The organism is Streptomyces sp. RGM 3693 (genome assembly GCF_050471125.1).
GTDB lineage: Bacteria > Actinomycetota > Actinomycetes > Streptomycetales > Streptomycetaceae > Streptomyces.
This window is the reverse complement of sequence record NZ_JBMPPQ010000001.1, coordinates 2,461,618-2,519,288: the sequence shown is the minus strand read 5'-3', so window position 1 is coordinate 2,519,288 and position 57,671 is coordinate 2,461,618. Positions and strand designations below refer to the sequence as shown.

The 57,671-nt window shown below is 70.0% G+C and carries 43 protein-coding genes and 1 pseudogene (2 of these 44 only partly in view); 24 read left to right on the top strand and 20 right to left on the bottom strand.

Annotated elements, in window-relative coordinates; all coding sequences use genetic code 11:
* The 4 genes from ACO0M4_RS10755 to carB all read left to right on the top strand — a co-directional run.
* Positions 1–325 carry the final stretch of an aspartate kinase gene (locus ACO0M4_RS10755; protein WP_430369633.1) on the top strand. Its footprint begins 1,055 nt before the window's first position, so 325 of the gene's 1,380 nt are visible here — the last part of the coding sequence; the start codon falls outside the window, past its left edge; the stop codon is at positions 323–325.
* Positions 326–362: 37 nt separating this feature from the next.
* Positions 363–2,126 (top strand): carbamoyltransferase family protein, encoded by a 1,764-nt coding sequence (locus tag ACO0M4_RS10750; protein WP_430369631.1) that lies wholly within the window; start codon positions 363–365, stop codon positions 2,124–2,126.
* Between the two features lie 182 nt (positions 2,127–2,308).
* Positions 2,309–3,439 (top strand): glutamine-hydrolyzing carbamoyl-phosphate synthase small subunit, encoded by a 1,131-nt coding sequence (gene carA, locus ACO0M4_RS10745; RefSeq protein ID WP_430371337.1) that lies wholly within the window; start codon positions 2,309–2,311, stop codon positions 3,437–3,439.
* A complete protein-coding gene (gene carB, locus ACO0M4_RS10740) occupies positions 3,432–6,719 on the top strand; it encodes a carbamoyl-phosphate synthase large subunit (protein ID WP_430369630.1) in 3,288 nt (1,095 codons plus the stop codon). The genes carA and carB overlap by 8 nt, the downstream gene beginning before the upstream one ends.
* Positions 6,720–6,797: 78 nt before the next feature.
* Here carB and ACO0M4_RS10735 read toward each other — a convergent pair whose 3' ends face one another.
* Positions 6,798–7,343, bottom strand: a complete 546-nt coding sequence (locus tag ACO0M4_RS10735; RefSeq protein WP_430369628.1) for a PadR family transcriptional regulator — start codon at positions 7,341–7,343, stop codon at positions 6,798–6,800.
* 122 nt (positions 7,344–7,465) lie between these two features.
* Complete coding sequence (locus tag ACO0M4_RS10730) at positions 7,466–8,803, bottom strand: helix-turn-helix domain-containing protein (protein WP_430369626.1); 1,338 nt, start codon at positions 8,801–8,803, stop codon at positions 7,466–7,468.
* A 727-nt stretch (positions 8,804–9,530) separates the two neighbouring features.
* On the opposite strand from ACO0M4_RS10730, the gene ACO0M4_RS10725 reads away from it, so the two are divergent.
* Positions 9,531–10,913, top strand: a complete 1,383-nt coding sequence (locus ACO0M4_RS10725) for a helix-turn-helix transcriptional regulator (RefSeq protein ID WP_430369624.1) — start codon at positions 9,531–9,533, stop codon at positions 10,911–10,913.
* A 195-nt stretch (positions 10,914–11,108) separates the two neighbouring features.
* Here ACO0M4_RS10725 and ACO0M4_RS10720 read toward each other — a convergent pair whose 3' ends face one another.
* Together ACO0M4_RS10720 and ACO0M4_RS10715 are read right to left on the bottom strand one after the other, a co-directional pair.
* Positions 11,109–12,620, bottom strand: a complete 1,512-nt coding sequence (locus ACO0M4_RS10720) for a serine/threonine-protein kinase (protein ID WP_430369622.1) — start codon at positions 12,618–12,620, stop codon at positions 11,109–11,111.
* Positions 12,621–13,244: 624 nt separating this feature from the next.
* Positions 13,245–14,168, bottom strand: coding sequence for a C1 family peptidase (locus ACO0M4_RS10715; RefSeq protein ID WP_430369620.1), 924 nt, complete (start codon positions 14,166–14,168; stop codon positions 13,245–13,247).
* A gap of 1,073 nt (positions 14,169–15,241) precedes the next feature.
* On the opposite strand from ACO0M4_RS10715, the gene ACO0M4_RS10710 reads away from it, so the two are divergent.
* Positions 15,242–15,445 (top strand): hypothetical protein, encoded by a 204-nt coding sequence (locus ACO0M4_RS10710; protein ID WP_430369618.1) that lies wholly within the window; start codon positions 15,242–15,244, stop codon positions 15,443–15,445.
* 375 nt (positions 15,446–15,820) lie between these two features.
* Here the strand turns inward: ACO0M4_RS10710 and ACO0M4_RS10705 are convergent, their stop codons facing one another.
* A complete protein-coding gene (locus ACO0M4_RS10705; RefSeq protein ID WP_430369616.1) occupies positions 15,821–17,155 on the bottom strand; it encodes a GH1 family beta-glucosidase in 1,335 nt (444 codons plus the stop codon).
* A 63-nt stretch (positions 17,156–17,218) separates the two neighbouring features.
* Between ACO0M4_RS10705 and ACO0M4_RS10700 the strand changes: the two genes are divergently transcribed.
* Complete coding sequence (locus tag ACO0M4_RS10700; RefSeq protein WP_430369615.1) at positions 17,219–17,869, top strand: TetR/AcrR family transcriptional regulator; 651 nt, start codon at positions 17,219–17,221, stop codon at positions 17,867–17,869.
* On the opposite strand, the gene ACO0M4_RS10695 is transcribed toward ACO0M4_RS10700, so the two are convergent.
* The 3 genes from ACO0M4_RS10695 to ACO0M4_RS10685 all read right to left on the bottom strand — a co-directional run bounded on the left by ACO0M4_RS10695 (position 17,866) and on the right by ACO0M4_RS10685 (position 23,383).
* Positions 17,866–19,155, bottom strand: coding sequence for an MFS transporter (locus ACO0M4_RS10695; RefSeq protein ID WP_430369614.1), 1,290 nt, complete (start codon positions 19,153–19,155; stop codon positions 17,866–17,868). The genes ACO0M4_RS10700 and ACO0M4_RS10695 overlap by 4 nt on opposite strands.
* A complete protein-coding gene (locus ACO0M4_RS10690) occupies positions 19,152–21,212 on the bottom strand; it encodes an alpha-galactosidase (protein ID WP_430369612.1) in 2,061 nt (686 codons plus the stop codon). The genes ACO0M4_RS10695 and ACO0M4_RS10690 overlap by 4 nt, the downstream gene beginning before the upstream one ends.
* Positions 21,213–21,316: 104 nt before the next feature.
* Positions 21,317–23,383 (bottom strand): discoidin domain-containing protein, encoded by a 2,067-nt coding sequence (locus tag ACO0M4_RS10685; RefSeq protein WP_430369611.1) that lies wholly within the window; start codon positions 23,381–23,383, stop codon positions 21,317–21,319.
* A 30-nt stretch (positions 23,384–23,413) separates the two neighbouring features.
* On the opposite strand from ACO0M4_RS10685, the gene ACO0M4_RS10680 reads away from it, so the two are divergent.
* Positions 23,414–23,836, top strand: coding sequence for a hypothetical protein (locus tag ACO0M4_RS10680; RefSeq protein ID WP_430369609.1), 423 nt, complete (start codon positions 23,414–23,416; stop codon positions 23,834–23,836).
* A gap of 148 nt (positions 23,837–23,984) precedes the next feature.
* Here the strand turns inward: ACO0M4_RS10680 and ACO0M4_RS10675 are convergent, their stop codons facing one another.
* Both ACO0M4_RS10675 and ACO0M4_RS10670 read right to left on the bottom strand, forming a co-directional pair.
* Positions 23,985–25,595: an alpha/beta hydrolase gene (locus ACO0M4_RS10675; protein WP_430369608.1), complete on the bottom strand. Its 1,611-nt coding sequence runs from the start codon at positions 25,593–25,595 to the stop codon at positions 23,985–23,987.
* Between the two features lie 56 nt (positions 25,596–25,651).
* The gene (locus ACO0M4_RS10670; protein ID WP_430369607.1) at positions 25,652–25,864 is read right to left on the bottom strand and encodes a hypothetical protein; all 213 of its coding nucleotides are present in this window, start codon (positions 25,862–25,864) and stop codon (positions 25,652–25,654) included.
* 418 nt (positions 25,865–26,282) lie between these two features.
* On the opposite strand from ACO0M4_RS10670, the gene ACO0M4_RS10665 reads away from it, so the two are divergent.
* Positions 26,283–26,432, top strand: a complete 150-nt coding sequence (locus tag ACO0M4_RS10665; protein ID WP_430369606.1) for a hypothetical protein — start codon at positions 26,283–26,285, stop codon at positions 26,430–26,432.
* Positions 26,433–27,058: 626 nt separating this feature from the next.
* Here the strand turns inward: ACO0M4_RS10665 and ACO0M4_RS10660 are convergent.
* Both ACO0M4_RS10660 and ACO0M4_RS10655 read right to left on the bottom strand, forming a co-directional pair.
* Positions 27,059–27,730, bottom strand: coding sequence for a recombinase family protein (locus tag ACO0M4_RS10660; RefSeq protein ID WP_430369605.1), 672 nt, complete (start codon positions 27,728–27,730; stop codon positions 27,059–27,061).
* Between the two features lie 63 nt (positions 27,731–27,793).
* Positions 27,794–28,216 carry a secondary thiamine-phosphate synthase enzyme YjbQ gene (locus tag ACO0M4_RS10655; protein ID WP_430369603.1) on the bottom strand — a complete coding sequence of 141 codons (423 nt, stop codon included), beginning with the start codon at positions 28,214–28,216 and terminating at the stop codon, positions 27,794–27,796.
* A 191-nt stretch (positions 28,217–28,407) separates the two neighbouring features.
* Here ACO0M4_RS10655 and ACO0M4_RS10650 point away from each other — a divergent pair, with 191 nt between their 5' ends.
* The 6 genes and pseudogenes from ACO0M4_RS10650 to ACO0M4_RS10625 form a co-directional block, all read left to right on the top strand.
* Positions 28,408–28,500, top strand: a complete 93-nt coding sequence (locus ACO0M4_RS10650) for a putative leader peptide (RefSeq protein ID WP_317623392.1) — start codon at positions 28,408–28,410, stop codon at positions 28,498–28,500.
* Between the two features lie 155 nt (positions 28,501–28,655).
* Positions 28,656–29,528, top strand: coding sequence for an ABC transporter permease (locus ACO0M4_RS10645; RefSeq protein ID WP_430369601.1), 873 nt, complete (start codon positions 28,656–28,658; stop codon positions 29,526–29,528).
* A complete protein-coding gene (locus tag ACO0M4_RS10640) occupies positions 29,501–30,418 on the top strand; it encodes an ABC transporter ATP-binding protein (protein ID WP_430369600.1) in 918 nt (305 codons plus the stop codon). The genes ACO0M4_RS10645 and ACO0M4_RS10640 overlap by 28 nt, the downstream gene beginning before the upstream one ends.
* Positions 30,419–30,490: 72 nt before the next feature.
* Positions 30,491–31,567 carry an ABC transporter substrate-binding protein gene (locus ACO0M4_RS10635; RefSeq protein ID WP_430369599.1) on the top strand — a complete coding sequence of 359 codons (1,077 nt, stop codon included), beginning with the start codon at positions 30,491–30,493 and terminating at the stop codon, positions 31,565–31,567.
* A gap of 1 nt (position 31,568) precedes the next feature.
* Complete coding sequence (locus ACO0M4_RS10630; RefSeq protein WP_430369597.1) at positions 31,569–32,774, top strand: LLM class flavin-dependent oxidoreductase; 1,206 nt, start codon at positions 31,569–31,571, stop codon at positions 32,772–32,774.
* A gap of 149 nt (positions 32,775–32,923) precedes the next feature.
* Positions 32,924–33,342 (top strand): annotated as a pseudogene (locus tag ACO0M4_RS10625) (hypothetical protein); the annotation flags it as partial.
* On the opposite strand, the gene ACO0M4_RS10620 reads toward ACO0M4_RS10625, so the two are convergent.
* The 3 genes from ACO0M4_RS10620 to ACO0M4_RS10610 form a co-directional block, all read right to left on the bottom strand.
* Positions 33,270–34,439 carry an adenosine deaminase gene (locus ACO0M4_RS10620; RefSeq protein ID WP_430369596.1) on the bottom strand — a complete coding sequence of 390 codons (1,170 nt, stop codon included), beginning with the start codon at positions 34,437–34,439 and terminating at the stop codon, positions 33,270–33,272. The pseudogene ACO0M4_RS10625 and the gene ACO0M4_RS10620 sit on opposite strands and share 73 nt — an antisense overlap.
* 93 nt (positions 34,440–34,532) lie before the next feature.
* Positions 34,533–35,303 carry a GntR family transcriptional regulator gene (locus tag ACO0M4_RS10615; RefSeq protein WP_430369594.1) on the bottom strand — a complete coding sequence of 257 codons (771 nt, stop codon included), beginning with the start codon at positions 35,301–35,303 and terminating at the stop codon, positions 34,533–34,535.
* 606 nt (positions 35,304–35,909) lie between these two features.
* Positions 35,910–37,238, bottom strand: coding sequence for an MFS transporter (locus ACO0M4_RS10610; protein WP_430369592.1), 1,329 nt, complete (start codon positions 37,236–37,238; stop codon positions 35,910–35,912).
* A 224-nt stretch (positions 37,239–37,462) separates the two neighbouring features.
* Here ACO0M4_RS10610 and ACO0M4_RS10605 point away from each other — a divergent pair, with 224 nt between their 5' ends.
* The 4 genes from ACO0M4_RS10605 (at position 37,463) to ACO0M4_RS10590 (ending at position 41,781) form a co-directional block, all read left to right on the top strand.
* Positions 37,463–38,263, top strand: coding sequence for a (Fe-S)-binding protein (locus ACO0M4_RS10605; protein ID WP_430369591.1), 801 nt, complete (start codon positions 37,463–37,465; stop codon positions 38,261–38,263).
* Positions 38,260–39,753 carry a lactate utilization protein B gene (locus ACO0M4_RS10600; RefSeq protein WP_430369590.1) on the top strand — a complete coding sequence of 498 codons (1,494 nt, stop codon included), beginning with the start codon at positions 38,260–38,262 and terminating at the stop codon, positions 39,751–39,753. Before ACO0M4_RS10605 ends, ACO0M4_RS10600 begins: the two co-directional genes overlap by 4 nt.
* The gene (locus ACO0M4_RS10595) at positions 39,750–40,454 is read left to right on the top strand and encodes a LutC/YkgG family protein (protein WP_430369589.1); all 705 of its coding nucleotides are present in this window, start codon (positions 39,750–39,752) and stop codon (positions 40,452–40,454) included. Before ACO0M4_RS10600 ends, ACO0M4_RS10595 begins: the two co-directional genes overlap by 4 nt.
* A gap of 148 nt (positions 40,455–40,602) precedes the next feature.
* On the top strand, positions 40,603–41,781 hold the full coding sequence (locus ACO0M4_RS10590) for an SGNH/GDSL hydrolase family protein (protein ID WP_430371335.1): 1,179 nt from the start codon (positions 40,603–40,605) through the stop codon (positions 41,779–41,781).
* A gap of 60 nt (positions 41,782–41,841) precedes the next feature.
* Here the strand turns inward: ACO0M4_RS10590 and ACO0M4_RS10585 are convergent, their stop codons facing one another.
* Positions 41,842–43,689, bottom strand: coding sequence for an ABC transporter ATP-binding protein (locus tag ACO0M4_RS10585; protein ID WP_430369587.1), 1,848 nt, complete (start codon positions 43,687–43,689; stop codon positions 41,842–41,844).
* Positions 43,690–43,853: 164 nt separating this feature from the next.
* On the opposite strand from ACO0M4_RS10585, the gene ACO0M4_RS10580 reads away from it, so the two are divergent.
* Positions 43,854–44,336, top strand: a complete 483-nt coding sequence (locus tag ACO0M4_RS10580; RefSeq protein WP_430369586.1) for a MarR family winged helix-turn-helix transcriptional regulator — start codon at positions 43,854–43,856, stop codon at positions 44,334–44,336.
* A 36-nt stretch (positions 44,337–44,372) separates the two neighbouring features.
* Positions 44,373–47,321, top strand: a complete 2,949-nt coding sequence (locus tag ACO0M4_RS10575) for an FAD-binding and (Fe-S)-binding domain-containing protein (protein ID WP_430371333.1) — start codon at positions 44,373–44,375, stop codon at positions 47,319–47,321.
* A gap of 13 nt (positions 47,322–47,334) precedes the next feature.
* On the opposite strand, the gene ACO0M4_RS10570 is transcribed toward ACO0M4_RS10575, so the two are convergent.
* Positions 47,335–48,702 (bottom strand): alpha-amylase, encoded by a 1,368-nt coding sequence (locus ACO0M4_RS10570; protein ID WP_430369585.1) that lies wholly within the window; start codon positions 48,700–48,702, stop codon positions 47,335–47,337.
* Between the two features lie 394 nt (positions 48,703–49,096).
* Between ACO0M4_RS10570 and ACO0M4_RS10565 the strand changes: the two genes are divergently transcribed.
* A complete protein-coding gene (locus ACO0M4_RS10565; protein ID WP_430369583.1) occupies positions 49,097–50,530 on the top strand; it encodes a Gfo/Idh/MocA family protein in 1,434 nt (477 codons plus the stop codon).
* A 68-nt stretch (positions 50,531–50,598) separates the two neighbouring features.
* On the opposite strand, the gene ACO0M4_RS10560 is transcribed toward ACO0M4_RS10565, so the two are convergent.
* Entirely contained in the window at positions 50,599–51,975 is a 1,377-nt protein-coding gene (locus tag ACO0M4_RS10560; protein WP_430369582.1) for a cation:dicarboxylate symporter family transporter, read from the bottom strand.
* A gap of 184 nt (positions 51,976–52,159) precedes the next feature.
* Positions 52,160–52,936 (bottom strand): hypothetical protein, encoded by a 777-nt coding sequence (locus ACO0M4_RS10555; protein WP_430371331.1) that lies wholly within the window; start codon positions 52,934–52,936, stop codon positions 52,160–52,162.
* Positions 52,937–53,263: 327 nt separating this feature from the next.
* On the opposite strand from ACO0M4_RS10555, the gene ACO0M4_RS10550 reads away from it, so the two are divergent.
* Entirely contained in the window at positions 53,264–55,345 is a 2,082-nt protein-coding gene (locus ACO0M4_RS10550) for an ABC transporter transmembrane domain-containing protein (RefSeq protein WP_430369581.1), read from the top strand.
* Between the two features lie 5 nt (positions 55,346–55,350).
* On the opposite strand, the gene ACO0M4_RS10545 is transcribed toward ACO0M4_RS10550, so the two are convergent.
* Positions 55,351–56,553 (bottom strand): IS110 family transposase, encoded by a 1,203-nt coding sequence (locus ACO0M4_RS10545; RefSeq protein WP_430368501.1) that lies wholly within the window; start codon positions 56,551–56,553, stop codon positions 55,351–55,353.
* 212 nt (positions 56,554–56,765) lie between these two features.
* Between ACO0M4_RS10545 and ACO0M4_RS10540 the strand changes: the two genes are divergently transcribed.
* Positions 56,766–57,671, top strand: partial view of an ABC transporter ATP-binding protein gene (locus ACO0M4_RS10540; protein WP_430369579.1) — the 5' portion only. The gene runs 879 nt beyond the window's last position; the window shows 906 of its 1,785 coding nt (coding positions 1–906); its start codon is at positions 56,766–56,768; the stop codon falls past the right edge of the window.

The following is a 57,671-nucleotide window of genomic DNA, read 5'->3' as shown; positions in this document are numbered from 1 at the left end:
CGCGCGGTTGTCAGTCGTCGGTATGGGGCTCGGCCGCGAAGCGGACTCGGTACCGGCGATGTTGCAGGCCCTGCGCTCCGTCGATGCGCTCGGCACCGATCTCGTCGTCGCTCCCCATGCACTCAGGGTGCTCATCCGCGAGAGCAGCCTTTCCGACGTGGCCCAGAGTGTCCATGACGCATTCGTCGACGGTCCCTCCGCACCGCGGCTTTATCCGGTGTCGAACCGCGAACTCCCGGCACAGCGCAGTGGTGAGCACCGCAGGCGTGCGATCGGCGAGCCACGTCGAAGCTCGGATGTGCCGGCGCTCACCGCCGTTCACTGAACAAACCCGTCGTCCTTGATCCCAGTTGGAGAATTCAATGTACGTGATGGGGCTCAACCTCGGTCACGATCGATCCGCCTGCATCGTGAAAGACGGCGAGATCGTGGTGGCCGTCGAGGAGGAACGTCTCGACCGGTCGAAGCACTCACCTGGATTCCTGGTGCACGGTTACGGCGGCCGACTAGAGCTGTCCGAGTACCTCACCCGCGTTCTGCCCATGAAGGCCATCAACTACTGCCTCGAGGCGGCGGACTTGAGCGTCGACGACCTGGACCTGGTCGTCGGAAACAAGTCGATCTACGACAACGCCCTGAAGCGCATGCTGCTTGAGTTCCCCATCAAGGACAAGAGCAAGCTGCGGATCCTGCCCGCGCCCTCCCACCACCTCGCGCACGCCTACTCGGCGTACTTCGCATCGCCGTTCGACGATGCCGCGGTTCTGGTCGTCGACGGTGTCGGCAGCCTCACCGAAGACGGCACGGGATTCGAGAAGCACACGATATTCGACGCGCAGGGTCACTCCATGAAGCGGGTGTATGGCGACTCGTTCCCCAAGGACTACAGCGAGGTCGGGATCGGCCTGTTCTACAGCTTCTTCTCGTCGAAGCTGAGCTTCGTGACCCGGTACGGCCATCCCACCTTCGGGGACTTCGGGTGTGGCGGTTATCCGGAAGCCGGGAAGACCATGGGCCTTGCGCCCTATGGGCAGCACCGTCCGGACTGGCCACAGCTGCTCCACCTGGACGCGGGCAAGGTGAATGCGCGCACTGCGGACTTGGAAGATGCCTGGCGCCGCTGGCTCAAGGAAGACGGCGAAGGATTTGACAGCAGCCAGCGTGACAGCTGGGACCATCCGTTCGCGAAGGACGTCGCCCGCAAGGTGCAGGAGGAAACCGAGGAAGCCCTGCTCTACCTTGCCCGGCACGCACGGCAGATCACGGGCCGACGTCGACTGTGCTTCACCGGTGGCGTTGCGCTCAATTCCGTCGCCAATGAGCGGATCGCCAATGAGAGCGGCTTCGACGAGGTGTACTTCTTCGGGCCTTCGGGCGACGACGGCGTCGCCATCGGATCCGCGTACTACGGGTACTACGCGCTTGCCGGCGGCGAGAAGCGGCACCACGTGAAGTCCGCGTCACTGGGCCGGGAATACGGGCGGGACGCGATCGACGAGGCGGTGCGCGAGGCCGGCGGAGCCGTTGAGGCACGGCAGGCCGAGGTGTCCGAAGTGGCCCGCCTGATCGCCTCGCACCACACGGTCGGCTGGTTCCAGACGGGCTCGGAGATCGGCCCCCGGGCGCTGGGACACCGAAGCATCGTGGCGGATCCGCGGCACCCGGAGATGCGGGACTACCTCAACCACGTCGTGAAGCACCGGGAATTGTTCCGGCCGTTTGCGCCGTCGGTGCTGGCCGAGCGGGTCTCCGATTGGTTCGACAGCGATCGGGAGAGCCCGTTCATGCTCCTCGTCCCGCATGTGCGGCAGGGCAAGGAGAACGTCATCCCGGCGGTGTGCCATGTCGATGGAACGGCCCGTGTGCAGACGGTGCACCAGGAAACCAACAGCGCGTACCACGCGTTGATTTCCGCCTTCGCCGATATCACTGGCGTCCCTCTGGTCCTGAACACGTCGTACAACGACGCCGGCGAGCCGATCGTGGAGACTCCGGCCGACGCGATCAGGACCTTCCTCAACACGGAGATCGATTATCTGTACCTCGGAAATACGCTCCTGAGCAAGCCGAGCCGCTCGCTGCCCGACAGCCACCCGAGCCGGCGGCCGGTCGAGGTGCCGAAGTAGTTCCGGACGTTACGGCCGACAGAACGGCGCTCTGGAGCGGAGTCGAGAAGGCCACTCCGGCACTGTTCTGTCGGCGTAATTTCGCGACCGCCGCAGGCCCGCATGAGGGTCGTTCACGCTGACATCTCATAACTCATCTCACGTGGCTGGTGGAGATTCCATGAATCCCGTCTGTGAAGAGGATGGAAATGGCTAGAGCCGCAGCGGCACTGGTGCTGGAGGACGGCCGGGTCTTCGGCGGTGAGGCATTCGGACGCGAGGGGTCGTGCCTGGGCGAAGTCGTGTTCACCACGGGAATGACGGGTTATCAGGAGACGTTGACCGACCCGTCGTACCACCGCCAGATCGTGGTGGCCACGGCGCCACACATCGGCAATACGGGGTGGAACGACGAGGACAACGAGTCGCAGCGGATCTGGGTGGCCGGCTACGCGGTGCGGGAACCGACACGGGCGCCGTCGAACTGGCGCTCACGTTGCCCTCTCGAAGAGGCGTTGGCCCGCGAGGGAGTGGTCGGCATCGCCGGGATCGACACCCGCTCACTGACGCGGCATGTGCGGCAGTTCGGCGCGATGCGCGGCGGAGTGTTTTCCGGTGCCGCGCTGGCCCCGCGGACGGAGATGGTCGAGCGAGTCCGGGCCGGCCGGGCGATGGCCGGCGCGGATCTCTCGGGAGAGGTCACCACGGACGCGCCCTACGTGGTGCCTGCCCGGGGCAGGAAGCGTTTCACGGTGGCCGCGCTGGATCTGGGGATCAAGACCAGCACCTCGCGGATGATGGCGGACCGCGGTGTGGAGGTTCACGTGCTGCCGACGACGGCGACGCCTCAGGAGGTGCTCGCACTTGGCGCGGACGGGGTGTTCCTGTCCAATGGGCCGGGCGATCCGGCGACCGCCGATGCGCAGGTGGCGTTGGTACAGCAGGTCCTCGACCGTGGACTGCCGCTGTTCGGGATCTGTTTCGGCAACCAGATTCTGGGGCGCGCGCTGGGGCGCCGTACCTACAAACTGCGCTACGGACATCGTGGCATCAACATTCCCGTCATCGACGCTGCCACGGGCCGGGTATCGATCACGTCGCAGAACCACGGATTCGCCGTGGAAGGGGAACCGGGCGAGGAATTCACCACCGCATTCGGCCGGGCGAAGGTCTCGCATCACTGCGCCAATGACGGAGTGGTGGAGGGCCTGCGCCTGCTGGAGCGTCCGGCGTTCTCCGTCCAGTACCACCCGGAGGCCGCTGCCGGCCCGCACGACGCCGCGCCGCTGTTCGATCTGTTCGTAAAGCTCATGGAGGGGGACATGGATGCCTAAGCGGACCGACATCGGGCACATCCTGGTCATCGGCTCAGGCCCGATCGTGATCGGACAGGCATGTGAATTCGACTATTCCGGCACGCAGGCGTGCCGGGTTCTACGCGCCGAGGGCATCCGGGTATCGCTGGTGAACTCGAACCCGGCGACGATCATGACCGATCCGGAGTTCGCCGACGCCACCTATATCGAGCCGATCACGCCGGAGTTCGTGGAGAAGGTCATCGAGGCGGAACGCCCGGACGCGCTCCTCGCCACCCTGGGTGGCCAGACGGCGCTGAATACCGCGGTGGCGCTGCACGAGCGCGGGGTGCTCGCCAAATACGGGGTGGAACTGATCGGCGCGGACATCGAGGCGATTCGCCGGGGGGAGGACCGGCAGCGGTTCAAGGACATCGTGCGCGCCGTCGGGGGCCAGGTGCCGGAGTCCGCGGTGTGCCGGTCGATGGACGAGGTGCGGGCCTTTGTGTCCGAACACGCTCTGCCGGTAGTGATCCGGCCGTCGTTCACCATGGGCGGCCTCGGCTCCGGCATGGCGCACACCACCGAGGAGCTGGGACGGATGGCGGCTCTGGGGCTCGCTGAGTCCCCGGTGCACGAGGTGCTGATCGAAGAGAGCGTGCTCGGCTGGAAGGAGTACGAGCTCGAGCTCATGCGCGACCACCAGGACAACGTGGTGGTGGTCTGCTCGATCGAGAACGTCGACCCGATGGGCGTGCACACCGGCGACTCCGTGACGGTGGCACCCGCGATGACGCTGACCGACCGCGAATACCAGCACATGCGCGACATGGGCATCGCGGTGCTGCGCGCGGTCGGCGTCGATACCGGCGGCTGCAACATCCAGTTCGCCGTTCACCCGGAAACCGGGCGGATGGTGGTCATCGAGATGAACCCGCGGGTGTCGCGGTCATCGGCGCTGGCGTCGAAGGCCACCGGATTCCCGATCGCCAAGATCGCCGCGAAGCTGGCGATCGGCTACAGCCTGGACGAGATACGCAACGACATCACCGGCGAGACCCCCGTGTCCTTCGAGCCGACCCTGGACTACGTGGTGGTCAAGGTACCCCGGTTCGCGTTCGAGAAATTTCCCACCGCGGATGCGGGCCTGACCACAACGATGAAGAGCGTCGGCGAGGCCATGGCGATAGGCCGCAGCTTTCCCGAAGCTCTCGGCAAGGCACTACGGTCGATGGAGACCCCGGGCGCGGGCGTGTGGACCGGGCGCGCCCCCGAGGGCGTCTCTCTCGCAAGCACCCTGAAGGCGCTGCGGACAGGGCACGACGGTCGGCTGTACACCGTGGAACGGGCCCTGCGGCAGGGCGCCACCGTGCGGCAGGTGCACGAAGCCTCGGGCATCGACCCGTGGTTCCTCGACCAGATCGCTGCGCTGGTCGACCTGCGCGCCGAGGTGGCCCACGCGCCGGTGCTGGATGCCACGCTACTGCGTCGCGCCAAGGGTGCCGGCCTTTCCGACCGCCAGATCGCCTTGCTGCGACCCGAGTTGGCCGACGAGGACCGAGTGCGTTCGCTGCGGCACCAGTTGGGCGTGCGGCCGGTGTTCAAAACCGTCGACACCTGCGCGGCCGAATTTCCCGCCAGGACTCCCTACCACTACGCGGCCTACGAGTCCGACCCCGGCGCCGAGAGCGAAGTCGCCGCGCAGCGGCAGCGGCCCAAGGTGATCATCCTCGGCTCCGGGCCCAACCGCATCGGGCAGGGCATAGAGTTCGACTACTCCTGCGTCCATGCCGCCATGGCGTTGCACGAGGTCGGTTACGAGACGGTGATGGTCAACTGCAATCCTGAAACCGTCTCCACCGACTACGACACCTCCGACCGCCTGTACTTCGAACCGCTCACGTTCGAGGACGTGTTGGAGGTGGTGCACGCCGAACAGACCTCGGGCACCGTGGCCGGCGTCGTCGTCCAGCTCGGTGGCCAGACTCCGCTCGGTCTGGCGCACCGGCTCGCCGACGCCGGAGTGCCGGTCCTGGGCACCTCGCCCACGGCGATCGACCTCGCCGAGGACCGTGGTGCGTTCGGGAAGGTCCTGGCCGCCGCCGGGCTGCCCGCACCCCCGTACGGCACCGCCGCCAGCTTCGCCGAGGCGAAGCGCATCGCCGACGACATCGGCTATCCGGTGCTCGTGCGCCCCTCCTACGTGCTGGGCGGGCGCGGGATGGAGATCGTCCATGACGAAGCCTCCTTGGAGAGCTATATCAACCGGGCAACCGAGATCGCCCCCGAACACCCGGTGCTGGTGGACCGCTTCTTGGACAACGCCATCGAGATCGACGTCGACGCGCTCTGTGACGGCCGCGAGGTCTACCTCGGCGGCATCATGGAGCACATCGAACGGGCCGGCGTGCACTCCGGCGACTCCGCCTGCGTCCTGCCTCCCCCCACCCTCGGCAGGCAGGAGGTGGACGCGGTCCGCCGCTCCACCGAAGCCCTCGCACGCGGCATCGGCGTGCACGGCCTGCTCAACGTCCAATACGCCCTCAAGGACGGCGTCCTGTACGTCCTGGAGGCCAACCCGCGCGCTTCCCGTACCGTGCCCTTCGTGTCCAAGGCGACGGCCGTGCCCCTGGCCAAGGCCGCCTCACGCATCATGCTCGGCGCCACCCTGGCCGACCTGCGCGATGAGGGCGTCCTACCGGCCACCGGAGACGGCGCGGCCCTGCCCGCCCGTGCCCCGATCGCCGTCAAGGAAGCCGTCCTGCCGTTCCACCGGTTCTGCACCCCCGAAGGTCGCGGCATCGATCCCCTGCTCGGCCCGGAAATGAAATCGACCGGCGAAGTCATGGGCATCGACGTCACTTTCGGACGGGCCTATGCGAAGAGCCAGATCGCGGTTCACGGGGCGATGCCGGTGCAGGGTTGCGTCATGCTCTCCCTGGGCGACCGGGACGAGAGCCTCGGCGTCCTCCTGGCCCGGCGCCTCGCCGGTCTGGGCTTTCGCATCCTGGCCACGCAGGGCACCGCGGCATTCCTGTACCGCAACGGGCTGGACGTAGCCGTAATGAAGGGCGGTGACGGCGAAGAGCAGTACGCCCGGCGCATTCAGGACAATGACATCAAGCTCGTCATCGACACCTCCCATGGCCAACAACCCGCGCACGCCGGCGAACGTGAACTCCGCTCCGCGGCCGTCTCGCGGGGCATCCCCTGTGTCACCACCATCGAGGCTGCCGAGGCAGTCGTCCGAGGCATCGAAGAGGCCAGCGCAACGGAACCCGAAGTACGGGCGCTCCAGGAATGGCACCGCTCGAACTGACGTCGACGTCAAGGGAATCATGGCCCGATGGCGGCAATGCGCCACGGGTGACTGCGGAGAATCACAGGTTGCGGCGGCTCATGCCCTACTCGCTTCGCTTGAGAGTTCGGCAAGTACGGTGTCCAGCCAGGCGATTTCGGCCCGACGCGATTCCCTGGAAACCTGGAGCATGCCCTTCCGGTATCTGTCAGGTGTGTCCGCTGCGCGGACCAGCTTGCCGCCCTGGGTGAAGTAGCTGGCGGGCTGGTCGAGGAAATCCCGGCGACGTTGCAGCACCACGGCCTGCTCCCGCACGTCCGGTACATGACCGAGAAAGGCAAGCACCACATTGAACCGATTGCGATCCGTGATGAACTTCTCGCCGGGGTTCCGCAATCGCTCGAGCAGCTGATCCTTGCCTCGGCTCGTCAACGACAACGTATGCCGCTGACGTACGCTCCCCGTAGCTCCATGTTCCAGGTGACGCGTCAGGAATCCATGACGTTCCAGCCGATTGATCGCCGGATAGAGCGACCCGTCACTGACCGGGCGCACGTGGCCGGTCAGCTGAGCAACGCGCGTGCGCAGCTCATAGCCATGAAGTGGGGCTTCAGCGAGGAAGCCCATGATCGCCAAGTCGAGCATGGGATGGTTCCGTCCGGGAGTGTCCTGGCCAGGGCAGCCACCGTTATACCCCGGTTCGAAGTACGGCGGAACAGAAGAACCGCGCGAAACGGTTCCATCCCATGCGAATACCGCGCCGAAGTTCAGGTACCGCGGGGGACTCTCAGCGTCTTCGACGCGGTGCGGTAGACCGACAGCGCGCCGGAGGCGTCACCCGCGTGTTCCAGCATCTCCGCAAGCTCGAACAGCGCGTTCGCTCCCAGCCAGCCGAGTCCCATATCGATCAACAGGGCGGATGCGCTCTCGTAGGAGTCCTGCGCCTGCTGGTACTGACTCAGGTCGCGAAGCGCCCGGCCGATGGTCAACACCGTCTGCGCCCGGCTCAACCGGTACGCCGCAGGCATGGTGGCCAACGCCTCGGTGGCCGTGCGGTGAGCCTCCTCTGATTCCCCGCTGTTCAGCAGGATGTTGGCGAATCCCGCTGTGCCCAGTGCTGCGTCGACCGCGGTGCCGTGTCCCTGAAGGCGTTGCACGGCCGGGCGCACATCCAACTGCAGCTGCGCCGGAATCCGCCCACCCTGGTACGAGATATGCGCCATGGCGGTCACGGCGACGCGATCGGCGGCAACTGCACGGCTTTCCATGACCTTCGTATGGAGAGCCTCGACGAGAAGGGCGTGGGCGCTCTCCTGATCGCCGTTCTCCTCCGCGGCCCGGGCAGCCTCGGAATACGCCGCCACCTGAACGTCACGGGAGAGGAACGCTGTAGCAGCCTCTTCAACCGCTCCGGAATCGATATCCGTCCGGCCGTCGTCTCCGCGGCAATGATGGGTGTACTGCACGCTGCTCGCCAGTTCAACGGCAGGAGGCGTTTCATGAACTCCCAGAGTCCGTGCCTGCGCCAGGGACTCGACGCCGAATGTCACTGCCTCGTCCAGCCGACCAAGCTCCAGCATGCACCTCGTCAGGGCCGTTGCGCAGACGAGCCACTTGTGAACCCATCCCGAACCGCGCTGCCGTTGATGGAGATCGAGCCATTGTCGATAGAGTTCGACCGCTCTGTCCAGCTCACCGAGATGCTCACAGGCGTGCGCCAGTCTATGGATCGCCTCCATCTGGTCCGCTACCGAGTGAACGGCATTCTCCAGCGCCGCCTCGAAGATGTCACAAGCCGCTGAAATATCTCCGTCGGCAAACGCCAAATCGCCCTGCAACAGGCTGATTTGAGTTGCATAATCAGGTTCGGCGATATCGGTTGCACGCGGCTGCGCCGAGACCTCTTGGGCGCTGGACAGAACCTCCGGAGAGACATCCAACCGTGCGGCGATCCTCAATATCACCTCGGAGGTCGGAGGTCTCTTTCCATTCTCCAGCAAGCTGATGTAACCAGCGGACAACCCTGGTTCGGCCAGGTCGTTTTGAGAGAGACCCCGCTGGAGTCGAAGCGACCTCAGCTTCTGCCCAAAGTTATTAGTCGTCATGCTCCAGAGAATCTCTTCGACTCATGGCGGCCTCCTGAACGAAAGGATTCTCTCCGTTCGGCGTTCCACTCTCCAGATCAACTGGATACTCATCGAGGGTGCGTTGGGGTGAAAGTGTAGCACAGCACACGCCACCCCAGAAAGGAATCGGAAGAGATATACCCGGCAGCATTCAAGACAACTGACGCAATCCCTAATACCGTTCTGATCCTGATAGGCGACGATCTCGCCGCCCTTGAATATATCGCCGGTTACTCCCCTTAGCGTGTGAGCCGGGAAGCCGTCGGCCCGGCCGATGAAGTGCCCCAGATACGGCGGCCGTCGGAAGGTTGACCGGCCACCCGATGAGCCCCCGCGCCGGCCGTCACGCTCCGTCCCGCCTACACCCGTACACCAGCCGGCCGCAGCAAGTCTCCGTGTGCGCGCTGTGTCTGGTCACGCCAGGACGGCGTCAGCACCGGACAAGGCATCACCGGCCTGGAGCGGACCGCACTGGTGGGCGGGCACCCGGCGGACCTGCTGCTTCACCGACGCCGGGGAGAACGCTCCGTGCACCCTGAACGCCTCATGGCTCCGCCGCGTACGAGCGAGCCGCCCACCTCACCGCCGATACACAGCAACGCGCCCGCCGGCTGCTCAACGCCGCGCAAAAGGCGAGCGAGGCCGGCCAGGACGAACGGTGCCGCGACCTCACCGAACGGGTGCCGCTGCCACTCCAGACCCGGGCATGGCAGCGGACTTCGCCCGCGTTCGCTCCGTGGTCGAACTGGGCTACGGCAGCCCCGGTCAAGCCGCCCGCATCCTGGCCGACTGCGCGGACGCGGTCGCAACCGAACGCCCGGACAAGATCGCCCCGTTGCTGACCGACGCGATCCACGCGGCTTTCGCCGCCGGCGACCCAGCCCTCATAGCCGAGATCAGCGTCCGTACGCCCCTCCTTCCCGTGCTGGCCGTACCCGCCCACCTGCTTGCCGGCAACCTCCCCGGCGCACGTCGGACACTGGACGATCTGGTGCGGGCCGGTCGGCTCGCCGACAGTGGACTCATGGACCGGTTGATGACCGGGATCTACTGCCATCTGGTCGCCGACCACGCGGCCGCACACGAACTGGCCGTCGCCGCGGTCACCCACTGCCGCGAGCAGGGCATCGGCGGATGGCTGCCCACCATGCTGCATCTGCGCGCCCAAGTGGAACTGGCGCTCGGCCGACACGACGACGCGCACGCACACGCAACCGAAGCACTGACGCTGGCCGACGGCTACGACCTGGACCACCGAGCCGCCCACCTGCGCGCCCTGTTGGCGCTCCTCGTCGCCGTTCGAGGGGAGGAGGCGTCGGCTCGGGAACTGGCCGACCAGGCACTGGACTACACCCGTCCCCGCAACGTCGGACGGGCCACGGCGGAGGCGCTGAGGGCGCTGGGGCTCCTCGACCTCGGCCTCGGGCGAGCCCAGGCCGCGCTGGAACACTTGACCGCGGCCCGGCAGGCGGCGGGTCACCCCCTCCTGGCGCGCCCCCTGTTGCCAGACCTGATCGAGGCCGCCGTTCGCGCCGGCCACCCGGAGCGCGCGCAGGAGCCCGCGCAACAGCTCACGACATGGGCGGCCGACCTCCAGCAGACCCACTTCGCGGCGCAAGCCCGCCGCTGTGCGGCCCTGACCAGCCCGGACACACAGGCCGAGCAGCATTATCTGGCCGCCTTGAACCTGCACCACGACGGCAGCGACTTCGACCGGGCCCGCACCGAACTGCTCTACGGCGAGTGGCTACGCCGCTCGCGACGCAAGCTCGACGCCCGCGACCACCTGCGCACCGCGATGGAACTCTTCGACGAACTGGGCACATCGCCATGGGCCCACCGGGCACGCACAGAACTGCGGGCAACCGGCGAGACCCACGACCCGGCCGAGGCCCCCGACTCACCCATGAGCCGCCTGAGCGCGCAGGAACGCGAAGTCGTCCGGCTCGCAGCCACCGGGGCCACCAACCGCGAAATCGCGACGCAACTGTTCCTGAGCCCACGCACCGTCGGACACCACCTGTACCGCGCATTTCCCAAGCTGGGCATCAGCTCACGATCAGAACTCGCCAACCTGCTCGCTTCCTGACATCACGCCCACGTTGCCGGACCGCGTTCGACTCGGCATCGACGAGGACCTTGAGGCGAGATCCGCGTCCCGCGCGCCTCCGCGCCACCAAGTCCGCCATGCCACCGACCAGTCACGGCAGCCAAAGCGGCAAGGGGTCCGGTTGCGATGGCTGCTGCTGATCATGCGGTAGCCGCTCGGCGCGGGGAGCACAGCCTATGCGTGGACGCGGATTCCCTTGACCGCGGTGTCGAAGACCGGTCGGTACTGGTTCCACTGCACGTTCGGTGCGGAGAGGTAGACCACGTACTGCGTGCCGTCGGTGCCGCTGAAGGCCAACTCCACGGCCCGGTACTCCCGCCGCTGGCCCCGGAAGGTGAACTCCCAGTACGCCGCCGGCCGTCCCCGGAACGTCGTGGCCGCCATCCTGACCCGTTCGTAGCCCGGGTTGTCGCGACGGGTCTGGGCCTCTTCGGTCTCACGCCAGTGCTGGAGCGGATCGGACCCCGCGAACTCGACGACATCGACCCTCAGGCCGACCAACCTGGACGGGTCGATGTAGGCGACCTCACCACCAGGCACATTCTTGGGGGTCCAGCCGTCCCGTACCGGTACGGAGAAGCCCTGGCCGGCCTCCTTGAGGTGGTATCCGGCGGGAAGCGGTGGCGGCGGGGAAGAGCTGAGGGCCGTAGGGCGGCTGGAGCCGTCGGCCCCGGACGAGTGGGCGCTCGCCGCATCGGCATCGCCCTTGGGCCACAGCAGCACGCCGCTTGTCACGGTGGCGGCGGCCACCATGGCGGCGACAATCCACAGTGCCGTGCGGCGACCGCGCTTGCGCCTTGACGCAGAGGCTACGGGGTCGCCCCGATGTTCTGACCGCGTGGACGGAGCGAGGGGGGCGGTCCCCGTTCTGGCGGCACGGCTCAGGAGACATTCCGCCTCGTGGGCGTCCATACGCCGGTCGGGGTCCTTCACCAGCAGACCCTCGATCACCCGGGTCAGGTCCCCGGCGTCGCGTGGCGGTTCGTACGCGTCGGTGGCGATGGCGTACGCCGTCTCGATCGCGGTGTCCCGGCTGAACGGGGGCTGTCCTTCGACCGCCTGGTAGAGCGTCGCTCCGAGGGACCACAGGTCGCAGGCGGGGCCGGGCTCGGCGATCCCGCTCCGGAGGCGTTCCGGGGCGAGGTACTGGATCGACCCGACCAACTCGCCGGTCTTGGTCAGCGACGGCGATCCGGACTCCACCGCGATCCCGAAGTCGGTGAGGACGATGCGTCCGTCGTTCCCAAGGAGAACGTTGGCGGGCTTGACGTCCCGGTGCAGCACTCCGACGTCGTGCGCGGCGCGCAGCGCGGCTGCCATGACGTGGCCGATGCCAGCCGCCTCGCCCGGAGGGAGCGTGCCCTGCCGCTTCAGGACATCGCCCAGGGTGACCGAGGGGACGTACTCCATGACGATGCACGGCAGGCCCTCGTCGTCGACGACGTCGTGCACCACGATCACGTTGGGGTGGGTGATCCGGGCGGCGCTGCGGGCCTCGCGGCGGGTGCGCTCGTAGAGCCGCTGGATCTCGTCGTCTTGCAGGTGCGGGGGGACGTGCAGCTTCTTGACGGCGACGTGCCGGCCGAGCAGTTCGTCCTCGGCCCGCCATACGGTGCCCATGCCGCCGCGGCCCACGCGCTCTGCCAGCCGGTATCGGTTGGCTATGAGCCGTCCCAGATCGGACACCGTGAGACCTACTTTTCCCCGCACGACTGAACAGATTGCGGAAGCACCATAGCGTGTGCGGATTGGATGGCCATGGCAGCCGGTTTCCCGGATTTCCGCACGTCATTCCAGGATGTCGGGCAGGCCCTCCGCGCGCAGAGGCCAACTTCCCTACGCCGTTGGACCGCTGGCGGGCGACGTATCGACCTGACGAGTTCGCGCACGGTAAGGAGTGAGATGTCGAACTTCTGCTTGTTGATCATGATTGGGCGGTGGGGAACGCGACTCGTCCAGGGATTGCTGTGGGCAGAGGCCGCTCCGCACCTCACGAGGACGGTCGAGTGATGTTCTGCAGCCGAGGGCGACGAAGGCAACGGGTGCACGGAGGAGGAGCCGCCTCGGCCGACCGCCGGGCCGTGAGACATCACAGGCCCGCACGGTTTCTCCGTGCGGGCCCTACTGTGCTGCCCACTATCGATCACGGGCGTACACGATGCGATACGGCGTGGTGAGGGAAGAACGGTAGGAGACTCGCAGACAGCGCCGGTCCCATAGCCGGCGTGCGGTCGTCAACCGGCTGTGCGTACGTGATGTGGCGAGAGGGATCGGCCATGTACACACAGGCATCGGCGCGAACTTCCGGTACTACTGGGCGAGTTTGCCGATGGCGTTGGCCTCCTGGACCTGGCTGGAGAGGAAGGCCCAGGACAGGTTGATGTAGCCGCCGTCGCCCCAGTTGCCGCCCCAGGAGTTCTCGACGCGGACGCCCTGGTCGTTGTAGCCGACGATGGTGATCTCGTGGCCGCCGAGGACCGGGTCCTCGGCACCGCCGGGCTGGTACGAGTAGTCGGCCGCCTGCTGCTGGTTGACGTCCTGGAAGCTCTGGTGGACCGGAAGGGAGATGGCGACCGGTTCGCCGTCGGCGAGGGCCTGCTTCACGTCGGCCTGGATCTGGTTGCCGGTGTGCAGCTGGGTGTGGCCCGACAGCTTCCAGTGCGCGGCGTTCTGGCGCTCGGCGTCAGTCGGCTGGGTGGTGAAGTCGAAGTCGCCCTGGGTGTAGTCCGCCTTCGAGTCGACGCCCTGCGACTCGGCGATGCTGAACGTCGCGTCCGGGGTGCTGCCGTGGTCGTTGCCCTTGACTATCTGGGCGTAGGTGTACATGGGTGCCTGTGGGCCGGTGGTGATGCCCTGCTGCTTCTCCTGGATGCTGTAGCCGGAGTAGTCGATGGCCCAGGACACGCAGGAGCCGACCTGGCCCTGGTTGCCTGGGGCGATCGCGTACTGGCTCAGGTCCACGCTGTCCGGCACGTTCTTGGGCGCGCCGTCCTCGTGCGGGGAGAGGGCCGCGAGACGGGAGACGAGCGAGGTGTGCGTGGCGAATGTGCTCACCTTGCCGCCGGACGGCAGCTGGGCGCCGAGTGCGAAGTGGTGGTGTGCGGCGGTGGGGGTGTCAGGAGCACCCGAAGCCAAGGCGAAGCCGCCGGACACGGCGGCGATGGCGCCGCCAGCAGCCACGGCGATGACGGTGCGGGTTGTCTTGTTCGTCTTCTTTTTGTGCGAGGGGTTCATGTGGGGGGTCTCCTCAGGAGAGCGGAGGTTCTGTGACCCGGTGCGGGTCACGGGCCGTCGGCAGGGTCGGCCGGCGGAGCTTGGATGGGCGGGGAGGCGGGTGCACCTGGGTTCCGGTGGTGCCGGGCTCGGGAGTACGGAGTCACGGAGGCCGGCGCTCGTACGGATTCGTTGCGAGGCGGGTCCGGCCGTGGTGGTTGAGGCGGACCCGTTGGGCCTGCTGACCTACGGCACGGAGGTGCTACAAATCGCCTGAAAATCAAGGGAGTTAGGTAAATGAACCGGTCGGTGGCGCAGCGCGACCACCGAGTGGTGGGGCCGAGGGGTGTCTGGCTATCGCGCGGGGCGGCAGGACCTTGGGGCTGCACCAGGGGCGCCCGTGGTCAGGGGCCGGGGTGCGGAGGCGAGTGCGCCGGAGCAGCACGGTCGAGATCCAGGCGAGGTCCGCAACGGAGTCTCCTTGCATAGGGCAGCAGCCCGTGCCTGCCGGCCGCCGGGAACGGCCATGGTGCTCGGGCGGCTCCCATGGGTGGGGGGGTAAGGAGCCTGAAGCGCCGGGCTGCCAATTCCGGAGGTTCCATCGGTGAATTCCGGTGGAACTTCTGTTCGGCGGGCCGACTGGGGTGGGAAGTTATGCGGCTCCAGTACCGCGCGTCAATCTCACCGAAAGCCTTTGAGTAGCGCACAGTTGGGGCACAGAAGACGCGGATGTCCCGAAGATCTCAAGTGCGTTGATGTGAGGTGGTGAGGGTAGAGATGGCGCGCTCTTGTCGGCAGTGGCGACAGCGGTGTCCGTGGGGTGGCGCTGGCCGTGGTTTCGCTTGTGCGACCAGGGGAGATGTGATTGGAGGGAAAACCAGTTGGGCAGAGTGACGCCGCCCTCGGGAGGGACGAGGTCGAATGGCGGGACCGGCCCGGCGCACGGCGCAACCGGCTCCGGCCACGCCTCCTTCCTTTTCTTTCTCTTTCCCCTCTCATGGGATTGGGCGGGCGCACGGAGGGCGCCGACGCGGCCAGTTTCCACCAAAGCCGGCTCAGAGCACCTGAGTTACGCCTATGACGCACATACCGGGATGCACCGACCGCAGAACGCGGGCGCCTTCAACGTGGACGCAATCGCGGCCGACCCGACCGCGCACGGCTACGACGGCTGGCACACCCTCGAACAGGAGACGGTCCACTCCGCGGAACCACCCTCGACGATCCCGGCCGCCCGGTCGAGGACGTACACACCGAGCGGCGAGCGCGTGCGCGCGACACCGCACCGGACCACGTGAACCACGATCCGCAAGAAGGGAGGGTTCCTCCAAGGCTCTTGCGGATCAAAGCACGGTCAAGCCAAGGGACTTGCGGATCGACAGCTCCGAAGCCGCGTGCGGTACGGGCCTGCCGATCTCCACAATCACCCGGCGAATGCCCCCTACGCCTTCCCTCGCCGCCTCCAGTTCCTGGGTCGCGACGGCGTCGAAGTCACAGCACGACGGGGTCCCCGCCGAACCAGGCGCGGCTCTGCGGCCGTCGGCATGGGATTGGACCACCGACGACCGGGAGCCGATCCGAACCGATGCGGACGGCTACCTGAAGGTTGTCTTCCGGCGCGTGGAGGACAGCCACCACACCGCCACAGCCCGGGTCACCCCGGCGAGTACTGCTCAACCGCGCTGCGCGCGGATGAGGTTGCGGTACCAGGCGAAGGACGCCTTCGGGGTGCGCACCTGGGTGTCGTGGTCGACGTGGACGAGTCCGAAGCGCTGGTGGAAACCCTCGGCCCATTCGAAGTTGTCCATCAGGGTCCAGGTGAAGTAGCCGCGCACGTCCACGCCCTGGGCCACGGCGGCGTCGACGGCCCGGAGGTGGGTGTCGAGGTAGTCGATGCGGTCGAGGTCCTGGACGGTGCCGTCCGCGGCGACGACATCCTCGACCGAGCAGCCGTTCTCCGTGATGTAGACCGGCGGGAGTGCCGGGTAGCGCTCCTTGAGGCCGACGAGCAGTTCCCGTAGACCGTCGGGGACGACGGGCCAGTCGAAGGCGGTGCGGCGGTAGCCCTCGATGGGCGCTTCTTCGAACGGCAGCCCCTCGGACGCCGGCGCCTGGATCCGGGTCGGGTTGTAGTAGTTGATGCCGAGCGCGTCCAGGGGGGCCGAGATCAGTTCGAGATCGCCCTCCCGGACGGAGCCGCCGAGAGTGGCGTCCGCGCCGAAGGCCGACAGGTCGGGGTAGGTGCCCGTGAGGATCGGATCGTTGAACAGGCGGTTGTGCAGGCTGTCATAGGCCCGCGCGGCGGCGCGGTCGGCGAGGGAGTCTGAGGCGGGCCAGACCGGGGTGCAGTTGTTGGCGATCATCACCTGGAGGCCGCGTGCCCGCAGCTCCCTCAGCGCCAGGCCATGACCGAGCAGCTGATGGTGGGCGACCGGCAGGCAGTCCAGGAACAGGGTGCGGCCCGGCGCATGGCTGCCGAGGCCGTAGCCCCACACCATGTGGATGAACGGCTCGTTGAGCGTGATCCACTTCTGGACGCGGTCTCCCAGCCTGTCGGCCATGACGGCGGCGTACTCGGCGAAGCGGTGCGCGGTGTCGCGGTTCAGCCAGCCGCCGTCGTCCTCGAGGCCCTGCGGGAGGTCCCAGTGGAACAGGGTCAGGACGGGTTCGATGCCGTGTGCCAGCAGGCCGTCGACCAGCCGGTCGTAGAAGTCCAGGCCCCGGAGGTTGACCTCGCCCTTGCCGGTCGGCCGGATTCGGGGCCAGGCGATGGAGAAGCGGTAGCCGGTGAGGCCCGCCTCGGCCATCAGCGCGAGGTCCTCCTCGTACCGGTGGTAGTGGTCGCAGGCCACGTCACCGGTGTGCCCGTCCCGGACCGTACCGGGGCGGGCGGTGAAGGTGTCCCAGACCGACGGTCCGCGACCGTCCTCCTTGGTGGCGCCCTCGACCTGATACGACGCCGTCGACGCGCCCCAGACGAAGTCCGCGGGCAGATGGTCCAGTGTCACGTACAACCCCCCTGAAACATGAGTAGGGCTCACGTTAATCGCTCCGATGGGATGATGGAAGGCGTGACTCAAGACCGCACTGCAGGGACGCCGCGCCGGCTGCCGGTCCAGAAGCGCAGCGTCGTACGCTTCGAACGGCTGCTGGATGCCTGCGCCGAACTCCTGGACGAGGTCGGCTATGCCGCGCTGACCACCAAGGAGGTGGCACGCCGAGCCGAGGTGCCCATCGGCACCCTTTACCAGTTCTTCTCCGACAGGGAGGGACTGATCGGCGCGCTCGCCGCCCGCAATCTGGAGTCCTTTCTGGAGCGGGTCGCGGACCGGCTGGAGCGCGAGGCGCCCGACGGTATCTCGGGCGTCGTGGAGGTGACCGTCGACGAGTTCGTCGCCATGCGCCGGACGATCACCGGATTCGGCGTGGTCGACTTCGGTGCGGTGGGACAGGACCACATCCTGCAGCCGCCACTGGACAACAACACCGCGGTCGCCGGACGGCTGCGCGCGCTGACCGCCTCCCTGACCGGCGTCCCGGACAACGCCGAACTCGAGATCGCCGTGCGGGTGGCCCTGGAGTGCGCGGACGGCGTGCTGCAACTGGCCTTCCGTACCGATCCGCAGGGCGATCCCCAGCTCATCACCGAGTGCAAAAACGTCCTCAACAGCTATCTGAACGACCGCATCCGGCTCCTGGCGACCGGTCAGCGGGAGCGCTAGCGGACGGTCTTGACCCTCCAGACCAGTACCGCACCGAGCGCGGACAGGGCCGCGGAGCAGAGGAACAGCGAGTGGTAGCCCCCCGGACCGCCGAGCACGACCGAGGCGATCGGGGGAACCAGGACATACGGCAGGGAAGTCATCAGGTTGGCCAGGGCCATGTCCTTGCCGCGATCCGCCGAGGCCGGGAGCACCTCGGTGACCAGGGCGGTGTCGACAGCCAGGTACACGCCGTAGCCCAGGCCCAGGATGACGGCCGCGACCAACGTCATGGTCCAGGTGGGCGACAGGGCGAGCGGGACCGCGGCGACGGCCATCGTGACGCCGCCGAGGAAGACCAGCATGCGCCGCTTGCCCAGCTTGTCGGAGAGCCAGCCGCTGAGGACGACGGTCGAGATCGTAGCCAGGCAGTTGACGCCGATCACGATGAGCAGGCCGTCCTCGGTCGACCGGCCGGGGAACAACTGCTCGTAGTGCAGGACGTCGTCCAGGAAGTACGGCAGGTAGAGCGTGCCCGTCCCGTAGCCGAGGCCCATGACGAAACGGGAACTCATCGCCCAGAGGAAGTCGGGGTGCGCGCGCGGGCTGATCCGGTAGCCGTCCAGGAAGGCACGCGGCGAGAACGGCTCGCGGTGCCGGCGGGGAAGCGGCGGATCCTTCAAGATGGTCGCGAACAGCAGGATCAGCAGCGGAAATGCGGCCATCAGCATGTACTGCGCGGGGAAGCCCGTGACCAGCCCGAGCAGCAGCCCGCCCGCGATCAAGCCGCCGGCCTGCGGGACCATGGCCCAGCCCAGCACCACACCGCGCTGTGCGACCGGGACCTGGTCGGGCACCACCGGGGAGAGTCCGGCGCCGATGATCATGAACGAGGCGGACAGCACGAGGGAGCCGAGCGCGACCCCGGCGACCGTCGTCTGGATGCCGACGAAGACCAGCGTCGCCATGCAGACCAGCGAGCCCACGACCAGCCACGGCCGGCGGCGGCCGAACCGGCTGGTGGTGCGGTCGCTGAGCGCGCCGGCCAGCGGTGCGATGACGATTCCCGAGATCGCGCCCATCATGCTGACCCAGGCGTAACTGCCGACCTTTCCCACCGGGTCGATCCGGGCGATCTGCTCGGGCATCAGGAACGTGGTCGGCACCTGCATCGGGAGGAACACCCCGACGTTGGCCAGGACGTACAGGGCGACCCAGCCCGGGCCGACCTTGCGGACAGGCTCGGCGAGGGCCTTGGGCAGCTCGGGCGGCTCAGGGCGCTCGCGGCGCTCGGGGGCGAGGCTCATCGGGGCACTCTCCTGAGGTGGACCAGCTCGCTCGTCCAGTCGAAGGACAGCAGCGGCGGGAGCCCGTGGCTGAGCAGGACGGCGCCCTCGTGGACGGCACCGGTGCCCTCGTCCCGGTAGCGGGCATCGGGGTCGAGGCCCTTCAGCCGGACGCGGGCGGCCGAGCGGGTCAGCGCGGACGGCTGGAACTGGAAGACGACAACCTCGTCCTCGGTGAGGTACTGCACGGCGTCGCGCTCCAGGCGGTACTGGACACCGCCGTGCACCACGGGTCGGATCCGCTTGTACTGCCCGACCAGCATCCGGGCCCAGGCCAGATCCTCCTCGCTCCAGTTCCGCAGGTTGCCGCCGATGCCCATCGCCCCCGCCATCGACACATGGAAGCGGTAACGGATCGAGGTCGGGCGGGCGGTGAGGCTGTGCGGGCTGTCGGTGACCCAGGCGCCCATGGTCCGGGCGGGCAGCAGCTGGCCGTGGCCGTGCTGGATCGCGACCCGGTCGGCGGCGTCGGTGTTGTCCGACGTCCAGATCTGGTCGGCGCGGGCCAGCACGCCCAGGTCGGCCCGGCCGCCACCGCCCGCGCACGACTCCAGGTACAGGCCGGGACGGGCGGCGCGCAGCCGGTCCATCACCTCGTAGACCCCGCGCGTGTGCTCGATCCAGACCCGGTCGGAGTCGGCGGCCCCAGGCCGCCCTGCCTCGCTGAAGGGCCGGTTCATGTCCCATTTGAGGAAGACCACGTCCAGCTCGGTGACGGTCCTGACCAGCCATTCGACCGCCCATTCGCGGACTTCGCGGCGGGCGAAGTCCAGCACGTGCTGGTTGCGACGCTGCGTGCGGGTACGGCCGTCCTGGCAGAGGATCCAGTCAGGGTGCGCACGGAAGAGGTCGCTGTCGGGGTTGACCGCCTCGGGCTCGACCCACAGGCCGAAGCCCATGCCCAGCGCGCGGACGTGGTCGGCGAGCGGGCCCAGACCGTTCGGGAAGCGGTCGGGGTTGGGCCACCAGTCGCCCAGCCCGGCCATGTCGCTGGTGCGGGTGCCGAACCAGGCGTCGTCCACGACGAAGACCTCGACGCCGAGCCCCGCGGCCAGGTCGGCCAGTTCCGTCTGCTGCCTCTCGCTGATGTCGAACTCGGTCGCCTCCCACGAGTTGAAGATCAAAGGGCGTTCGGCCGGCCGGGCGGGCAGCACCTCACGTTCGACGTAGGCGTGCCAGCGTCGGCTGGTGCCGCCGAAGCCGTCGGGGGCGTACAGCCCGGTGAAGACGGGGGTCTCCAGACGTTCGCCGGCGCCCAGCTTCCAGACCAGCCCCTCGTGTCCGAACCCGCCGGTCCACGAGGCGCGGCCGTAGGGGTCGCGGCGCAGGGTGATCCGGCGGCTGCCGCTCCAGGCCAGGGCCGCGCTCCATACCTCGCCGTGCTCCTCGGCGGCGTCCTGCGCGTCGAGCATCAGCCAGGGTCCGGCGTGCTGTCCCGTGATGCCGAGGCGGCTGGTGAACACGGTCTCCCCGACGGGCACCCGGTCACGCTGGAGCTGGAACTCCCGGCCCCATTCCCCCACCACATGACTGACCCGGTAGTCGTCGCGGGCCGGCAGCGTCCAGGCGGCGGAGTCGAAGCGCAGGACCTCCACCGGCTCGTCCGCGGTGAGGACGGCCCACCGCTCGATCTGGTCATGGCCTTCCCGGATCCGGTAGTTCAGGTCGAGTACGAGGGAGCGGACACGGTCGGTGAAGGAGAGCGTGAGCCGGCCGTCGTCGACCGTGTACGAGACGAACCGCCACTCGAAGCCGCGGACACCGTCGCCGAACCGGACGGTCAGCGACGGTGCCCCGAAGCGCAGGCCGCCCTCGACCACGTACTCCTCGCCCCCGGGGTCGTCGGCGCCGGGGTCCTCTCCGGGCAGGTCGGCCGCGATGACGGCGGCCTGCTCCAGGGTCAGCGGCCGGCCCCAGTGCACGTGCCGGGGAACGTCGTCGGCGTCCAGCCGGAAGGCGTAGGAGGTGCCGGGAGTGCTCAGAAGCCAGAGGCGGGCTTCGGAGTCGTGAGTGATCACTCGAATCCTCGAATGTGAGTTGGGCGCACGTCTTACTCATCCATGTCGTACTCATCCACCGGGGCCGGCCGGATCAGGTGAGCCGATCCGGCCGGCCCCGTGCCTCAGTCGGCGTAGACGCCGACCTCACGGAGTGAGTAGCCCCACTGGGTGCCGCGCTCCAGCCCCTTGACGCGTACGTAGCGCGCCTGGGTTCCGGCGAAACGTGCCGTGTCCAGGCCGCCGTCACCGGAGGCTGTGGACCACACCGTCCTCCAGTTCGTGCCGTCTTCCGACAGCTCGACGCGGTACGACTTCGCGTACGCCTGCTCCCAGTCGAGGGTGACTCGCCCGACCGGCTTCGCGGATCCGAGGTCGATCCGCAGCCACTGGTCGTCCTTCCACTCGCTGGCCCAGCGGGTGCCCGTGTCGCCGTCCACCGCCTTGCCGGGCTTGAAGCTGACGAACGGGTTCCACCACTCCGACGAGGACGCCGTGGCGGCCGCGCCCGCGGCGAGGTTCGTCCCGGCCTTGTACTTCTCGGTGTTCGCCCAGGTCCGCAGATAGGACTCGGCTCCCGCGAAGAGGTCGTCGACGACGCCCTGGCCGCCGACGTTCCGGATGTCCTCGATCCAGTCCGGGACCATGCCGTAGTGCGCGCCGCCGTCGGTGTTGAAGTCCCAGGTGCGTTGGCCGGTGGTCTGCTTGTCGATCACCGAGCCGCCGTCCACACTGCGGAAGGGGTACTTCACCGGGTTCGGGGCATCCGCGCCCCGCGGGGCCGGCCAGCCTCCGACACCGTTCATGTCGGTGCCGTAGCCGTAGCCGACCTTGTACTTCCTGCGCAGCGCTTCCGTGCGCCTGGCCTCCGCGCTGAACCCCTCGGAGCCGCCCATGTACTGGGCGGCGAACCCGCCGAGCTTGTAGAGGCGTTCGGTCCAGCCCAGGTCCATCCAGCTGTGCGAGGAGATGACGCCCGGGTACGACTCGGATTCGAGGATGTCGAGCGCCTGTCCCACGGCCTTGACGCTCATGTGGTCGACCTCGAGCATCATGTTGCGCTTCATCATGCCGCGCACCGCGTACGCGCCCAGGTCGGTCAACCCGCGGGTGTTGCACTGCGCGCCCGAGGCGTACGAGGGGACGGCGACGCCCTTGGGGAGCCGCTTCTCGGCCGCCGGTGCCGCCGCGTTGCCGATGGGGTTGTCGTGCTGGGGGCCGCGGCAGTTCTCCGTCTTCCAGAACGTGCCGGTCGACAGGAACTGGCCCACGTTGATGGCCGTACCAAGCGCGCCGGAGTCGTAGCGCACCCCGCACAGGGCATTGTCGAACTTGTGGCACAGGAACATGCTGCTGACGCCCAGCTTCTTCAGCTCGTCCAGGCCCCGGTCGATGTCCGCCCTGCTGCACTGCGCGATGTCCAGGATCTGCTTGCAGCCGAACGGCTCCGAGGTCTCGACGCCCATGACGACGGCCAGCTTGCCCTGCTCGATGACCTTTCGGGCCTGCGTGCTGTCCGTGACGATCCGAAACCAGCCCTTGCCCGGGCCGCCGTACATCTTGTCGATGAAGGCCTGCATGTCGTACGTCTTCTTCGCTTCGAGACGGATGGCGGTCATCTCGTCGCAGCCGCGGTCCTTGAAGAAGTAGACCGAGCAGATCACGCCGTTGGTGACCAGGTCGTTGACCAGCACCCGCTGGCCGCCGCGCCATGCCCGCTCGATCCAGGCGTAGTAGTTCTGCTGGTGGGTCAGCGAGTCGTGGGCGGGCCAGTCCTTGAACGTCGGCCACCCGACAGGGTCGTGCTTGCCGTCGCCCCCCTTGGTGATCATGTCGAAGATGGCGAGCGAGCCGTCGGGGTAGTGCTCGGGGCAGTCCTTGAGCGCGTCGGTGACGCCCTGTTCCGAGAACGGCTTGCCGCAGATCAGCCGGCCGCCGAAGCCCTCGTTGGACATGATGTGGTCGTGGGCGTCGACGAAACCCCTGACGCGGCCCTTGGCGTCGGTTCCCTTGAAGGGCTCGCCCGTGACGTTGATCTGCGAGTCGGGTGCGGGTCTCGCGGAGGGATCCCACCAGTTGGACTCCGCCGCGGAGCTGGGCACCGGACCGAGCACCAGGGCCGTCACGGTGAGAAGCAGCGACACCACTGCGAACGATCTGAGTCTGCGGCGCAAAGGTTGAACGATGGCCATCGCGTAGGTCCTTAAATGTGAGCCGGACTCATGTTCCGCTCTACGTTAGGGACGCGAGCCCGCAACGCCAACCCCCTGACGGCGTTCACGTTCGGCAGTTCACGCGGCCTTGGTCAGGGTGGAACGATCCTTTATGGTCAGCACGGCCTGTCGGGCCACACCATCCACACCTCTCCGTCCCACCTGTACGACGGCGGCCCGCACACTCCCCTGATCATGCGCCGCCGCGACCACGTCCCTGCCGGCGAAGTGAGCGACCTGCTGGTCAGCCGGTACGGCCTCGGGCCGACCCGCGTGGATCACCTCGACAAGGATCCCGGGCAGCGGAACGACGTTGCCGACCACCCCGCGTACAGCGATGTCGTGGCCGAACTCGACGCATCGGCCGCCCATGCCACGGGACGGGCATGCGCGGCCAGCGCCAGGGCTCGCGAGCGCGAACGGCGTCGATGAGCCCTCGCTCGTGCAGCACTGGCGGGTTGATACCCCGCGGGCCACGCCGAGACCGTTCCATCGCGTGATCAGCGTCTCGTGGTCACGCGATGGAACACGCTCGACTAGACCGACGAAGCCTCTGAGGCTGCGGAAGCGCTGTGTCCCGTTACCTGATGCCGTGTATGGCTTGGGGGTCGGTGGCCGAGAGGCCGGGCTCGGCCTTGATGGTGGCGGGGGACGGGGTCACGTAGACCGGGGTGGGGTCGGGTTCGGGGGCGCAGGTCTTGGCGATGAGGCCCTTGCCGGTTGGGAGATGGCCGTCTCGCAGGTAGGCGGTGAAGGTGTCGTCCAGGCAGGCGTTGCCGTGGAAGAGGATCTCGTGGAAGCTGCCGCCGTTCTGGACGACCAGCTTGGACCCGGGCAGCGCCTTGTGCATGGCGATCGCGCCCGGGTAGGGGGTGGCGGCGTCCTCGGTGGCCTGGAAGAGCAGGACGGGCGGCAGGCCCTTGCCGGTGATCCTCAGTCGGCCGGCCTGGTTGCCCTGGTAGGGCCAGAACATGCAAGCGGCGTTGTACCACATGTTGTTGTAGGTGTAGAAGGGTGCGACGGCGTTGACCTTGGCCTGGTCCTTCTTCCAGAACTGCCAGTCGCGCGGCCAGTTGTTCTCGGTGCACTGGACCGCGTTGTACGCCGGAAACGTGCCGTCGTCGGCGCCCGGCGCCGCGTAGCGGTTGTAGGCGGTCTGCAGCGGGCGGGCGTCGTTCTTGGTGAGGTAGGCCGACAGCGCTGTCGCCATCTGCGGCCAGCGAAGGAAGTTGTAGCCGCCGCCGTAGAAGGTGTCTTCGAACTCGGCGGGGCCAATCTTGCCGGGGGCCGGGGCGGCATCCACGGGGTTGGTCCGCAGCGCGGCCTCGACCTGGTAGTACTTCCGCTCCACGGTGGCGGCGTCGGTGCCCAGGTGGTAGACCGGGTCGGCCTTGGCGGTCCATGCCGCGAAGGCGTCGAATCGGCGCTGGTGCTCCTTGTCCTGCAGGATGTTGTGGTCGTACCAGGTGATGGTGGGGCCGACGATGCTGTCCAGCACCATCCGGCGCACGTGTGAGGGGAAGAGCTGGCCGTAGGTGGAGCCCAGCGAGGTGCCCCACGAGCCACCGTAGAAGTTGATCTTCTGGGCGCCGAGCGCCCGCCGGATGCTGTCCATGTCGCGCGCGTTGTCGGCGGTGGTCATGTGCGGCAGGAACCAGCTCCAGTTCGCGGCGCAGTCGGCGGCGTACTTGGCCGACTTCTCAAGCCACACCTGCGAAGTGCCCTTGCTGACCTGGTAGTCCGGCCGCTCGGCGTCGAAGTAGTGCGCGTCGCAGGTGACATGCGGGTTGCTGGCGTTGGTGCCGCGCGGGTCGAAGCCGATCCAGTCGTAGGTCGAGGCGACATCCTGGGGGATCTTTCCCGAGATGTAGGCGGGCATCCACAGGCCGGAGTCGCCGGGACCGCCGGGGTTCAACAGGATCGGACCCTGCTGCTTGTTCTTGGGCGCGGTGGCCGGGAGCCGGTTCACCTTGATCTTGATCTTGGTGCCGTTCGGGTGCGTGTAGTCCAGCGGCACGTCGAGCATGGCGCACTGGAGCGCGGGAGTGGTCGCATCGCGGCAGGAGCTCCAGATGAGTTCCCCCTGACCGGTGTCTTCCGATGCGGACACAGAGGCGGAGGCAGGGGTGATACCCGCGAGGACTCCGCCGATGGCGGCGACGGCCCATATCAGGGCTCTGGCTCTTCTCACGGAAGCAGCATGTGACATGTGCAATATCACATACCAGGATACGGAGTGCGCGTTACTCAACTGTGACCGTGATGCAGGGGCCGGTTCCGCCCCAGGAGCGCGGTGTCGATGGCGTCGTCATGCGCACTCGCGGCCGTGACGCGGACCGCGATCAGCAGGCCGACCGCGCCGGTGGCGATCCCGCGCCTGCGGCCCAGGCTTCTCCTTGCCACGTCCAGCCCGGTCGTCGCTGCCGGGGCCTTGACCGCCGGATCAGCCCCAACGCCCATCCGGCAGATCGTTCGGGTACAGCCTGCGCTTCCCGCTCGACGGCGACGCTGTCGAGCATTCGGGGAGGTCAGCGCCGGCATGGCGGGGGAGCCGCCGATGCCCAGCGGGATCAGGAGCAGAGCAGTCAGCCGGGTGCCCCGGCGTCGACGGCGAGCGGCTCTGCTCGGCTCGCCGCAGCACAGCGCGTAGATCAGCAGCCCTACGACAACCACCGTCCGGGGCCGAAGCGGGAAACCGCCCGCGGCGAGAGGTGGTTGACGTTGGCTCCGCCCTCGATCACAGCCATGGCCAGTACGGCCAGCGCTGGTACCGCCGTCAGTTGCCCCGGCAGGTCGCTCCCAGCACAGTGGCGCGGGGAGCGCTGCCCGCAGCAGGATCGGGAAAGCGGCAAGCCTGGCAGGCGGGTTGAGGCAGAACATGGCGCGCCAGCTTCAGTCCGTGGTGGGCAGCCCGTCCGAAAGCGCCGACCCGGACATACCGGAGCCGGCCCAACTCGTCCGTGAACTCGTCCTCAAGAGACCGGAGTTCGCCTGGCCGTGGGAGGGGTTCGCGGTCTGGGGTGCCTAGGGAGCCGGGATGGCGTCGAGGTGCACCTGCGCGAGGCCGCCCCTGGAGCCTCGCTCGGATTGAGCCTTACTGTGGACCCAGCTTCTGCGGGGGTGGTCATGACGCGGCATCACACCATCCCTGTCTCGTTGTGGTCCCCGCGCCCTGCGGGGTTGGTCCCGCCAGGCCGCGCTTAGCGAGGTTGACGTCGCAGCAGGTGGGCGCGGATCAGAGGCGCGGGTCGGCAATCCTCAGCGCTCAGCCAGCCCTTGTTCCGCGCTGTGCACGCATATCGCGGCGGTGCACCGGCGGAGGTCTGCGTGAACAGCCTGTGGTGGCACTGCCGCACAGCGCCACCTCCGTCAGCAGGTAGCTGCGGTTCGATCGACGGCCCTTCCACGGCGTCGGCCGGGGGGTGAGAACCCTCTTCAGCGCCTGGTGTGTCGTCCGGTCCCACAGGCCCTCGCAGAGACGTACCGGGTTTCCTTCCTGGTCGATGACGGGCTTGCCGTTGTGCATCGGGTAGCCCAGCGCCGCCTCTGAGAGAAGGATGTTCTTCAGGCTCGTCGGGTGCCATGGCCGGCCGCGTGCGGGCTTCCCGTACATCACGGCCAAGTGATCGGCAGGAGCCAACTCGCCTGCGCGGTTCAGTCGAGCCGCCTCGCTGCTGGGTGTGTTGCGCTCGGGGTCGGCCAGGATCCGCGGGCGACGAGCCGGATCACCGTCGAGGCGTGCGAGTGCAGTTCGACATGGTCGATCTTGCCACCCATCACACGCCGGATGAATGGGAATCCGTATGAGGGCTTGCCTTTGGGGCGTCCGGCTGCCCGGGTCTTGATCGTGGCGTTGCGGTTCCGGCGTCGGATGGCTCGCAGTTCCCTCTGCGCGCCCCACCCCTCCATGGTGAAGCGGTTCTCGTCCACCTGATCGTCGAGGTCCCACGGGCCCTCGTGGTCGTAGGTGACGAGCAGCTTCCCCTCGTCACGCATCTTGTAGCCGGTGTTCAGGCAGTCGACGACATTGCGACCGAGGCGGCCCACGGCCGCGGCCACCAGGCCGTCATACGGGCCCTTCTCGTCACGCAGCCACGGGCCTAGCCTGGGCCGGGTCATCGGGTCCGTGGCTCCCGACACCTCCCAGTCGTCGGCCCAGCCGATGATGTGGCCGTCGACAGATGCGGCTGCTGTCAGAACGTCCTCCCGCTGACGCTCCGGGGACGACGTGGCCAGCTTCATGCGGGACAGCCGCCGCACGCCGAGCAGGCACTTTCCGCATCCGTCATAGGGGCTTTCGATCATGTTCAGGTCCGTACCGCGCAAGACTTCTCCGTTTCGAGCACGCAGGGTACGGAGATTTCGCGGCCACACCCAGGACGATCTTGGTCAGCCCAGGAAGCTCAGTCGAACCTGACGGTTGGGATTATCAATATTGGTGTCGACCAGGCAGACCGACTGCCAGGTGCCGAGGGCGAGTTCGCCCGCGATGACCGGCAGGGTGGCGTGCGGGGGTACGAGGGCGGGGAGGACGTGGTCGCGGCCGTGGCCGGGGGTGCCGTGGCGGTGGCGCCAGCGGTCGTCCGCCGGGAGGAGATCGTGCAGTGCGGCCAGGAGGTCGTCGTCGCTGCCGGCCCCCGTTTCCAGGAGTGCCACGCCCGTCGTTGCGTGGGGGGTGAAGACGTTGAGCAGACCGTCGCGGCCTTGTGCCGTGTCCCGTAGGAAGGCCAGGCACTCCCGGGTGAGGTCGTGGACCGTCTCCGTCGAGCCGGTTCGTACGTCGATTTCTCGTGTCGTGAAGGTTGCAGCCATGTGGTGATCTTCCCAAAGGGGAGTTGGTGTACGGCGGATGCGCGGGGTGGCGGCGCCGCGTCGGGCGGGGCGCATCGGCTCGGGCCCCACTTCCCCGGTCCGCAGCGGCCGGTCAATGCTGTGGCAACAAAGGTCCAGCAGCCGAGACGGGGGTTTGACCCCTCTCCGCGGGCGGCGCTACGTTCGACGGCATGTCTACGTCAGCCCTGCTCACCACGCGCGGTCACATCGACCTGCTGCGGGTGGCGTCTGCCGCGTGTTGTCGTCGCGGCCGCTGTTGCTGACGTTCTTTCCGTTCGCGTTCTGCGGTTTTCGCTGAGTTTTCCTTCCTGTGTGTGCCGGGCGCCTTGGGTGCCGGTTGTGTGATGCGTGCGTGCTGACGCGGCGTCGCGACACGGCGTGGTGTGCCCGCCCGGTGCCTGTGTGTCTGGGGTTGTTGATGAGCGGTGAGCAGGCTGCCGTGGGCGGGCGGGTTCCGGTCGGGGTGTCGGTGGCGCCGGGCGGGGCCGTTGAGCTGTCCCGGGTGGTGCCGGTGTCGGGCCGGCGGTGGGTGGTGCCGCGGTGGGTGCGGCGGGCCATCGGGCCGGTCGGACTGGCCGTGGTGTGGCAGGTGTTGAGCGCCAGCGCGGCGCTGCCGGCGGACATGCTGGCGTCCCCGATGGACATCGCCCGTACGGGCGGCGGCATGGTCGCGGACGGCACGCTGCCGTCGGCGATGGGCGTCTCGCTGCAACGGGTCGTCGTAGGGCTGCTGTTGGGCGGGATCGTCGGGATCGGACTGGCACTGGTCTCGGGGCTCTCGCGGCTGGGTGAGGATCTGGTCGACGCGACCGTGCAGATGTTGCGGTCGATTCCCTGGGTGGGGGTGATCCCGCTCTTCATCATCTGGTTGGGGATCGGCGAAGCCCCGAAGATCGCACTGATCGCGGTCGGGGTCGCGTTCCACCTGTATCTGAATGTGTACGCGGGAATCCGGGGCGTGGATGCGCAGTTGGTGGAGGCCGGTACCGCGCTCGGGCTGGGCCGGTGGGGGTTGATCCGGCACGTGGTACTGCCTGGGGCGCTGCCTGGCGCCATGACCGGGCTGCGGTACTCGCTGGCGACTGCCTGGCTGGCACTGGTCTTCGGCGAACAGGTCAATGCCGATGACGGACTGGGCTTCCTGATGAACCAGGCACGGGAGTTCTTCCGCACCGATGTGATCGTCGTGTGTCTGGTGGTCTACGCGGTTCTCGGGCTGCTCGCCGATTTCCTCGTCCGTACCCTCGAAAGGCTGTTGCTGCAATGGCGACCGACGTTCACGGGGCAGTGAGCCCCGAACCGGACATCTCCGACGGAGCGCATGCGTCATCGCCGTCTCCCCCAACCCCCGGCGCGTCACCCCCGTCCCCTCAGTCCTCCGGTGCGTCGTCCGGGAGTGGCGGGGTCGTGGTGCAGGTCGCCGGGTTGGTGCGGGAATTCGATCGGCGGCGGGTCATCGACGGGCTGCAACTGGACATTCAGGCCGGCGAGTTCGTGGCGTTGCTCGGGCGCAGTGGGTGCGGGAAGTCAACGCTGCTACGGGTGCTGGCGGGGCTCGATCGGGAGATCGACGGCGAGGTGCTGGTCCCGCGGCGTAGGGCGGTGGCGTTCCAGGCGCCGCGGTTGATGCCGTGGAAACGAGTCTGGCGCAACGTGCTGCTGGGGCTGCCCGGCCGTCCCGAACGAGCCGTGGCGGAACGGGCGTTGGCGGAGGTCGGGCTCGACCATCGCGCGGATGCCTGGCCCAAGACGCTCTCCGGGGGCGAGGCGCAGCGCGCGTCGCTGGCGCGGGCGCTGGTGCGCGACCCTGATCTGCTGCTGCTCGACGAGCCGTTCGGCGCGCTGGACGCACTGACCCGGATCAAGGCACAGCGGCTGGTGGCCGAGCTGTGGCAGGAGCGGGGGTGCGCGGTGCTGCTGGTCACCCATGACGTGGAGGAGGCGTTGTTGTTGGCCGATCGCGTGCTGGTGATGGAGGACGGCCGGATCGCGTCCGAGACGGCGGTGGAGCTGCCCCGGCCGCGGGACGTCACGGATCCGCGGTGTGCCGCACTGCGGGCCCAGTTGCTCGGCCGGCTGGGGGTCACCGACCCGGACGGCGGGGCGGAGGGAGCACAGGAGAGGCAGGAGGCGGTGGTGGGAGGTGTGGTGGACGGGGTGCGGGAGTCGGTGGCCGCCTGAGGCTGGCGGCTGCTTCTCCCCTCCCGCTTCCTCTCCCACCAAGCGCAGAACGGCAGAACGGACGGACATCTCATGAGACCTGCATTCACCGGCGGCCCGGCGGCGGGGCGCCGTCGACTCGCCCTTGCCCTGGCCGCGTTGCCCCTCGTCCTGGTGCTGGCCTCCTGTGGGGGCGCCTCGCGCGCCGACGGTGCCGGGGGCGGCATCGGCGGGCACACCGATGGCAAGGGGGCGCTGACCCTCAACGTCGGGGACCAGAAGGGCGGTTCGGAGGCCATGCTGCGGGCCGCGGGCGAGTTGGACGATCTGCCGTACCGGATCAAGTGGTCCACGTTCACCTCGGGGCCGCCACTGCTGGAGGCGGTCAACGCGGGGGCGGTGGACGTCGGGTCGGTCGGCAACACACCGCCGGTCTTCGCGGGTGCCGCGCACTCGAAGATCAAGGTGATCGCGGGGTCCCACAGCCGGTCGGACGGCGAGGCGATCCTGGTGAAGAAGGGGTCGCCACTGAGGTCTCCGGCGGAGCTGAAGGGGAAGTCGATCGCGGTGGCGCAGGGCAGTTCGGCCAACTACCAGCTGGTCGCGTCGTTGAAGGCGGCGGGGCTGTCCCCGAAGGACGTCACGCTCAACTACCTCCAGCCGGCGGATGCGCTGGCCGCGTTCACCCGGGGGAAGGTCGATGCCTGGGCGGTGTGGGACCCGTACACCTCGCAGGCGCTCGACCAGGCCGATGCCCGGGTGCTGACGACCGGTCAGGGTCTGGTGAACGGGTTGAGTTTCCAGGTCGCCGCGCCCGCCGCGCTGGACGACAAGGCGAAGTCGGCGGCGCTGAAGGACTACACGACGCGACTGCGGCGGGCCCAGGACTGGGTGTTCAAGCATCCACAGGTCTGGGCGAAGGCGTGGGCGAAGGCGACCGGGTTGCCGGAGAAGGTGGCGTTGAACGCGGTCAAGCGGACCAGGGGGACGGCGGTGCCGGTCGCCGTGGACCAGGGCGCCGTCAGCTCCGAGCAGCGGATCGTGGATGCCTTCGCGGCGTTGAAGCTGATTCCGCGCTCCTTCGACTTCGGGGAGTTGGTCGATCCCCGCTTCAACGGCGGTCTGCCGCCTTCGAGTACGGCGCCGCGCACCTATGGAAAGGCTCAGTGACATGTCCGTACACCTGCATTGGTTCCTGCCGACCGGCGGGGACGGCCGGACGCTCGTCGACCGGCACGCCTACACCGACGGGGGCGTCCGGCGGGACCGGATCACCCCGGTGAGCGGGGTGCGCGCCCCGGACGTCGAGTATCTGGCGCAGATCGCCAAGGCCGCGGAGCAGTTGGGGTTCGAGGCGGTCCTCACGCCGACCGGTACGTGGTGCGAGGACGCCTGGCTGACGACGATGGCGCTGTCGCAGGTCACCGAGCGGCTGAAGTTCCTGGTCGCGTTCCGGCCGGGGGTGATCTCGCCGGTGTTGGCCGCGCAGATGGCGGCCACGTTCCAGCGGGTCTCCCGGGGGCGGCTGCTGCTGAACGTGGTCACGGGCGGGGACTCGACCGAGCAGAAGCGGTTCGGGGATCATCTCGGGCACGATCAGCGGTATGCCCGGACGGATGAGTTCCTGAAGGTCGTGCGGGGGGTGTGGGGCGGTCGGCCGTTCGACTTCCAGGGGGAGCACTACCAGGTCGAGGGCGGGCTGACGGCGCTGCCGCCGGATCCGCTGCCGGAGATCTTCTTCGGCGGGTCGTCGGCGGCCGCCGGCCCGGTGGCCGCACGGAACGTCGACGTCTATCTGACCTGGGGCGAGCCGCCGGAGCAGGTGAAGCAGAAGATCGACTGGATTCGTGGGCTGGCGGAGCAGGAGGGGCGGACGGTCCGGTTCGGGATCCGGCTGCACACCCTCTCGCGGGACACGTCGAAGGAGGCGTGGGCCACCGCGAACCGCCTGCTGGACGACCTCGATCCGGACACCGTCGCCGCCGCCCAGCAGGCGCTGGGCAGGAGCGAGTCGGTGGGGCAGCAGCGGATGCTGGCGCTGCACGGCGGCTCGCGCGACAAGTTGGAGATCTCGCCCAATCTGTGGGCGGGGGTGGGGCTGGTGCGGGGCGGTGCGGGTACCGCGCTGGTCGGCAGTCACGCGGAGGTGGCGGACCGGATCGAGGAGTACCACGCGCTGGGGGTCGAGCATTTCGTGCTGTCCGGGTACCCGCACCTGGAGGAGGCGTACTGGTTCGGTGAGGGGGTCCGGCCGGAGCTCGCCGCGCGTGGGCTCCTGGATGCCGGGCCGTCGCCGCTGGCCGGGGTGCCGGCGGCGAACGGACGGCCCGCCTCGGCTCCCGGTGGGGCGCCGCTGTTGGTGGCGAGCGGGCGCTGAGCGACGCGCTCGGCACGGGGGTGGGCCGGGCGGGAAGATCCCGGCCCCACCCTGAGTTGGGGCGCTACCCGGCGCGGGCGGTGATCAACGCGACCGGGACCCGGCACCGGCCGTTCTGGCCATGGTTCCCGGGGCAGGAGGACTTCCGCGGGCGGACCGTCGGGGCCGATGCCCTGCTCTACGCGACCGGTTTCCGGGCCGCCGTCGATCGCCTCGCGCCGCTGCGGCCGGGTGAGCCGGGCGGCGGGATCCGGCCGGCCGGGACCCGGGCGGTGGGCGATCCGGGGTGCACCTCGTCGGCTACGGGCCGTCCGCCAGGACCATCGGCGCCAACCGGGCGGGACGCGCCGCGGTCCGCGAGATCCGGCAGCTGCCGGCGGAGACGCCGGCCGTGCCGCCCGGGCCGGACGGCTCCGCGCGGCCGGCCGCCGGGATCCGGGGCGCGGACGTCCCGGACCCCCGCCCGATCGACGGCCGCGCGGGACGTGCCGCCGGCTACGCGGCCGGGGCGGCGGCCGTCTCCCCCACCGGGACGCGGCTGAGCTCCCACGCCCGCAGTTGGGCGTAGCCGGGCCGGATCACCTCGTTGATCAGGGCGGTCCGCTCGTCGAAGGGGAGGAAGGCGGCCTTGGCCGCGTGGACGGTGAACTCCTCCAGTTCGGCGGTGCCGTAGCCGAAGGTGTCCCGCAGGTGCTGGAACTCCTGCGTCATGCTGGTGCCGCTGACCAGGCGGTTGTCGGTGTTGAGGCAGACCCGGAAGCCCAGTCGGCGGAGCAGGTCGATGGGGTGCTCGGCGTAGCCGGTCGCGGCGCCCGTCTGGAGGTTGGAGGTCGGACAGACCTCCAACGCGATCCGCTGGTCGCGGACGTAGGAGGCGAGCCGGCCGAGGGTGACCTGACCGTCGGCACCGATCGTGATGTCGTCGGTGATGCGGACACCGTGCCCGATGCGGTGGGCGCCGCAGCGGAGCACCGCCTCGTGGATGGACTCCGCACCGACCGCCTCACCGGCGTGGATGGTCACCCGAGCGCCCTGGCTGCGGAGGTAGTCGAAGGCTTCGGCGTGCCGGCCGGCGGGGTTGCCGATCTCGCCGCCGGCGATGTCGAAGCCGACCACGCCCCGGTCCCGGTGGGCGACCGCGAGCTCAGCGATCTCCACCGCGCGGTCGGCGTGCCGCATGGCGCACAGCAGCGTCCCGATACGGATCCGGCGGCCGGCCTCCGCGGCCCGGCGCTCGCCCGCGCGGAAACCGGCATTGACCACGTCGACGACCTCGTCGAGGGTCAGGCCGCCGGCCAGGTGCTGCTCGGGGGCGTAGCGCACCTCGGCGTAGACCACGCCGTCGGCGGCCAGGTCCTCGGCGCACTCCGCGGCGATCCGGAACAGCGCCTCACCGGTCTGCATCACGGCGCAGGTGTGCGCGAACGTCTCCAAATACCGCTCCAGCGACCCGGAGTCGGCCGCATCACGGAACCAGACGGCCAGCGCGGCCGGATCGGTGGTCGGCAGGTCCCGATAGCCGATCGCCTCCGCCAGCTCGATGATCGTCTCCGGACGCAGACCACCGTCGAGGTGATCGTGGAGCAACACCTTGGGAGCGCGGCGGATCCGTTCCTGGTCGAGGGCGTGGGTGGACTGCGGCGGAAGCTTGTCAGACAACATCATGGGGCGGGAGTATGACACGTCGCAGCGCCACCGGGCGACCGGGTATCACCGGGCGGTCCGGCGGCGGCCTTTGGCGCGGGGCATCCGGGCTGGTCAGCGCGCCTGCCACACCGGAAGGGCGGGGGCACCCGGCGGCAGCATGTGCTTGGCGGCCAGCAGCGGCGTGCGGTCCAACCGGACGACCTGGGTGACCAGGACACCGGGAGTGTCGGCGGGGCGCCCGAGCTGGGTGCCGCGCTGTCGGCCGAGGGTGGTGGCCACGATGGTGCTGCTGCCGGTCAGCGGCAGTCCGCGCCCGGCCTCCAACAGCAGGCCCAGCATCGACGACGACCGCCCGCCCGGCCCGTCGAACACCGCCGCGGCGTCCGGCAGCAGCTCTGCCAACGTCTCGTCCGAGGCCCATTCCTGGGTCAGGCAGGCCGGGAGGCCGCCGACCTCGATCACGCTCTCCCAGAAGCGCACCTCGCCGTGGGCCGGCAGGACCAGGTGCTGGGTGGAGAAGTCGGTGGGCTCCTCGCGGGTCCGGGCCAGCGGCACCGTGACGACCTGCCGGCCCTCCCCGAGGAGCGCCTCCACCGGCTTGAGGAACTCGAAGCCGCGCGGCGGCAGATGGTGGCTGACCGTGCGGCCCACCCCGCGCCGTACGGTGATCACGCCGTCCTCCTGGAGCAGGATCAGCGCCTCGCGCAGCGCCGGGCGGCTGACGCCGAGTTCGGCGGCGAGCCGGGGCTCGGTCGGCAAGGTGGAACCCGGCGGATAGGTGCCGGCGCGGATGGCCTCGACCATCCGCTCGTACAGGGCGACGACCGGCCGCCGCTGGGGCCGACCCGGAGGGCGCTCCCGGTTCTGTTGTCTGTCAGCCATCTCGGTCTCCCCGCGTCCGTGGTCCGACTGCCCGCACCACGCCTCGGGCGGGTGTGTGCGGCCAGTTTTCCATCGCACCGGGCCGAGCGACCGGGCGCCCCGGCCGCTCGGCCGAGGATGCGGGCCCCGGCGACGTCGGCGCGCCCAGCACACCGTGCCTGACCTTGCCCGACCTCACCTGATCTTGTCTGACAACAGCGCATCTCGCTCCCCCGCCACCCCATGGGAACAAGCGAACGCCGGATCGAGTGTTCGCCGGAAAGCATGGTCGATCACGGAACGGGTTCCCCGAGCCCCCGCGACGGATGATGCTTACGGGGCGCAAGCGACGGGCTGCAGACCGTTACGGCAGTGCCTCCGGCTGACATCCCTTGCTGGGCCGGAGAGTTGGTCCCACAACGCAATTCGCTAGGAGAACAGAGCCAGGTGAACATCCTCACCAGCCTGCTTGCCGGCATCGTCCACCTCGAGGGTTGGCTCGTCTGACGGACTTGCAGCACCACAAGGCGCCGCTACCCCATGTCCCAGGAGGAGCGGCGCCTTCCGTGTGCCCGGACGGGCAACCGCCTTGGCGCAACGGCCAGTTGGCGGCGGCCGGCTACGTCGCTACGCGTCCAGCGGCCGGCGCGCGGTCTCCGGCAGCGCCAGGTAGACGAGGAAGGACACCAGGCAGACCACCGCGACGTACCAGGGGAAGAGATCCGGGTGGCCGGCCTGCTTGAACCACGTGCCGACGTACGGGGCGGTGCCGCCGAAGAGCGCGACGGTCAAGGAGTACGGGAAGCCGATGCCGGCGGCCCGCACCCGGGCCGGGAAGACCTCGGCGTTCACCGCGGCGGCGACCGAGGTGTAGCCGGTGAGCAGCACCATGCCGGCGCACTGCACCAGCAGCAGCGAGAAGAACGCGTCGGTGACCAGGTGGAGCAGCGGTACGGCCAGCACGGCGAAGCCCAACGCGAAGGTGAGCAGCAGCGGTTTGCGTCCGATGCGGTCCGAGAGCATGCCGCCGAGCGGCTGGAGCAGTGCGAAGAAGACCAGTGACAGGGTGCCGACGAGGAGCGCGTCGCCCTTGTCGAAACCGGCGTTGACCTGGGCGTAGGTGGGGAGGTAGGTGGTCCAGGTGTAGTAGGCGATGGTGCCGCCGGCGGTGATGCCGCAGATGAGCAGTGACTGGCGGGGGTAGCGGCGCAGGCCCTCGAAGAGGCCGGGGCGGGCGGCCCGCTGTGCGGCGAGGGGGTCCTCCCCGGCTCGCGCTCGGGGAAGGGTCTCCTGGGCGCCGCGCCGGATCCACAGGCCGAGCAGGCTCAGCAGGGCGCCGACGAGGAACGCGATGCGCCAGCCCCACTGTCCCATCTGGTGCTCGGTGAGCAGCCCGGCGAGCAGCGCCCCGGTGCCGGAGGCGAGCAGCTGGCCGAGGGTGGTGGAGACGTACTGGAAGCTGGAGAACAGGCCGCGTCGGCCCGGTCCGGCGGACTCGACCAGGAACGTGGTGGACGCCGCGAACTCGCCACCCACCGACAGGCCCTGCACCAGGCGGGCGATGACCAGCATGATCGGCGCGAGGACGCCGGTGGCCGCGTAGGTGGGGGTGAGCGCGACCAGCAGGCTGCCGCCGCCCATCAGCAGGATGGTGAGGGTCAGTGCGGCGCGCCGGCCGCGGCGGTCGGCGACCGCGCCCAACAACAGCCCGCCGACCGGGCGCATGAAGAAGCCGACCGCGAAGACGGCGAAGGTGGAGAGCAGCGGCACCAGGGAATTGCCGGCGCCCTTGGGAAAGACCTGGTCGGCGAAGTAGACCGCCAGGAAGGAATAGGCGTACCAGTCGTACCACTCGACGGCGTTGCCGACGGAGGCGGCGGCCAGTTGCCGCAGTTGCGACGGCGGACGGCCACCCTCGGGTGCCCCGTCCTCGGCTATGGGCTGTGCGCTCGACATCGTCCTTGAGCTCCCGGTCCTTCTCCTCGGGCTGCCGCTGGGGCAGGATGATCCGGAAGGCGATCATGTACCGGTAAGGCGACCGACCGCCAGGGTCTACGGCGACGAAGTCGCGGCCGGAGGACCGCGGGAAGGCGGTGGCCATGCGCCGGCAACACGGTGGCAACATTCCGGCCTGCCGCTGAGCCGGGAGCGCCGGGAAGCGAGCGCGAGGAGGAGGCACCGTGCGGGTTGCACTGTTCGTCACCTGCATCAACGACACGCTCCACCCACGGACCGGGCGGGCGGTGGTGACCCTGCTGGAACGGCTGGGCGTCGACGTCGACTTCCCGGCGGAGCAGAGCTGCTGCGGTCAGCCGCAGTTCAACACCGGCTACCGGCACGCCACCGAGCCGCTGGTGCGCCGCTTCGACCGGGCCTTCAGGGACTACGCGTACGTGGTGACCCCGTCCGGTTCCTGTGCGGCGATGGTCCGCGACAACTTTCCGCGGATCGCGGCGAAGGCCGCGGCGGAGGGGCGCGGCCGGAAGCTGACCGAGGCCGCGGCGCGGGCCGTACCCAAGACGTACGAGCTGACGGAGTTCCTGGTGGACGTGCTGAAGGTGACCGACGTCGGCGCGTACTATCCGCACACCGTGACCTATCACCCCACCTGCCACGGGCTGCGGATGCTGGGGCTCGGCGACCGGCCGCGGCGGCTGCTGGAGCAGGTCAGGGGGCTGACGCTCAAGGAGTTGCCGGGCGCAGAGGAGTGCTGCGGGTTCGGCGGGACGTTCGCGGTGAAGAATCCGGCGGTGTCTGCGGCGATGGGCGCCGACAAGGTCCGCGCGGTGACCGGGACCGGCGCACAGGCGGTCTGCACGGTGGACAACTCCTGTCTGCTGCACATCGGGGGCATGCTCGCCCGGCAGGGTTCGCCGGTGCGGCCGGTGCACCTCGCGGAGATCCTGGCCAGTACGGAGGCCGATGCGGTGGCGGACGAGCGAGCGGGCCGGGGCGTCGGTGCGGAAGGGGGCGTGCGATGAGCCGCAGTTTCCTCGGGATGCCGGCGTTCCCGCAGGCCGCGGCCGTCTCCACCCGTGACGCCCGGCTGCGGGCCAATCTCACCCACGCCACCCACACCATCCGCGACAAGCGGGCCAAGGCGGTGGCCGAGCTGGACGACTGGGCGCAACTGCGGGCCGCGGGCGCCGCGGTGAAGGACCGGACACTCCGTCACCTCGACCACTACCTGGAGCAGTTGGAGGAATCCGTGGTCGCCGCGGGCGGCCGGGTGCACTGGGCGGCGGACGCCGACGAGGCCAACCGGATCGTCACCCGGTTGGTCCGGGAGACCGGTGAGCGCGAGGTCGTCAAGGTCAAGTCGATGGCCACCCAGGAGATCGGGCTCAACGAGGCACTGGCCGAGGCGGGGATCCGGGCGTACGAGACGGATCTCGCGGAGCTGATCGTGCAGCTCGGCGACGACCTCCCGTCGCACATCCTGGTGCCGGCGATCCACCGCAACCGCACCGAGATCCGGGACATCTTCCGTCGGGAGATGGGCAAGTGGGGGCGTCCGGCGCCCGAGGGGCTGTCCGACTCCCCCGCCGAGCTGGCGGAGGCGGCCCGCCAGCACCTGCGGGAGAAGTTCCTCACCGCGAAGGTGGGCATCTCCGGCGCGAACTTCATGGTCGCCGAGACCGGCACCCTGGTGGTCGTGGAGTCCGAGGGCAACGGCCGGATGTGCCTGACGCTGCCGGAGACCCTGATCTCCGTCGTCGGCATCGAGAAGACCGTGCCGTCCTGGCAGGACCTGGAGGTCTTCCTGCAACTGCTGCCGCGCTCCTCCACGGCCGAGCGGATGAACCCGTACACCACCACCTGGACCGGGACCACGGACGGCGACGGGCCGCGGACCTTCCACCTCGTGCTGCTCGACAACGGGCGGACCGACACCCTGGCGGACACCGTGGGGCGGCAGGCGCTGCGCTGCATCCGCTGCTCGGCCTGTCTGAACGTCTGCCCGGTGTACGAGCGGGCCGGCGGGCACGCCTACGGATCTCCTTATCCCGGCCCCATCGGCGCGATCCTCACCCCGCAACTGCGCGGTATGGCAGGCCCGTTGGAGCAGTCGTTGCCGTACGCCTCGTCGCTGTGCGGGGCGTGCTACGAGGTGTGTCCGGTGGCCATCGACATCCCCGAGGTGTTGGTGCACCTGCGGGAGCGGGTGGTGGAGGGCGGCCCAGTCACCCGGCACGGGTCCCGGGTCGTGCTCAAACCCGCCAAGGGGCACGCCGCGGAGCGGGCCGCGATGCGCGCCGCCGCCTGGGCGTTCGACCATCCGGGCGCACTGCGCGGCGGGATGCGGCTGGCCGCGCGGACCCGTCGGCTGCATCCGCGGCGACTGCCGGGGCCGGGGCGCGCCTGGAGCGACACCCGGACGCTGCCGGCGGTGCCCGCCGAGTCGTTCCGCGACTGGTGGCAACGCACCCGGGGCGATGCCAGCGGACCCGACCAAGGAGGCGTCAAGTGAGCAGCAGGGATGTGGTGTTGGCGCGGGTGCGGCGGGCGCTGGCCGATGTGCCGCGCGGTGAGGGGCCGCACGATCCGCCGGTCCCCCGCGACTACCGCCGGGTGCACGGTTCCCGGACGACCGACGAGACCGTCGCGTTGCTCGCGGCGAACCTCGCGGACTACCGGGCGGTGGTGCACCGCTGTACGCCGGCCGGACTGCCTGCGCTGCTCGGCCGGCTGCTGGCGGCGCGCGGGGCGCGGACGGTGGTGGTGCCGCCCGGGCTGGATCCGCGGTGGCTGTCCGCCGCCGAGGTCACCCAGCGCCCGGACCGGGCCGCGGACACGGTGCGGGAACTGGACGCGGTGGACAGTGTGGTGACGGGGTGTGCGGTGGCCGTCGCGGAGACCGGCACGCTGGTCCTGGACGCCGGCCCGGATCAGGGGCGGCGCCGGATCACCCTCGTCCCCGACCACCACATCTGTGTGGTGCGGGTCCCCGATCAGGTCGTCGGCTCGGTCCCGGAGGCGTTGCCGCGGCTGTCCCCGGAACGCCCGCTGACCTGGATCTCCGGGCCGTCCGCGACCAGTGACATCGAGCTGGACCGGGTGGAGGGGGTGCATGGTCCGCGGACGCTGGAGGTGGTGTTGCTGGCGGACGGCACGGAGCGCGGGGACGCGGGCCAGGGCGTGTCCGGTGGGTCGGGGTCGGACGGGCTCTAGGGCCCGCGGGTGGCTGGTGCGGAGGGTGACCCTGGCGTTGGTACGCACCCGGTGGGTACCAACGCCAGGTGTCTGGGTGGCCCGCGCGCCGGCCGGCAGACTCCTGGTCATCGCCACCAAGCAGATGACCGAGAGGCAGCCGACAGCCATGAACAGCTACGACAACTTCCTTGCCTGGAACGCGGGTTGGGCCACATCGGTGCAGCGGCCGAGCGTGGGCTTCCACAAGAACTGGGCCGAGGAGGGGTTCGCGGACCAGACGGTACGACAGACCGTGCGGGTCACCGGGGCCGGGACCCGGGCCCGGATCAAGCTCTCCAACCGGTACGGGACCGCGCCGCTGGAGGTGTCCGGTGCGAGCCTCGCCCGGGCCGGCGCCGGGGCGGCGGTGGCGGCCGGTTCGGTCCGGCCGCTGACCTTCGACGGGGCGGCGTCGGTGCGGATCCCGGCGGGTGGCGAGGTGTACAGCGACGCGGCGGAGGTGACCGTGGCGGCGCTGGAGTCGCTCACCGTGTCGCTGTACTTCGCGGCGCCGACCGGACCGGCGACCTTCCACGCGCAGGCGTGGGCCACCGCGTACCGGGCCGCGGGCGAGCAGTTGGGGGAGGTGGATCCGGCGGTCTTCGGGGAGACCTCGGTCTCGTGGTACTACCTGGCCGCGGTCGAGCTGGCGGACGGCGGCCCGGCGCGGCGGGACACCGTGGTGCTCTTCGGTGACTCGATCACCGACGGCTTCGGGTCGACCGACGACGCCGACCGGCGGTACTCGGACGCGCTGGCCGAGCGGCTGGCCGCCGAGGGCCGTCCGCTGCGGGTCCTGAACCTGGGCATCGGCGGGAACCTGCTGCTCAACGATTCGCCGTGGTTCGGCGAGCGGGCCGGGGCACGGTTCGACCGCGATGTGCTGGCGCAGCCGGGCGTGCGCTCGGTGGTCGTCCTGGTCGGCCTGAACGACATCGGCTTCAGCGAGGTCGACCTGCCGACGTACAAGCCCAACCCGGACAACTCGGTGGCACAACTCGTCGCCGGCTACCGGGAGTTGATCGAGCAGGCGCATGCGGCCGGGGTGCGGGTCATCGGGGGGACGATCACGCCGTTCAAGGGGTCGGAGTACCACACGCCGGTCGCGGAGGCGAAGCGCCGGGCGGTCAACGAGTGGATTCGGACGGCGGGTGCGTTCGACGCGGTGGTCGACTTCGCGGCGGTGCTGGCGGATCCGGCCGACCCGGACGCGCTGCGGTCCGCCTACGACAGCGGGGACTTCAAGCACCCGGGCGACGCGGGGTACCGGGTGATGGCGCAGGCGGTCGATCCGGCCGCACTGTGAGCAATCCTGACGCACCGTCACGTACGGCTGCCGCCCGCCGTCCGCGCCCCGGGGTCCCGGTCACACCAGGGCCCCGGGGGCGCGACCGTCGTCCGCGGTACCGGCCGCGTCGTCCGGCGCCTCCTGGTGCGTGTCGCGGCGGACCAGGGCGGCGTAGCGGCCGTCGGCGGCCAGCAGCTCGTCGTGGGTGCCGCGTTCGGCGATCCGGCCGCCGTCCAGGACGACGATCTGGTCGGCGTCCCGGACCGTGGAGAGGCGGTGCGCGATGGTGAGGGTGGTGCGGCCCGCGGAGAGCGCGTCGACGGCCCGCTGGACGGCGTGTTCGGTGCGGGTGTCCAGGGCGCTGGTGGCCTCGTCGAGGACGAGGACCGGCGGGTCGCGCAGGAGGGTGCGGGCGATGGCCAGGCGCTGCTTCTCGCCGCCGGAGAAGCGGTAGCCGCGTTCGCCGACGACGGTCTCGTAGCCGTCGGGGAGGGCCGCGATGTGGTCGTGTATCTGGGCGATCCGGGCGGCGCGCTCGATCTCCTCGTCGGTGGCGTCGGGCTTGGCGAAGCGCAGGTTCTCGGCGACCGAGGCGTGGAAGAGGTAGGTCTCCTGGGAGACCACGCCGACCGCGTGGGCGAGGGTGTCGAAGCCGAGGTCGCGAATGTCGGTGCCGTCGAGGGTGACCCGGCCGCCGGTGACGTCGTAGAGGCGCGGGACGAGGTAGCTCAGGGTGGTCTTGCCGCTGCCGGTCGGGCCGACGACGGCGAGGCTGCTGCCGGCCGGGACGGTCAGGTCGATGCCGTCGAGGGTGGGGGCGGCCGCCGGGTCGTAGCCGAAGGACACCTTCTCGAAGCGGATCTCGCCGCGCGGGGTGGGGAGTTGCACGGGGGCGGCGGGTTCGGTGATGTCGACCGGCAGGTCGAGGTATTCGAAGATGCGCTGGAAGAGCGCGAGCGAGGTCTGCATCTGGACGCCGGTGGTCAGCAGGGAGACGGTGGGGCGCAGCAGGCCCTGCTGGAGGGAGACGAAGGCGACCAGGGTGCCGAGGGAGAAGACCGGGCCGCCGAGTTGCAGGACCAGGCCGGCCGCCCAGTAGATGAGCGCGGGCATGGCGGCCATGACGATGCCGATGGTGGCCATCCGCCAGCGGCCGGCCATGTTGGCGCGGACCTCCAGGTCGACCAGGCGCTCGGACTCGGTGGCGAAGTTCTTGGTGAGCGAGTCGGCGCGGCCCATGGTCCGGCCGAGCAGCACGCCGCTGACCGAGAGGGATTCGGTGACCATCGCGGACATCGTGGCCATCTGCTTCTGCCGCTTGGTGGTGATCTTCTTGCGTTCGTTGCCGACCCGGCGGCTTATGCCGACGAACAGCGGGAGCAGCAGCAGCGAGACGACGGTGAGCCGCCAGTCGAGGGCGATCATGGCGACGACGGTGGCGACGACCGAGGTCAGGTTGGAGACCAGGGACGTCGCGGTGGAGGTGACGGTCGCCTGCATGCCGCCGATGTCGTTGGCGATCCGGGACTGGACCTCGCCGGTGCGGGTGCGGGTGAAGAACGCCAGCGGCATCCGCTGGAGCTTGGCGTAGACGGCGGTGCGCAGATCGTGCATGACGCGCTGGCCGACCGTGGTGGAGACCAGGGTCTGGAGGACGCCGAAGACGCTGGTGGTGAGCGCGGTGGCGATCATGCCGAGGGCGAGGAGGGTCAGCAGGCCGGTGCGCCGGCCGGGGATGGCGACGTCCAGGATCTCGCGGAGGAGGAAGGGGGAGGCCACCGAGACCAGGGAGGAGGCGGCGACGAGCAGGCCGACCAGGGCGAGGCGGCCGCGGTAGGGGCGGAACAGCGCGAGGATCCGCCGCAGCTGGACCGGGGCGTCGGGGTCCTTGGGGGGCGGGGTCCAGTTCGGTTCTTCGGGACGCATGGGCTCCTACGAGGGTGCGGAGGGCTGGAACTAGGAGGCTTGGGAGGGCGGGAACCAGGAGGGCGGGAGGGCCGGAACCAGGGGACTGCGAGAACGAAAACTTTGCCGAGCTTAGCTCATTGTTACCTATACTCACAATGAATCTTGTCCTGTACTGTGGGGGCATGCCCTCCCCCGAGCCGTCGGTCAGCGCGAACGAAGCCAACGTGGCCGAGCAGCTGGTGCGGCTGACCCGCCGGATGCAGCGCTCCCAGAAGCGCCACATGGCCCACCTGGACATCGCCTTCACCCCCGCGCAGTCCCGCCTGCTGCGGATCGTCGGCCACTGCCGCGACGCCCCGCCCCGGATGGCCGACCTCGCCGAACGGCTGGAGGTCGTACCCCGCGCCGTGACCACGCTGGTGGACGCGCTGGAGGCGAACGGCACGGTGCGCCGGATGCCCGATCCGACCAACCGTCGGGTGGTGCGGATCGAGCTGACCGACACCGGCCGGTCCGCGCTCCGGGCGTTGCGCGGCGCACGTCGGGCCGCCGCGGAGGAGATCCTGGCCCCTCTGACCGCCGCAGAGCGCGAGATGCTCGGCGGTCTGCTCGCCACCCTCGTCGACGGACCGGGGGAACCGCACCGCTCTGCCGCACCGGCCTGACCCACGGGCCCGGCGCGCAGTCAACCGGAGGTGACCGTGCCCCTGCTGGAGCCCACGCCCGAAGCCCTGCGGCCCCGCACCACCCACCCCGCGCCGGACCGGGTGCCCGAACGCCTGGCGGCCGGCACCCCCGAGCCGCTGCGCGGCGACCTGATCGCGCTGCTCGGCGCGGACAAGGTGCGGCACACCGTCTCCGACCTGGTCCGCTACGCCTCCGACGCCAGCCCCTACCGCTTCCTCCCCCAGGTAGTGGTGATCGCCCAGACCGCCGACGACATCTCCGCGGTCTTCTCGTACGCCCGCGCGCACGGCCGCAACGTGGTCTTCCGGGCCGCCGGGACCTCCCTCAACGGCCAGGCGCAGGGCGAGGACATCCTCGTCGACGTGCGCCGCCACTGGGCCGGCATCGAGGTGCTGGACGACGGTGCCCGGGCCCGGATCCGGCCCGGCACCACCGTGCTGCGGGCCAACGCCACGCTCGCCCGGTACGGCCGGCTGCTGGGCCCCGACCCGGCCAGCGCCATCGCCTGCACCGTGGGCGGGGTGGTCGCCAACAACGCCTCCGGGATGACCGCCGGCACCACCTGCAACTCCTACCGGACGCTGGCCTCGCTGACCTTCGTGCTGCCGTCCGGCACCGTCGTCGACACCGCGCACCCGGCCGCCGACGCCCGGCTGGCCCGGGCCGAACCGGTGCTCTGCACCGAACTGCTGGCCCTCAAGGCGGAGATCGAGGCGGACCCGGATCTGGTCGCCCGGATCCGCGCCAAACACGCGATCAAGAACACCAACGGTTACCGCCTGGACGCCTTCCTCGACGGGCGGACGCCGGTGGAAATCCTGCGCGGGCTGATGGTCGGCTCCGAGGGGACCCTCGGCTTCATCGCCGAGACGGTCTTCACGACCCTGCCGCTGGACCGGCACACCTCCACCGCGCTCCTCTTCTTCCCCACCCTCGCGACCGCGGCCGCCGCCGTCCCGCGCTTCACCGAGGCCGGCGCCCGGGCCGTGGAGTTGATGGACGGCAACACCCTGCGCGCGTCGGTGCGCGTGCCCGGGGTACCCGCCGACTGGGCGGACCTGCCCAGGGAGACCGCCGCGCTGCTGGTGGAGTTCCGGGCACCGGACGAGGCCGCGCAGCGGGCGTACGAGGAGGCGGCGGCGCGGGTGCTGGCGGGGCTGGAGCTGGTCGCCCCGGTGCCGTCGGTCAGCAACGGCCTCACCCGGGACCCGGCCGTGATCGGCGGCTACTGGAAGGCCCGCAAGGCGTTCGTCACCGCGGTCGGCGGCTCCCGGCCGGCCGGAACGACCCTGATCACCGAGGACTTCGCGGTCCCGCCGGCCCGGCTCGCCGACGCCTGCACCGCACTGTTGGAACTCCAGGCCCGGCACGGCTTCGACGCGGCGGTCGCCGGCCACGCCGCCCACGGCAACCTGCACTTCCTGCTCGCCTTCGACGCCGCCGACCCCGACGACGTGACCCGCTATGCCGCCTTCATGGACGACTTCTGCCGGCTGACCGTCGAGCGCTTCGACGGCTCGCTGAAGGCGGAGCACGCCACCGGCCGGAACATCGCGCCGTTCCTGGAGCTGGAATGGGGGCCGCGGGCCACGGAGTTGATGTGGCGGATCAAGGAGGCCGTGGACCCCCGGGGCATCCTGGCACCGCGGGTCCTGCTCGACCGCGACCCGCGGGCGCACCTGCGCGGGCTGAAGACGATTCCCCAGGTCGAGGCGGTCGCCGACCCGTGCATCGAGTGCGGCTTCTGCGAACCGACCTGTCCCAGCGAGGACCTGACGACCACGCCCCGCCAACGGATCGTGCTACGCCGCGAGATGCTGCGCCAACCGCCCCGCTCCGCGGTCAACGACGCCCTGCTGGACGCCTACGGCTACGACGCGGTGGACACCTGCGCCGGGGACTCCACCTGCAAGCTGGCCTGCCCGGTCGGCATCGACACCGGCGCGCTGATGAAGGACTTCCGGCACCGCCGGCACACCCCGCGCGAGGAGCGGATCGCCGAGCGGACCGCCCGGCACTTCGGGGCGGTCGAGCGGGCGGCCCGACTGGCGGTGGCCGCCGCGGATCGGCTCGACGACCGGCTGCTGACGAGGGCGACCGGCGCCGCCCGCAAGGCCGTCCGCCCCGACCTGGTGCCGGAGTGGCTCCCGCAGATCCCCGGCGCCGCGGCCCGCCGACTGCCCACGACCCGCCGGACCGGCGCGGCCGCGGTCTACTACCCGGCCTGCGTGAACCGCATCTTCGGCGAACCCACCGGCCACCGCGGGCCGTCCCTCCCCGAGGCGGTGGTGGCGCTCGCCCGGCGAGCCGACCGCCCGGTGTGGATCCCGCCGGACGTCACCGGCACCTGTTGCGCCACTATCTGGCACTCCAAGGGCTACGAGCGGGGCAACCGGCTGATGGCCAACCGCATCGTCGAGGCCGCCTGGGGCTGGACGGCCGGCGGAGCGCTGCCACTGGTCGTGGACGCCTCGTCCTGCACCCTCGGCCTGGCCCGCGAGGTGGTGCCGTACCTGACGCCGTTGAACCGCTCGCTGCACGCCGAGCTGACCGTCGTCGACTCCGTGGTCTGGGCCGAGGAGCTCCTCCCGCACCTGGAGATCCGCCGCACGCTCGGCTCAGCCGTCCTCCATCCCACCTGCTCCATGCAGCACCTGGGCGACGAGGACGGACTGCGACGGGTCGCCGAGGCGTGCGCCCGCGAGGTGGTGGTCCCGGACGACGCGGGCTGCTGCGCCTTCGCCGGCGACCGCGGCCTGCTCCACCGGGAACTGACCGAATCCGCCACCGCGAAGGAGGCGGCCGAGGTCACCGCCCGTCCCTTCGACGCCCACCTCTCGGCGAACCGCATGTGCGAGATCGGCATGGACCACGCAACGGAGGGCCGAGGCTACCGCTCGGCCCTCCTGGCGTTGGAATGGGCAACGCGTCCCGGCAACGCCCCTGGCCCGTCCGACGTTTGAGGACGGGCGGGCGTCAGCGGGCGAGGTGCAGGGCCACGGCGCCGTGGGCCGGCACGGTGAGCTGCGCCTGCCCGTCCCCACCCACGGTCACCGTGTGCCCGTCGCACGACCCGGGCACCGCCGCCACCACATCGCAGTACGTCCCGGCCGGCAACGACGTGGCGAACGACCGACTCACCGCCCCGTCCCCGGCGTTGAGGGCCACGAAGCCCGCCGACCCCCGGCCGAAGGCGATCGCATTGCCCCCGTTGTCCCACCAGTTGGTCAGCGCTGCCGACCCCACCGCGTTGCGGAAGCCCACCATCCCGGTGATCTCGCGCTTGGCGTGCTCGTTGGTCCAGGCGGAACTGCCGGAGGCCGGCGGGCCGGCGTCCTTGTCGGTCCACTGGTAGCCGGAGTAGACGTTCGGGGAGCCGTACGGCGAGGCGAGCATGAAGACGTTGGCGAGGGTGTAGGTCGCGCCGTCCTTGTACGTCAGGGTCGAGCCGTTCCGTTCGGTGTCCCAGTTGTCGACGAACGTGCGGGCCTTGTCGCTGCCGAGCTTGCCGTCCGCGACGGACTTGAGCTGGGCGAGGTTCCCGCCCTGGAAGGCGCTCTTGAGGTGGCTGCCGTAGCGGAATTCGTCGACGTCGCCGGTGTTGGTGTACTCGTCGGGCTGGACGGCCTCGCCGGCGCCGTAGATGACCTCCTGCACCCAGTACCCCGGGTCCTTCATCTTGCCCTTGATGGCGGCGAGGTCGGCGGCGGCGATGTGCTTGGCGGCGTCGATCCGGAAGCCGTCCACGCCCAGCGACCGCAGGTCGTCGAGGTACTTGGCGAGGGTGGTGCGGACGTAGTCGCTGCCGGTGTCGAGGTCGGCGAGCCCGACCAGTTCGCAGTTCTGGACGTCGTCGCGGTTGGTGTAGTCGGAGACGCTCTTGCGGCAGCCGTGGAAGTCCCAGTCCTGGTAGTAGCCCGGGTAGGTGTACTTGGTGTACTGGGTGCCGCCGGTGCCGGTACCGGATCCGGCCGCCATGTGGTTGATGACGGCGTCGGCGATGACCTTGACGCCGGCGGTGTGGCAGGCGCCGACCATCGCGGCGAACGCGTCCCGGTCGCCCAACCGTCCGGCGATCTTGTAGCTGACCGGTTGGTACGAGGTCCACCACTGGTCGCCCTGGATGTGCTCGGAGGCGGGTGAGACCTCGACGTAGCCGTAGCCGGCCGGGCCCAGTTGGTCGGCGCAGGCCCGGGCAACGTCGGCGTACTTCCACTCGAAGAGGGTGGCGGTGACGGTCCGGTCGCCGGGTGGGGTGGCCTGCGAGGGCCAGGGGGCGAAGGCGGCGAGGCCGACCGCGGCCAGTACCCCGGCCAGCGTCCGGGCCCGCGCCCGGGAACGCACCCGGGAACCAGGCCCCTGGTGCGGCCTCTTCGTCGCTGTGTTGTCGCGGCTCCTTCGTCGCTGCACTGTTGCGGCTCCTTCGTCATGGGGCACGGGGACCGCGCCCACGAGAGCAGCCACGCGCCAGGCCGCCATGGGGGGATTCCGCTTCGGAGCCTGCCGTTTCGTGCGTGGACACGTCAAGGTTTTCGGCAAGGGTTTTCAGGCTCTTGCGAAAGACGCTGACGTAGGCGGGCGGGGCGCCACGGTCCGGCGGCACCCGAGGTGCACGAAGAGTCCAAGTACGTGCACCAAGAGTCCAATGGGCCCTCTTGTGCCCCAGGCCGCCCAACCGTCAAGGTCCTCACCGAGGTTCACGACTGTCCCGCGTACGATCCGCTTCCTTGGAGGACCGATGCACGAGGCAACACCGCAGAACCAGGAGCCCAACGAGGCCGGCCCCAGGCGCCGTTCGGTCCTGTGGACCGCCGGCGCGGCGGGCGCCGGACTGGGAATCGCCGGACTGGGCACCGGATCGGCGGCCGCGGCCGCACCCGGGGCGACCGGCACGACCAAGGCCGCCGCCACGCCCCCCAAGCCCCACGGCACGACCATGATCGGGGTGCCGTTCGAGCCGCGCAGCACGGTGCGCATCGGCATCATCGGCCTCGGCAACCGGGGCGGCAGCATGATCGACCTGTTCCTAGCGATGCCGAACGTACGGGTCGTGGCGCTCTGCGACCCCGTGAAGGACAAGGTCGCCAAGGCCGCGGCGAAGGTCACCAAGGCCGGACAGCCCGCACCCGCCGTCTACACCAACGGCGACCACGACTTCGAAAACCTCTGCAAGCGCACCGACATCGACTTCGTCTACGCGGCGACCCCCTGGGACTGGCACTTCGAGATGGCGAAGACCGCCATGCTCAACGGCAAGCACGTCGGCACGGAGTGCCCGCTGGCCCTGCGCCTGGACCAACTGTGGGAACTGGTCGACCTCTCCGAACGCACCCGCAGACACTGCCTCCAACTGGAGAACTGCTGTTACGGCAGAAACGAGATGCGGGTGCTGCGGATGGCGCACGCCGGCCTCTTCGGCGAACTGCTGCACGGCGCCGGGGCGTACATCCACGACCTGCGCGGCCTGATGTTCGATCCGACGTACTACGAGGGGCCCTGGCGCCGGCTGTGGCACACCCGGCTGCGCGGCGACCTCTACCCCAACCACGGCTTCGGCCCGGTCGCCAACTACATGGACGTCAACCGCGGCGACCGGGCGGTCCGGATCACCAGCTTCGGCACGCCGGCGCTGGGTCTGGCCGCGTACCGCAAGCAGCAGATGCCGCCCGGCGACCCCAGCTGGAAGGAGTCCTACGTCGAGAGCGACCGGACGATCAGCCTGGTACAGACCGCCAAGGGACGGGTGATCCGGCTGGAGCACGACGTCTCCACACCGCACCCGTACAGCCGGATCAACAGCCTCGGCGGGACCAAGGGGCTCTTCGAGGACTACCCCGAGCGGATCTACCTGGAGCCCCGCCAGAGCAATGACGAGTGGGGCGACTTCGGCACGTACGCGGAGTGGGACCACTGGCTGTGGAAGGAGCACGCCAACCCGCCCGGCGGCCACGGCGGCATGGACTACATGCTGGTCTTCCGGCTGACTCAGTGTCTGCGGCTCGGCCTGGTACCGGACTTCGACGTCTATGACGCGGCGACCTGGTCCGCACCGGTGCCGCTGAGCGACCGTTCGATCAAGGCGAAGGGCGTACCGCAGGAGATCCCGGACTTCACCCGGGGGCTGTGGCGGAAGGCGCGCCCGGGGATGGACTCGCCAAAGCCCGCCGAGTAGCGGGGGCGCGGTCCTCCGGCATACGTCCGGGGCCCGGTGGCAGGCCGTCCGCCACCGGGCCCCGCAGGTCACTTCTCGCCGGGGGCGACGGCGGCGCCGTCCGGCTCCTCCTGGCCGGCGGGGGCGGGGGCCGTCCGCTGCCGCCGTCCGGCCGGGGCTGCGCCGGCCAGCACCTGCTTGGCCGTCACCCGGTCCAGCGCGCCCTCCCAACGGGACACCGCGAAGACCGCGACGCAGTTGCCGAGCAGGTTGGTGGCCACCCGCATGGAGTCCATGATCCGGTCGACGCCGAGCAACAGGGCGACCGCGGTGGCGGGGATGACGCCCAGCGCCGAGGCGGTCGCGGACAGCGCCAGGAACGCCGAACCGGGCACGCCCGCCATGCCCTTGCTGGTCAGCATCAGCACCAGGACGACGGTGATCTGCTGGCCCAGGGACAGGTGCACGCCGATGGCCTGGGCGATGAAGAGCGTCCCGATGGAGAGGTAGATGGAGGCGCCGTCGAGGTTGAAGGAGTACCCGGTGGGCAGCACCAGGCCGACCGCGTCGTCCCGGCAGCCGGCGGCCCGCAGTTTCTGCATCATCCGCGGCATGACGGTCTCGCTGGAGCCGGTGCCCAACGCCAGCAGCAGCTCCTCGCGGGTGTAGCGGACGAACTTCCAGAGGCTAAGGCCGGTGACGGCCTTGAGGGCGAACCCCAGCAGGACGAGGAAGACCAGGGCCACGCCGTAGCAGACCGCGATCAGCTTGCCGTACGTCGACATGGCGCCCAGCCCGTACTGGCCGACGAGATGGGCGGTGGCTCCGAAGACCGCGAGCGGGGCGAGCTTCATGAGGTAGCCGACGATGGTGAAGACGACGTCCTGGGCCTGCTCGATCAGCGGTAGCAGTTGGGGCACGCGCTGCTGCCCGAGGTGCAGCAGCGCCGCGCCCACCAGACAGGCCAGTACCAGGACTTGGAGCAGCGAGTTCTCGGCGAACGCGCCGACCGCGCTGTTCGGCAGCGCCTCCAGGATGAACTGCGCCGCGGAGGGAAGTTTTCCGCCACCGGTCTGGGCGTCCACCGCGCCCTTGTCGAGGGAGGCCGGGTCGACGTGCATCCCGGCGCCGGGGGTGAAGACGTTGCCTGCCAGCAGGCCCACGACCAGGGCGACGCTGGTCGCGACCTCGAACCAGATCAGGGCCTTGACGCCGATCCGGCCGAAGGACTTGAGGTCGCCGGCCTTGGTGATGCCGGCGACGACGACGCAGAAGACGAGCGGGGAGATGACCGCCTTGATGAGGCGGACGAAGCCGTCGCCCAGCGGCTGGAGCGAGGTGCCCACCTGCGGCCACAGACGTCCGACCAGGACACCGAGCAGCAGGGCGAGCAACACTTGGACGAACAGACTGGTGCGCAACAGGCGCCCGGCGCGGCGGGCGAAGCTTCCGGTGGCGTGCGGCACGGGCACTCCTCCATGGACGGATTTTGGAGTACGGAAAAAGTTTTCCGCGGTCCGTCACTATGGCCGGTTGTCATTCCCTCCGAAAGAGTGCGGTGTAACTTCCCGGAAAATCTTGGAGCTTGATCCAAGGAGGGCGCCCTCCCGGCTTCGCCCCCGCTCCCCGCTTGGCGGCCGAGCGCCCGCATCAGTCGGCGAGGTGCGCCCGGTCCCCCATCACCACGACCGGGTGCCGCGCCGGATCGAGCGCGCGCAGCAGCGTCGCCATCGCGGACTTCGCCACGCTGATGCAGGCCGAGGTCCCGCCCCCGTGGTCCAGGTGCAGCCAGACCCCGCCCCCCTTGGACTGCCCCTGGGGGCGGGTGGGGTCCAGCGGAGATGTCCCCGCGACCCGGTTGTAGTCGATCGCCACCACGTAGTCGAAGTCGTGGCGGGTGTTCTTCGACCAGTACGCGGGCGGGGTGAAGGCCGCCGAGTGGGTGTAGGGCAGATGGGCCCCCGGATCGGGGAGCACACCACCGGCGTCGGTCAGCGGGAAGACGCCGACCGGGCTGCGCTGGTCGCCCTCGTGGTGGTCCGGAGTCCAGCCCCGCCGTCCGTTGTGCGCCGCCCAACTCCCCTTGCTCACCCAGCCGTTGGCGCCCTTTTCATACAGCACCACCGTCGCGTCGGGGGAGTTCACCCCGGCGCCGTACACCGCGACGACCTGACGGGTGGTGGCCGGGATCCGCGACCGCAGCGCGGCGCCGACCTCGGGAATGCCGTCACGGTGAGTGGTCGCCGCACCCCCGCGGGCCGGTCCCCCGGGACGTCCCCCCGCCCCGGCTCCGCCCCCCTTGGTGTCCCTGCCGTCGTTGCCGTCGCCGTCCTTGCCCACCGTGCCGCCGGCTCCACAGCCCGCCAGAAGAACCGCCGTCGCCGCGGCCACCACCACCGCCCGTACCGCACCACCCGCTGTCCGCATGACGTCCATGCTCCCACCGCCTCCTGACGGTCGTTCGTCGCGGCCCGCCGACGTGTCCCGCCGACGTGTCCCGCGCGGAAAACTCGTCGACTGACCGGCTTTCTACGGAAAAACCGTTTGAAGCCGGGCCCGCCGGCAGGCGAACCTTCCCTGTGCCTCCGCTCGCGCCGGGGCCTGCCACCAAGGGGCGCGAGGGCCGTACCGACCTGCCCGGACGGCGCGCCACCGCTTCCCGCCGACGACCACCACCCCGCTCCCCCGGCCCGCCTCTCCGGCCCGCCCAGCGCGCGGCCCGCCCCCACCCCCCGCGACAACTCCTGGGACATCATGCGCATTCGCGACCTCCCCCACGTCGACCCCGGCGTCCCCGACGTCCGTACGGGCGGCAGATTCCTCGTGTGGCTGTGCCGACAACAGCTCGGCGGACAGGCCAAGGCTCTCTTCTGGGGGCTGGTGCACATGGGCTCGACAGCCGCGTTGCCCCTGCCGGTGGGCCTCGCCGTGCAGGCCGCGGTGGACGGCCGCGGCGCCCGGCTGGTGCTGGCGGGCGGCCTGTTGGTGCTGCTCGGCGCGCTGGTCGCGGTCAGCGACGTCATGCTGCACCGCACGGCCGTTACGAACTGGATCGTCTCGGTGGCCCGGATGCAGCAGTTCCTCTCCCGCAAGACCGCGGAGCTGGGCGGGGCGATGACCCGACAGGTGGCGGCCGGCGAGGTCGTCGCCGTCAGCACCGGCGACCTGGAGCGCATCGGCTGGTTCGTCGAGACACTGTCGCGGTTCGGCGCGGCGCTGGCGGCTTCGATCGGCGTCTGCCTGGCGCTCGTCGCCTACCAGCCGCAACTCGGCGTCGTGGTGGCCCTCGGCGTGCCCCTGCTCGCCCTGGCCGTCCTCCCGCTGCTGCCGCCGGCCACCCGCCGGGCGGACACCCAGCGCGAGAAGGCCGGCCGGGCCACCGAACTCGCCTCCGACACCGTCGCCGGACTGCGGGTACTGCGCGGCATCGGCGGCGAGGACCTCTTCCTCGGCCGCTACCGCAGCGCCTCCCAGGAGGTCCGCCGGGCCGCCGTGCGCAGCGCCCGCATGTGGTCGCTGATCTCGGCCGTGCAGGTCGCTCTGCCGGGCCTGCTGCTGATCGCGGTGGTCTGGTACGGGGTGCGCCTCACGCTCGACGGCAAGATCACGATCGGTGAACTCGTCACCATCTACGGCACGGTGGCCTTCCTGCTGTACCCGCTGCGCCACTTCGAAGAGATGACGATGGCCTGGTCCTTCGCCCTGCCGTCGGCGGGGCGCACGGCACGCGTACTGGCGCTGAGCCGACCGACGGGCGGACGGCTGACCGACCCGGAACCGCCGTCCGGCGACCTCCACGACCCGGCCAGCGGGCTGACCGCGCGGGCCGGCCGGCTGACCGCCGTGGTGTGCGGCGACCCGGACGCGGCGGGCCGGCTCGCCGAACGCCTCGGCGGGCATCCCCCGCACGCCGCCCCCTTCGTGCAACGAAACGCCGCCCCGCGTGCGGACGCCTCCCCGGCCCCCGACCCGCAGCGCACCGGACCGGCCACACAGTCCACCGGTCCGAAGTCGGAGACCACTGACCCGACCCCGTATGCCCCCGACCCGGCCCCCGAGACCGCTGACCCGAACTCCAAATCCACTGGTCGAACCCTGGAGACACCCGGTCGGACCCTGGACACCACCGGCCGGACCCTGGAGACCACCGATCGGACCCTGGACACCACCGGCGTAGATGTCCATGGAGCTGCTCCGGACCGGGATCGTCCGCTCTCCGTCGTCCTCGGCAGCACCCCGCTGGACGACCTCCCGCGCGACACCGCCCGGACGGCCGTCCTCGTCCAGGACAAGGACCCGGTACTGCTCTCCGGAACCCTCGGAGAGCTCCTCGACGTCCCGACGTCCGGCCGGGTGACCGCGACCGCGGCACTCGACGCGGCCCAATGCGCCGATGTGCTGGCCGCATTGTCCCAGGCGTCCGCCGACGACTCCGGCGACCCGATGCACACCCACATCACCGAACGCGGCCGGTCCCTCTCCGGCGGCCAACGCCAGCGGCTGTCCCTGGCCCGGTCGCTGGTCGCCGACCCCGAGGTGTTGGTGCTGGACGAACCGACCAGTGCCGTCGACGCCCACACCGAGGCCCGGGTCGCCGACGGCCTGCGGGAGATCAGGGCGGGCCGCACGACCGTGGTCCTCACCTCCAGCCCGTTGCTCCTGGACCGCGCCGACCAGGTGGTGTTCCTCCAGGAGGGCAAGATCGCCGGCGAGGCCCCGCACCGCGAACTGCTGCGCACCCACCCCGAATACCGCGCCGTCGTCACCCGCGAACCGGATCCCGTCCGCGGCGCGCCCGCGCCCCGCACCGACCACACCATCGAGGAGTCTCAATGACGAAGTCAAGCCGCCTGCGCGAGCGGCGGGACGGGGGTGAACTCCCGGTTGTCGCGCAGAAGAGCCCAGAGCACGCTCGCTCGTCGGCGGGCCAGAGCGATGACGGCCTGGACGTGTTTGCAGCCTTCGCCGCGCTTCTTGAGGTAGAAGTCCCGGTTCGGTCCCTCGCGGATGATGCTGGTCTGGGCGGACATGTAGAACACCCGTCGCAGGCGGCGGCTGTAGCGCTTGGGCCGGTGAAGGTTGCCGGTCCGCCGGCCAGAGTCGCGCGGGACAGGCACCAGCCCGGCCGCCGAGGCCAGGTGGCCGGCATCCACGTAAGCGGACAAGTCACCGGCAGCGACCACGAATTCCGCTCCCAATATCGGGCCCATGCCGGGCAGGGACTCGATGATCTCCGCCTGCGGGTGACTGTGGAACGTGTCGCGGATCTGCCGGTCGATCCGCTTCAGGCGGTCGTCCAGGGCCAGGATCTGTGCCGCCAGGTCAGCGACGATCTGCGCGGCGACATCCTCTCCAGGCAGCGAGGTCTGCTGTGCCTGAGCCGCCTCCAAGGCCGTGGCCGCGACCGCGTCGGCGCCCCGGACGCTGCGGTTGGCCAGCCACGCCGTGAGCCGGGCCCGCCCGCGGCGCCGGATGGCGGCGGGGGTCTGGTAGCCGGTCAGCAGCACGAGCGCTCCCTTGTGGCTGCTGTAGTCGAAGGCCCGCTCCAGCGCGGGGAAGATGCCGGTCAGCACGTCACGGAGCCGGTTGATCATCCGTACCCGGTCGGCCACGAGGTCGGTGCGGTGGGCAGTCAGCAAGGCGAGGTCGGCGGCGAGCTGGGCGGGCATTTCGATGGTGGCGAAGTCCCGGCGGTGGCGGGCGGTTTCGGCGATGACGTAGGCGTCGCGGGCGTCGGTCTTGGCCTCGCCCCGGTAGGCGCCGGACATGCGGTTGACGGTGCGGCCGGGCACGTAGACGGCCTGCTGGCCGTGGGCCGCCAGCAGGGCCAGCAGCAGCGCGGAGGCCGTGCCGGAGATGTCCACCGCCCAGCGGACTTCGTCCGCCAGGTCCAGGATCTCGCCGAGCGCGGTCAGGATCGCCGACTCGTCGTTGTCGATCTTCTTCGACCATACGGTGGCGCCGGTGTCGTCGACCACGGCCGCCCAGTGGTGTCCCTTGCCTGCATCGATGCCGACCCAGACCTGGGCCCGTCGCTTACTCACTCGCCCCTCCTCGTTCCGCACAGCGTGCCGTCGGCCCGAGGAACACCCCGCTGTCATCTCCGTAAACAGCGACCGCGCAAGGCGCGCACATCTCAATCAGCAGCCAGGGCGCCCCGGAGAGCCGGACGGCCACTCCTCGGGAGCCACTGAAGGCAAGCCCGCATAAGCCACATCCGGCCCTCCCGGGCCGCCTAACAACTTACGGAGACCGCATGATCGGCCTGGCCCCGCCGGAGCACGATCCCCACACGCCCCGGACCGCCGACACCCTGCCGGTCGGCTCGCCGGCGACGGTGCGCGCCTACGTGGCCGAGCTGATCCGCCGCCACCGCCGGGACTTCACCCTCCTGGTCACCGTCAACGCCGTTGCGGTCATCGCCTCGATGGTCGGGCCCTATCTCCTCGGCGGCCTGGTCGAGGACCTGTCCGCGGGCCGCGGCGGGCAGATCCAACTGGGCCGCACCATCGGCCTGTTCGCCCTCGCGCTGGTCATCCAGACGGTCTTCGTCCGCATGGTGCGGCTGCGCGGGGCGATGCTCGGCGAGCAGATGCTGGCGGACCTGCGCGAGGACTTCCTGGTCCGGTCGGTGGCGCTGCCGCCGGGCGTCCTGGAGCGGGCCGGCACCGGCGATCTGCTGTCCCGGATCACCACCGACATCGACCGGCTCGCCGAAGCGATGCGGGAGGCCGTGCCGCAGCTGTCGATCGGCGTCGTCTGGGCCGGCCTGCTGCTCGGCGGACTCACCGTCACCGCGCCGCCGCTCGCCCTGTCCGTGCTCCTCGCGCTGCCCGTGCTGCTCATCGGCTGCCGCTGGTACTTCAAGCGCGCGCCCGCCGCCTACCGCTCCGAGGCCGCCGGCTACGCCGCGGTCTCCGCCGTCCTCACCGAGTCCGTGGACGCCGGCCGCACCATCGAGGCACACCGCATGGGCGTCCGCCGGATCGCCCTGTCCGAGCACCGGATCCGCGCATGGACCCAGTGGGAGCGCTACACCCTCTTCCTGCGCTCGGTCCTCTTCCCGGTCATCAACGTCACCCACATGCTGGTCCTCGGCGCGGTCGTGGTGCTCGGCGGGGTGTTCGTCCTGCACGGCTGGCTCACCCCGGGGCAGCTGACG

Bases quoted from the DNA above. Each gene is read 5' to 3' on its own strand.
- ACO0M4_RS10750 (WP_430369631.1), top strand. From the start codon at position 363: ATGTACGTGATGGGGCTCAACCTCGGTCACGATCGATCCGCCTGCATC.
- carA (WP_430371337.1), top strand. From the start codon at position 2,309: ATGGAAATGGCTAGAGCCGCAGCGGCACTGGTGCTGGAGGACGGCCGG.
- carB (WP_430369630.1), top strand. From the start codon at position 3,432: ATGCCTAAGCGGACCGACATCGGGCACATCCTGGTCATCGGCTCAGGC.
- ACO0M4_RS10735 (WP_430369628.1), bottom strand. From the start codon at position 7,343: ATGCTCGACTTGGCGATCATGGGCTTCCTCGCTGAAGCCCCACTTCAT.
- ACO0M4_RS10730 (WP_430369626.1), bottom strand. From the start codon at position 8,803: ATGACGACTAATAACTTTGGGCAGAAGCTGAGGTCGCTTCGACTCCAG.
- ACO0M4_RS10725 (WP_430369624.1), top strand. From the start codon at position 9,531: ATGGCAGCGGACTTCGCCCGCGTTCGCTCCGTGGTCGAACTGGGCTAC.
- ACO0M4_RS10715 (WP_430369620.1), bottom strand. From the start codon at position 14,168: ATGAACCCCTCGCACAAAAAGAAGACGAACAAGACAACCCGCACCGTC.
- ACO0M4_RS10710 (WP_430369618.1), top strand. From the start codon at position 15,242: ATGCACCGACCGCAGAACGCGGGCGCCTTCAACGTGGACGCAATCGCG.
- ACO0M4_RS10695 (WP_430369614.1), bottom strand. From the start codon at position 19,155: ATGAGCCTCGCCCCCGAGCGCCGCGAGCGCCCTGAGCCGCCCGAGCTG.
- ACO0M4_RS10685 (WP_430369611.1), bottom strand. From the start codon at position 23,383: ATGGCCATCGTTCAACCTTTGCGCCGCAGACTCAGATCGTTCGCAGTG.
- ACO0M4_RS10680 (WP_430369609.1), top strand. From the start codon at position 23,414: ATGTTCCGCTCTACGTTAGGGACGCGAGCCCGCAACGCCAACCCCCTG.
- ACO0M4_RS10670 (WP_430369607.1), bottom strand. From the start codon at position 25,864: ATGGGCGTTGGGGCTGATCCGGCGGTCAAGGCCCCGGCAGCGACGACC.
- ACO0M4_RS10665 (WP_430369606.1), top strand. From the start codon at position 26,283: ATGGCGCGCCAGCTTCAGTCCGTGGTGGGCAGCCCGTCCGAAAGCGCC.
- ACO0M4_RS10655 (WP_430369603.1), bottom strand. From the start codon at position 28,216: ATGGCTGCAACCTTCACGACACGAGAAATCGACGTACGAACCGGCTCG.
- ACO0M4_RS10650 (WP_317623392.1), top strand. From the start codon at position 28,408: ATGTCTACGTCAGCCCTGCTCACCACGCGCGGTCACATCGACCTGCTG.
- ACO0M4_RS10645 (WP_430369601.1), top strand. From the start codon at position 28,656: ATGAGCGGTGAGCAGGCTGCCGTGGGCGGGCGGGTTCCGGTCGGGGTG.
- ACO0M4_RS10640 (WP_430369600.1), top strand. From the start codon at position 29,501: ATGGCGACCGACGTTCACGGGGCAGTGAGCCCCGAACCGGACATCTCC.
- ACO0M4_RS10635 (WP_430369599.1), top strand. From the start codon at position 30,491: ATGAGACCTGCATTCACCGGCGGCCCGGCGGCGGGGCGCCGTCGACTC.
- ACO0M4_RS10630 (WP_430369597.1), top strand. From the start codon at position 31,569: ATGTCCGTACACCTGCATTGGTTCCTGCCGACCGGCGGGGACGGCCGG.
- ACO0M4_RS10620 (WP_430369596.1), bottom strand. From the start codon at position 34,439: ATGATGTTGTCTGACAAGCTTCCGCCGCAGTCCACCCACGCCCTCGAC.
- ACO0M4_RS10615 (WP_430369594.1), bottom strand. From the start codon at position 35,303: ATGGCTGACAGACAACAGAACCGGGAGCGCCCTCCGGGTCGGCCCCAG.
- ACO0M4_RS10610 (WP_430369592.1), bottom strand. From the start codon at position 37,238: ATGTCGAGCGCACAGCCCATAGCCGAGGACGGGGCACCCGAGGGTGGC.
- ACO0M4_RS10600 (WP_430369590.1), top strand. From the start codon at position 38,260: ATGAGCCGCAGTTTCCTCGGGATGCCGGCGTTCCCGCAGGCCGCGGCC.
- ACO0M4_RS10590 (WP_430371335.1), top strand. From the start codon at position 40,603: ATGAACAGCTACGACAACTTCCTTGCCTGGAACGCGGGTTGGGCCACA.
- ACO0M4_RS10585 (WP_430369587.1), bottom strand. From the start codon at position 43,689: ATGCGTCCCGAAGAACCGAACTGGACCCCGCCCCCCAAGGACCCCGAC.
- ACO0M4_RS10580 (WP_430369586.1), top strand. From the start codon at position 43,854: ATGCCCTCCCCCGAGCCGTCGGTCAGCGCGAACGAAGCCAACGTGGCC.
- ACO0M4_RS10565 (WP_430369583.1), top strand. From the start codon at position 49,097: ATGCACGAGGCAACACCGCAGAACCAGGAGCCCAACGAGGCCGGCCCC.
- ACO0M4_RS10555 (WP_430371331.1), bottom strand. From the start codon at position 52,936: ATGCGGACAGCGGGTGGTGCGGTACGGGCGGTGGTGGTGGCCGCGGCG.
- ACO0M4_RS10550 (WP_430369581.1), top strand. From the start codon at position 53,264: ATGCGCATTCGCGACCTCCCCCACGTCGACCCCGGCGTCCCCGACGTC.